This window comes from Candidatus Nitrospira nitrificans (assembly GCF_001458775.1).
Lineage (GTDB): Bacteria > Nitrospirota > Nitrospiria > Nitrospirales > Nitrospiraceae > Nitrospira_D > Nitrospira_D nitrificans.
In genome coordinates this window covers 1-54,258 of record NZ_CZPZ01000017.1, presented here as the reverse complement: position 1 = coordinate 54,258, position 54,258 = coordinate 1, and the positions used below count along the sequence as shown (strand labels likewise).

Sequence of the window (54,258 nt, the reverse complement as noted above, 5' to 3'; positions counted from 1 at the left end):
GTTGGTGTTATGGCAAGACCCCGATGCACACGTTCCTGGACAGTGTGCCCTTGGCGAAGGAAAAAATCCTAGCGGCGTAAACCCGGTGAGGACTCGCTGTCTGTCCGATGAAGTCTTGACTTATACATTTCAATACAGTCCGCTCATACTATTCTCATACTATTTATGAGCGCTCATGGTTCATCACGCCCCTACTCATCAGCCGCTTAAAGTTGTCACTGATAAAGTAATAGTTAAATTATTGGCCGCGGCCTATTACTTTCAAAGTATCTTCTAAAGTGTTTTCTGTATCTATTCGTCTGTGTCTGGTTAACCATAGCTGAAACCTGGCCTAACTTAGGTTCATAATGATAAAACGTCGACTTCTTGCTGATCCGTTCGGCCCTTGCAAACCAGGTCCACACTCCGTAAGCTGATCCAAACCATGCCGTGTCTCATCTCCTAAATCACGTATGGCACCGCCCCCACGCGATTACTATCACATCCTCGGTATCCCCCGAACGGCTTCGCCGGACGACATTAAAAAAGCCTATCGCCGGCTCGCCCGCCAGTACCATCCCGATCTCCATACCGGGGCGAAGAAGGCCGAGATGGAAAAGAAATTTAAAGAGCTGAATGAGGCGCAGGAAGTCCTGACCGATCAGGAGAAGCGGAAGAAGTATGATCAGTACGGGGCCGATTGGGAGCAAGCGCAAGCCTTCGAGAAAGCTCGTCAGCAGGCTGGAAGACAAGGGTTTGGCGGGCCTTGGGGCTCCGAAGGAGATTACAGCCGTCCAGGAAGCGGCGAAGCCGGGAGCGAGCATTTCTCAGATTTTTTTGAAAACCTCTTTGGAAGTCGCAGCCGTGGCGGACCCGGACGTAGTGGAGCCGGAATGCCTGGAGAGGACATCGAGACCGACGTCCAGCTGGGGCTGCGCGAAGTGCTCACGGGTGTGACGAGGCGCGTGAATCTGCGTGAGCCTCGGACCTGCTCGACTTGTCAAGGAAGCGGCACCGTGCGTGGCCGATCCTGCGTAACCTGCCAGGGAGCCGGGATGACGACCGAGTCCAAAACCATTGAAGTGCGGATTCCGGCTGGAGTGCAAGACGGGACACGGGTTCGGGTTGCCGGAAAAGGCCAGCCGGGAACACATGGTGGAAAGCGTGGGGATCTGTATCTTCATGTGGTCATTCCGTCCGATCCCATCTTTCGTCGGCAAGGTTCAGACTTGCATGTCACGCTGCCCGTGTATCCTTGGGAGGCCATGCTCGGGGCTGAGGTGACGGCGCCGACTTTGACGGAGCCGGTGAAGCTCAAGGTTCCACCGGGCAGCAAGGCCGACGGGAAACTGCGGCTTAAGGGGAAGGGATTGCCCTCAGCTTCGGGTGGACCTGGTGATCTGTTCCTGACCCTGCAAATTGTCATGCCGTCCGGTCTGACCGAAGACGAACGGGTATTGTACGAACAGTTGAGCAAACAGCGGCATCCAGACCCGCGTTTGGATCTTCTCTCTAACGCCCAACGGCGTTGAACCCGAAACCAACGAGGTCGCCGACGGCAAGCGCCTCGCTTGCGTTACGCCGACCGCTATGGCAAGCTTCGAATCCAGGACCTCTCAACCAAGGAGGAATTCATGATATCTCTCACAAAGACGACGGCCGCCTTTGTCGTCGCGTCAGCCTGTCTGTTGACAGTGGACATGCCTAGTCTGTGGGCCAATGATCCGAGCTATGGTCATGCTGGAGGCGGTCACGGCGGTGCTCATGGTTATGGCAAGGGAATGATGCATAGCGGGACCGGCCACCTGATCCGACATCTGCTCAAGCACGACAAGGACATTGGGCTTACGGCGGATCAGGTCGCCAAACTGAAAGACATCCAGCTCAATCTTGACAAAGCACGGATCAAGGCCGAAGCCGACATCCAAATCACAGAGCGTGAACTCAAGGCGCTGACCGACAATGAACAGACCGATCTCGCCGCGATCGAAACCAAGCTGAGACAAAGTGAAGATCTGCAAGTCGGGCTGCGGATGACATCCATCAAGACCCGTCGCGAGGTGATGAGTTTGCTGACTCCGGAACAACGAGCGAAGGAACAGTCCGAGCACACCAAGATGATGGGTCAGCCCAAGGGCCATGGCACCCCCCATGGAGGCGCGATGCCGTACGGCACGAATCCGCATGGTGCCTCTCCTCACGGGGCCAACCCGCACGGCAAGAATCCCCATGAAGCCGCGCCCCCAACTCCACCCAGCAACATGTCAGCGCAGTAATGGGACTACGAACACCTATGCAGAAAGCAGTGAAGCTACAGAGTCATGATCTTTTGGTTGGGGCCGGCCGTGCGCCGGCCAGAGCCATGTTAAAAGCCGTGGGTTTTACGGATGACGACCTGTCGAAGCCCCTCGTTGGCGTGGCCAATACCTGGATCGAGGTCATGCCGTGCAATTTTCACTTACGGCGGCTTTCTGAGCGAGTGAAGGCCGGGATACGAGCGGCCGGCGGGACTCCGATCGAATACAACACCATCGCGGTGTCCGATGGGATCTCGATGGGAACCGAAGGGATGAAAGCGTCCTTGATCAGCCGCGAGGTCATCGCGGATTCGATCGAGCTCGTCGCCCGCGGGCACTTGTTTGACGCTGTCGTCGCCCTGTCTGGTTGTGACAAAACCATCCCCGGAACCGTCATGGCTCTCGCTCGGTTGAACCTGCCGTCGCTCATGTTGTACGGCGGCTCGATCATGCCGGGACAGTTTCAAGGACATGATGTGACCATTCAGGATGTCTTTGAAGCCGTCGGCAAACATGCGTCAGGAAAAATGACCGATGCCGAGCTGAAGGACTTGGAAGACCACGCGTGCCCGGGGCCTGGGGCCTGTGGCGGTCAGTTCACCGCCAATACGATGGCCATTGCCTTTGAATTCCTCGGCATTTCCCCGATGGGTCGCAACGGAGTGCCCGCCATGGACGGACGCAAAGACGATGTCGCCTTTGAGTGCGGCAAGATGGTGATGGAGCTCGTGAAGCAGAATCTACGCCCTCGCCAGATTATTACTCGAAGATCCTTGGAGAACGCCATCGCCGCCGTTGCCACGACCGGAGGCTCGACGAATGCCGTCCTGCATCTCCTCGCCATCGCCCGTGAGTCAGGGATCAAGCTGAGCATCGACGACTTCGACAAGATCAATCGCAAAGTCCCCTTGCTGGCCGACCTCAAGCCAGGGGGTCGCTTTGCTGCCGCCGATCTGTATGCGGCAGGCGGCACAACTCTGGTGGCCAATCGATTGCTCGAGGCCGGGCTCCTCCATGGGAATCAGCCCACTGTCACCGGTCGAACAATCGGTGAAGAGGCATCACACGCTCGTGAAACACCGGGACAGCAAGTCTTGCGTCCCCTCGCCCATCCCATCAAAGCGACAGGCGGCCTTGTCATTCTGAAGGGCAATTTGGCGCCGGACGGGTGCGTGGTGAAAGTCGCCGGGCATTCGATGACCAAGTTCCAGGGACGGGCAAAGGTCTATGATCGGGAGGAGGATGCCTTTGTGGCGGTCAAAGCCGGGCAGATCGAGCCCGGTGATGTCGTCGTCATTCGGTATGAAGGTCCGTCCGGAGGACCAGGCATGCGCGAGATGTTGGGCGTGACGGCTGCCATCGTGGGCGCCGGCCTTGGTGATTCCGTGGCCTTACTCACCGATGGCCGTTTCTCAGGAGCGACTCATGGATTGATGGCCGGGCACGTCGCCCCTGAAGCCGCGAAGAGAGGGCCGATCGCGGCAGTCAAGAATGGCGACACGATTACCTTCGATGTTCTCAAACGCCGTTTGGATGTGGCCCTCTCGCAGCGAGAAATCGCCGCTCGGCTGAAGAAGGTCAAACTCCCAGTGCCACGCTACACTTCAGGCGTGATGGGGAAATATGCCAGACACGTCTCGTCCGCCTCGGAAGGCGCCATCACGAGCTGAGCTTGACCGAATCAATCACCGTCTGACCCTCAGAAGACAGTCCTCGCCCTTCCTCGCGCCACCATGCCTGTGCTGGCTGAGGAAGGGCTCTCGTTCTGTTATTGAAAATCTCGTCGCTGGAAAATCACGCTCGCCAGGAGGAGAAGAAATGCCGCATAGATCAACCCATAGGCCGAGGTGAGGGCCATATCAGTCAGGCCAAAGTCGAGGTGGTGAATCACATGTCCTTTGAGGTTGAATCGCTCGAGATTCGGAAGCGTATAGTAAATGGCATTGACGACCATCTGGCTCACGTCGTCTAATTTCTTGGCGAATTCCTTGAGGTCACCGGACAAGTGACCGATCACATACACGGCAAGGGTAAAAATGGCGCTCAAGGTCGCGCTCGTAAACGTCGAAAAGAGAACGGCGACGGCGGTGATGACCATCAGTTCTAAAAAGATGAGAGCCAGGGATTGAAAAATAAGGCTGGTGATCGGCACCTCCATGATCTGCAACACGATTAATAACCCGGCCACCATCACGATGGTATTCGCCAATAACGTTATAACCAACCCACAATACTTGCCCACCAGGAACGCATATCGAGGAATGGGCTTCGACACGATTGTATAGATCGTCTTTCGGTCGACTTCCTTGCTCACGAGTCCGATCCCAACGAAAATCGCGATGAGCACGCCGAACAGGTTGATGCTGGCCAGCCCCAGGTCCAAAATCAAACGATGGTGATCGCCAAGCGTCAGCCTCGATAAGAGAATAGAACTCCCGATCATGAGCAAGGCAAAAAACAATAAATTGTACAGCAACTTCTCACGAAGGTTTTCGCGAAACGTGTTGATGGCGATGGAGAGGATTCTCATACGGCTTCCCTCAACTCCGGCTGTTTGCTCTTGACCTCTCGAATGAACAAATCTTCAAGTGATCCTTTCTGTGGGGTGAGTGAAACCAGCGTTGCCTTGGCGCCTCGAATGATCTCAAGAACCGACCCCACGTGCTGACGGCTTGGCAGCACCAGCAAGACCTGAGGTCCCTGAACGATGACGCGATTAGCCAGTTGACGCAGCCTCGCCAACCCTTCAGGGCCAAGCCCATCGATTACGACTTCGACCGAGTGAGTCGCGCCTTCATCTATCAGCTCACTGACGCGTCCGCACGCCACTTGCCGTCCTTTGAGAATAATGGCAACCCGATCACAGAGAAGCTCCGCATCATGCAGGATGTGGGAACTGAAGAAAATCGTCTTCCCGGATTCCTTCAGACGCAGGATCAAGTCCCTGATCTCTTTGCGTCCGATCGGGTCCAGGCCTGACATCGGCTCATCCAACACCACTAATTCCGGATCGTTGATGAGGGCCTGGGCAATCCCCACCCGCTGCAACATCCCTTTGGAAAACTTCCGCAACTGAAGATGGCGGGCATGAGACATCCCGACGAGCTCCAACAACTCATCGATACGTTTGCCTAAGGCCACTCCGCCAAGCCCGAAGAGATGGCCATAGAATTGGAGAAACTCAAGGCCGGTGAGGTAATCATAAAAGTATGGAGATTCCGGCAAAAACCCAAGCCGGGCCTTCGACTCCTGGTCCCCGATAGGGCGACCGAAGAGCCAGGCCTGTCCGCTCGTGGGATAGATCAGCCCCATCAGCATCTTGATCGTGGTTGTCTTCCCTGCCCCATTAGGTCCGAGAAATCCGAAGACTTCTCCCTGCCTGACCTCAAGGTCGAGACCCTCCAGCGCCGTCACCGGCCGACCCCAGAACCCGACTTTGAACGTTTTTGTGAGCCCTTCGGTCTTGAGTATACTGTCTGCGTGTTCCATGCAACCTCTATTCGATATCGCCTCGTGTAGCGAGAGAATCAGCCGGCACGTAGACCCCCATCCGTTCGTCGTGTGTGCTGCTGATGACCTTTCCGGTCTTCGAGTCATAGAGATAGTCACCACCATACGGCTCAAGCGGGATTCCAGGAAGTAACCCGGCTGATACGAGTTCCATGAGCGAAGCAGGTCTCCTCCCTTTCGAAGCAGTATACTGCCGGATCAGCTGTTCTAGCATTTGAAGATCTCGTTCCAGACTCACCCGTTTGATTCGTCGCTGCAGCTTCTCACGAACCAACTCATCGGTCGTCTGCTCAAGCATCGCCTCTAAAAACTCAAGCGCCACCTCAGGGTTCTTTCCTTGGACATAGAGCCGAGAGGCCAGCCTCGCGGTGTAATGAGGTGGGCCGATGGGAAACGGTCCAGGGATTCGAGCCGCCTGAGCCATATATTCGGCGGCCCGGAGATGATCACCGAGATGAAAAAAGTGGTTGAAACCCAATCGAAACGGAATCTGCCATGAAGCCGGATTAGGAACGAGTCCCTTTTCCAACAATTTATTGCTCAAGTCAACTCGCGTCGCCAATTCGGAAAGCACGACCCCTCCTGCCTCGTAGGCGTAAACATACTTGAGATCCAGGGTGGTGATGACATCGAGCGCGTGATAGAGCCATTCGTAGTCTTTGTCTCGCACGACGCGATCTCCGAGCACTTGCACGACCCGCAACCACAGAAGGTCCGCTCCGAGATGGTGATAGCCGAGCAACGCTGGGCGCAATACCTCTCCCCTCGGCAAGAGTCGAAGTTGTTCCAGCTTCGCGGCGCGGCCTTGACCGCGCTGTTCCAACAGGTATTGCATGGACAGACTGGCGCTGAGTAAGAGGATGAGAGCAAGAAAGGAAAGCAGGTGTCGACGTCTAGTACGAAGCACTTCGAATCTCATGACGCGATGCATGCCGAGAGGTGAGGTTCCGAGAAACGAGCTTCGAACGTACAAGCCGGTCAGGACTCACAGAGTCCTGACCGGACATTGCAGCCTGACGACAAGTTAGAATATGCTTTCGTTCGTCAGACAGTTGACCACGTTGCCGAGGTCCGACACTTTGAAATCGCCGTTGACAGCGTCGCCGTCCAGGTCACCGAGGGCTTGAGCGACGAATCCCAGCGTCGGGGCGTTACCAGGACCAGCTGCGAGAGCCGGACTACCGCAGGCACCCTTCACAGGGGTCGGCACACCACCAACCAGCAGCGTGGCCGCTGCGCTGGCAGCCGTCATATACTGGTAACGCACCGAACCGGCCGGCACCATGCCGATGTCACCATAGCGACCAATAGCTGTTGAAGGAGCGCCTGCGTTATCAAAACACCACACGGCACCACCAGGAGTCGGACCAGCAATACCACCAGCCTGTCCAGGCCACGCCACTAGTGCACCGTTGTTAGGAATTGCGGCAGGAGCGGCTACTGTGCTCATGAAGCACCGTTGCTCCGCCTGGAAGGCAAATTCCGCCGTCTTGATCGCGCTCAGGTTGGTCTTGGCCTCCGACGTCCGCGACCGCATCTGATACTGAATGAAGTTGGGAATGGCGATGGCCGCCAGGATCCCGATGATCGCCACGACGATCATCAACTCAATGAGGGTGAACCCCTCTTGTTTTCTCATTGCCTTCAACATCGTCCTGCCTCCTTGTTGATGGTTCACTGACGGCCATAACCTGCGGCGCTTCTGTTGCCGCCTACCGGTTGCTCTAGCAGGTTTGGTGCCGATCAATGACAAGGCCTAGCGTACCATCGATCCCTGATGATGCAACAACTTATGCGAAATCAGCGCGTGATCGATCCGGAAGGAGGCCGCGTTGCTTCCGTAATCTGCTCCGAAGAGCCAAGAATTGACACTTTTGAGCCCTGTCACCCCAGCGGATTGACACCCATCTCCGCGTGCTGCGTGCCCCTTCGAACGGCATTAGGACGAATAACCGGCGCCAGCCCACTATCAGTCAGTATGTTGAGGTTGTAAGAAAGAGACGACGAGCGATGGAGCTTTCTGAATGGACTACGGAGTGGCAACTGGACTGGGTGTCTTCTCTGCTTGGCTTGCTGGATCTGGTCCTCCTGATATTGATCGCCGGTTCGGACGATGCAAGGAGTCAGGCACGATAGTGTGCGGGCAAGAGAGATATTGGCTCCTGGCTTAGAACAGAGGATGCTTTGATTGGAAATGTTTGATGAACGATGTGTGAGGGGCAGCCCCCCCTCGCTTCAGACAAACCCGTTATCTTTAGTCAGCACCTACTTGTCTTCCGCCCTCTTGTCGGAGAGCGATCTCTTCAGACCTAGCAGCGGGGATAGTCTCCAACGCATGCGCGATCTCCTGCATTTCCTCGATGGCGAGCAGGATACGTTCCAGCGGTAAACGCGCCCAGCGGCGAAGTTGCTCACGGCGCGCGCCTTCGAAGCTGGTCACCCGCCAGTCGAATTCTGATACAGGCGATTCATTGTGCGGCATCATCTTCCAACCTCATGCGTAAGTGTTCAATGTCAATCCTATCCTGTTCCCGGCCGGCCGCTTCCGTCATCGCGATCAGAGTAGGGATACTGACGAACCGAACTTGTCCGGGATCAACTGAATAACGAAATCGGCATCCTTGGTAAAGCGCAGATAACCATGTGCATTCACCGCAAGCCCGCCGACGACCAGATATCGGATACCGGCATCATTGAGCGCTCGGACAATCGCTTCGAAGCTCGTCAGTTTCACAATACCGCCATCGTAGCGGATGTAAGGAGCGAATCATAGAATTTGCACGGTCTAACGAGCGAGGCAAGTAACAATCCTTGCTCTGTTGGTTATCTTGCTGATGAGGCTTTAGAAGATCATTTATGGCGTGGCTGGCTGAGTCTGCGTCTTCTCCGAACCGCGGCGCTTGGCTTGCTGGATGCGGTCTTCATTGGCTGGATTGGCCAGGCCCTGCTCGCGGAATCGTTGGAGCAACTTGTCATTGGAGGGATCGATCTCCAGTGAATGGAGCCAGGCATCCCGCGCATCGGACACTTTCTGCTGCTTCAAATAAATTTCCCCCAAATGCTCGTAGATAACGGGATCATCGCCGACCAGCGCCACGGCTTTCTTGATCTCCGTGAGCGCCTCGGCCAACATGCCTGATTGGTACAAGGCCCATCCCAGGCTATCGACATAGTAGCCGTTCTCCGGCTTCAGGGCGACGGCCCGTTTCGTCAGGGACAAGGCGTGGTCGATCTTGATGCCGCGCTCCGCATAACTGTACCCAAGATAGTTCAAGGCATCGGCGTGATGGGGATCGAGAGAGAGCGCCGTTTCCATGGCGCGCTCCACATCCTCAAACCGATTCAGCTTGTCGTAGGCCGTGCCGAGGTTGAAATGGAGATCGGCGTTCTTCGGATTGTGCCGAATCCCCTCCTCGAAGGCTTGTGAGGCCTTTTCGAATTGCTCGCTTTGAAAATGGGCTAACCCGAGGACGATGTGCGGTTCGGGCTGTTTCGGCGTGAGACGGACGGCTGTATCGAGATGCGTTACCGCCTCCGGAAATTGCTTGAGTCGATAAAGAAGCACGCCCAGATGCACATGACTGTCGGCAAACTTCGGGTCCAGATGAATGTTATAGCGATAGGTCTCCAGCGCCTTCGAGACGTCCTTGGTCTCTTCGTACAAGTACCCGAGATAATCTCTCACTTTCAGTTCAGCCGGCTTAGCCTTCAAGATCTCGGTCAGTTGGCTGATCGCCTTGGTGAACTCTTTCTTTTCTCCATAGATGAGGGCCATGCGTAACTGGGCATCGAGGTCGCCTGGATTGTCCTCCAACAGCCGTTCCAATTCCGCGAGACCTCCGGCGTAGTCTCTCGTTGAAACATACAACTGGACCAGATGTTGTCGAATATCCCTATTGCGCGGATTAACCTGCTGGAGATACTTCTTGAGGACGGCGATCGCTTTGTCCTTCTCCTGGCGTGATTCGTAAACCGACGCTTGAGCTAAATACGCGGGCTCGAACGCCTGGTTGATGGCCATGGCCCGATCGAAGTTAGCCACAGCCTGTTCGCTATTTCCCGCTTCGATTGATATGCGGCCCAAATAGTAGTAGCCGATCGGCGAATCAGCGGTATATTGCAACCCTTTTTTGACGACTTGTTCAGCCTCGGCCATGCGCTTCTGATTCAGAAGGATGAGTCCCTTCGGGAAGTAGGATTCCCCTCGTTCCGGATCGCTCTCGATAGCCTTGTCCAAGAGTTCTACGGCGCGTTCCGGCTTCCCCGCGCTGGCCAAGATGCCGGCCATGTGGATCAGCAGTTGCGGTTCCTGACCCGTTCCTTCTCCGACTTCATCCGCGTACTGCACCGCTTGAGTCGTATCGCCCAACGCGAAATACAGGGCAGCCAAGCGAGACTTGACCTCGCGAGATTTAGGGTCGACTTTCAGGGCGGCATGATATTCCTTCAATGCGCCGTCGAGATCTTGAGCGAGTTCTGCTTGGTGTCCCATCATGAAATGGTAGGTCGCGTCGGACTCCGGAGCCGGTGGCGGGAGTGGCCCCGTTGTGACGGGTGAAGGAACCGTGGCCTGTGACTGAGGCGCAGCGGCGCAGGCGATCATCGCACCAGAAAGAAACAGGAAAAGCAGCGTCGTCCCTAACAAGGGCCGACCATACCGACCGACCGACCGACTGTACAAACCCATTGGTGTGTTCCGTCTTTATCTTACATTAGGACAAGTAGAAGGCGAGCATGTGAAATGATTATACCGAGTGTTCGGGTGATGCGCAAACGACTCGAGCCAGGATGCTGAAAAATCTCCCGGCGGCGTTCCCCGCCTTGCCTAAGCGGCTTCGCGAGACAGGTCGCATCGCTTGGAGTGTGTGAAGCCCGCTTCGCCGCGCCGAGCGTCGACGCAGCGCGAGGCGAGCGCATCGGGGTTGGTGGATGAGAACAGCGGCCTTTTTGAGTATCTTGAGTGATCCTGGCGTGAGTATTCTGCGTAAAGTTCTAACTATATGGCGGGTATCAACCGAGCTTTTCCACAGCCTGCTAGGCTTCGCGAAGATCGAGGCTTTCGAATTTGGCGAATCGGTCCTGGAAGAACAACTCTTTTTTTCCAATGGGTCCATTACGATGTTTACTGACGATAATGTCGGCGATCCCTTTGCGCTCTGAATTCTGGTCGTACACATCTTCCCGGTAAATGAACATGACTACGTCGGCATCCTGTTCGATCGCTCCGCTCTCTCGCAAGTCGGCCAGCATGGGGATCGGCGGTTTCCGGGCCTCCACCGCTCGGCTCAACTGAGAGAGGGCAACCACCGGCACATTCAGTTCCTTCGCCAGGGCTTTTAATGAGCGAGAAATATCGGAGATCTCTTGCTGACGAGACTCCGAATCGCTTCGTCCTTGCATCAGCTGGAGATAATCCACGATGAGAAGATCGAGCCCCTTCTCGGCTTTGAGCCGGCGGGCTTTGCCGCGCATTTGTTGGACCGTGATGCCGCCCGTGTCGTCGATATAGATGGGCGCGAGCTCCAATCGGCCGGCCGCCTCTGCCAACCGCCACCAGTCTTCTTTTTGAAGCTTCCCCGTCCTCAGCGCATGTGAATCCACCCGTGCCTCCGACGCGAGCATGCGCAGGACGATCTGTGGCTTGGACATCTCCAAGCTGAAGATGCCGACCACCGTATTGGCATGAATGGCGGCATGGGTGGCAAACCCTAAGGCAAGGCTCGTTTTTCCCATGCTTGGCCGCCCCGCTACGACCACCAAGTCCGAGGCCTGCAGCCCTGCGGTAATATCATCGAGGTCGTAGTATCCCGTGGGAACCCCCGTGACATGTTCCTTGCGCTTCGAGAGCTTGTCGATGACATCCAGACTTTCCTTGATGACCTGACTGATCGGGCTGAACGACCGTTCCAGTTTGCCTTGAGCGATGCTGAACACCGACCGCTCGGCAAAATCGAGCAGATCATCGATGGAGACTGATCCTTCATACCCTCTTGTCAACACCTCGGTCGAGGTGCTGATCAATTGGCGGGCCACTGCCTTGTCCCGAACAATCTTACAGTGATATCGGATGTTGGCTGAGCTGGAAACGATCTGGACAAGTTCTGCGAGAAAGGCGGCGCCGCCGATCGCTTCAAGTTCACCACGAGACTTCAATCGCTCGGTCAATGTGATCTGATCGATCACTTCGCCGGTGTCGGACAACTCCAGCATGGCCTGGTAGACCTTCTTGTGGGCTGTCCGATAAAAGTCTTCCTCCACCAGCAATTCCATCGCCTTCGGCATCGCGGCGTTATCGAGGAGGATGGCGCCGAGCACCGACTGTTCCGCCTCCAAGTTCTGTGGAGGGAGTTTCGGCTGAGAAAGATCCACCATCCCGGAGGATTTCATGCTACCCCTTCGAGGTCCAACCGCAGGCTTGCGATGAGACCTTCGATCGACACCGTTCGCTTGCGAAGATGAGCACGACCGAGTGATCCCGCGACTCCCCGGCGGTCGCTCGGATGGAGCACCACAACCTGATCGGGTTTGGAACGATTCGCCCCGACGACGATGATAGTATTGATGTTCGCGTCAAAACCTGCCGTCATGGCGGCGCTGAGCAAATTCCGCCCCGATGGATCTACGGTTCGTTGTACCGTTCGGATCCCCGCTCGGCGAAGCTGTTGCGCGACCGAAATCAGCCTTGTCGGCAACTCTACCGGCGCGACGACCAAGACTTTCGGTCCCTCAGACTGCGTCCTATCGGAAAGATTCAGCCCCCGGAAGAGCCGATCCACACTGAGGGCGAAGCCGGTGGACGGAAGGTTTCGACCGAATCGTCCAATGAGGTGATCGTAGCGTCCGCCGCCGCCTAACTCCACCCCAATCCCGTCGGTAAAGACATCAAAGACGATCCCGTCATAATAGTCAAACCCTCTGAATTCTCCGAGATCGAGCAAAATGGTCTCTTGATATCCGGTTTCACAGAGTACCTGATAGACCTGTGCCAGTCGGTCCAATGCTTGGACCAGCGGCCGTTCTCCCTTGGCCAAGGCGCGTCCTTTCGAGAGCACGTCAGCTTGCCCGCACAGTTCCAGTGCGTCCAAAATCCTATGAGCCGACCGTTTGGTGACTCCTTCCTGCGACAGAACCTCTGCCAGTCTCGGTAGATCTTTTCTTGCCGCTGCTTGTTCGGCCCGCTTCCGCCCTTCCGGCGAAAGTCCCGCACGGACAAGGAGTCCTTTGAAAAACCCGACATGTCCCAATGAAATCTTGAACGAACGCAATCCGACCTGCCGCAGGCACTCGATCAAGAGGATGATGATTTCACTATCGGCGGACACATCATCAGCCCCGATCAGCTCGGCGCCGACCTGAAAAATTTCTCGATCTCGGCCTGCATGTTCCGGTTCATATCGAAAGACGGTCGCCCGGTACGACAGACGCAACGGAAAGCTCGCGCCCACCATCCCCATCGCCACCGATCGGGCAATCTGAGCCGTGACGTCGGGCCGCAATAGCAGAATACGACCAGTCGTCCGGTCGACGATCTTATAGGAGTTCTCCAATAACGTCGGTTCGAGGCCTGGCGTCAGCACATCAAGGTACTCGAACGTCGGAAGGATGATCTCGTCGTAGCCAAAACGATTACAGTAGGCCAGTAATTCGGCTTCCAGATGCCGAACCTGACGGGCGGCCTCCGGCAGGATGGTGGCCATCCCGACCGGAACCAATGAATGCTCGCGCAAAGAAGGGAGCTGGCCCGAAGAAGCCCTACGCACCGGAGGAGCAGAGGCCATATATAACCTGGTCGCGAGAACCGTTATGAAAGGTTGGCGACCTTGACGGACAGAATATTCGAGCTGGAACGGATCTGATCCAGGGCCGCAGATGGAAATTCCGTATCGGAACCGATGATCAGCAACGCATCTCCCCCTCGCTTCTCCAAGGCACACTGCATCCGCAAGATATTGATCCCCTGATCCCCGAGGACCTTTCCGACCATCCCGATGACCCCTGGGCGATCGACGTTGTGAATCAACAGCATATGCCCTTCAGGTACCACTTCAACTTTAAATTGCTCGATCTCAGTCACACGGGCCTCTTTCTTGTGATACAGCGTCCCTGCGACCTGATGCGACACCTTGCCGGCTTCGACTCGAACCCGAATCAGGCTCGTGAAATCTCCGGCATCCGTGCTCTTGATTTCTTTGACTTCAATACCCCGTTCTTTCGCCACGCTCGGGGCATTCACATAGTTCACCGGATGTTCCATGATCGGAGTGAGCAGGCCCTTTAAGACGGCGATGGTCAAGGGTGCGATTGAGAGCGTGGTGACCTCTCCGCTGTATTCCACCGTGACTCGTTCGATTCCCCCTTGAACAAGTTGAGTCTGAAGCGCGCCGAGCTTTTCCGCCAGTGTCAGAAATGGTTGCAAGCGAGGCAACAACTCCGGAGCGACCGACGGAATATTGACGGCCCCTTTCGCTACTCCCTTGGTAAAGTAGTCGACAATCTGCTCCGCAATTCCAATCGCAACGTTTTCCTGAGCCTCGATCGTTTGGGCTCCGATGTGCGGGGTGCAGATGAAATTATCCAAGGCGAGAAGCGGGTTGTCAGGCTTGACCGGCTCCTCTTCAAACACATCGAAGGCTGCGGCGGCGACGCGTTTGGTTTTCAACGCTTCGCACAAATCCTGTTCGTTGATGATGCCGCCTCTGGCGCAATTCGCGATCAGCACGCCGGGTTTCATCTTGGCGATGGCCTGCGCGTTGATGATCCCGCGTGTCTCCGGCGTCAGGGGCGTATGGACGGAAATCACGTCTGCTCGTCGGAATAGGTCTTCAAGGTCCACCATCATCACACCCATTCGCTCGGCCCGTTCAGGGGCCAGGTACGGGTCGAATGCAACCACACTCATGCCGATCCCCTGCGCCATCTTGGTCAGGTGACTACCAATCTGTCCGGCCCCGATGATGCCGAGCACCTTGTTGTAGAGCTCGACGCCCATGAATTTGTCTTTTTCCCATTTGCCGGCCTTCACCGACGCGGTGGCTTGGGGAATGCGGCGACTCATCGCGCAGATCATCGACATCGTGTGTTCGGCCGTGGTAACGGTATTGCCCCCGGGTGTGTTCATGACGACGATGCCGCGACGGGTCGCAGCGGGAGTGTCGACATTATCCAGGCCCGACCCGGCCCTTCCGACGACCTTGAGCTTCTCTGCCGCCGCGATCAGTTCCGCCGTCACCTTGGTGCCGGATCGCACGATGAGCCCGTCGGCATCTTTAATCTCTTTGAAGAGCTCATCCTTCGGCATTTTGGATTTCACCACCACGGTGAATCCTGCCTTCTCAAGCGCCTCAACGCCCTGTTTCGACAGGCTGTCACTGATCAGAATTTTCATTCCCGCTGCGGCCATATGCATCCTCGCCGTGATTACTTTGCCATTAAGATTTCTTGCGCTTTTCCGACACCGCTGCCTAGCTTCACCGAATGACCGAGTCCTTTCAGAACCATTTCGGTCGCGGCCAATGCGGTGATCACGTCGAACGAATCCGCGTAACCCATGTGAGACAGTCGAAAGATTTTTCCCTTCAGGTGATCCTGTCCACCGGCAGCGGTCATGCCGTATTGCACACGAAGATTCTTATAGATGGCCTGTCCATCAATTCCATCCGGAGCACAGACCGCCGTCAAGGCGTCGCTCGGCGACTCTTTTGGGAACAGCGCCATCCCGGCGGCCTTCACCCCTTCTCGCATCGCCAGAGCCAGGCGTCCCTGTCGCGCAAACATTTTTTCCAGCCCTTCCGCCTTCATGATCTTGAACACTTCCTGCAGACCGATAATCAGCGACACGGTGGGGGTAAAAAGTGTTTGGTTCTTGGCCTGATTCTCACGTTCTTTCTTGAAGTTGAAATAAAAGGCGGCATTCTTGGCCTTGTCGGCCAGAGCCCAGGCCTTGTCGCTGACGCTGACAAACGCCATGCCGGGAGGGAGCATCAGAGCCTTCTGAGAGCCTGTGATCACGACATCCAAGCCCCAGGCGTCGGTCTTGATATCAAATACGCCAAGCGCCGTAATGGCATCGACCACCAAAATAGTATTGTCATAGCCTTTAACAATCTCACCCAGCGCCTTGACATCATGTGAAACCCCTGTCGACGTCTCGCTGGCCTGGACGTACACCGCCTTGATCGACGGATCTTTCTTCAGGGCATCGGAAATTTGCTGCGGATCTACCGCCTGCCCCCACTCCACTTTGATCTCGCTCGCCTGGACGCCAAAGGTTTTGCAGAGCTTGCCCCAACGCTCTCCAAACTTGCCTCCGTTGACATACAGCGCCTTGTCGCCGGGAGACAGAAAGTTCGACACGGCCCCTTCCATACCGCCCGTCCCGGAGGCCGCCAACATCAGCACATCGTTCCGCGTTTGAAACAGCCATTTCAGTCCTTCGCGAACCTCCGCGAAGATCGGATCAAATTCGGGTGCGCGATGATGGATCATTGGACGGGCCATCGCCAGTAACACCTCCGGTGGAACGGGCGTTGGGCCGGGAGCCAAAAGATACCGCTTCAACATCGATCGATCCTCCTTAAGAATGCAATTCTGAGTGGGTACTACTGGGAGAGGCGGTACGCTATCATTTGCGCCGGGAGACTGTCAAGAAAACGACCTTCGCAAACGAAGCCCGCATCAGGACTTTTCCTCTTGCGGGGACGCCATGGAACATTTTCAGACTCTCCCGCATCATTGTGATGTCTCGGTCCGGCATGACACTACGGGAAGCGGCGCCTGGCTTGCTCCATTTCTTGACAAGTCTGCGATGGATCGATAGGCTCACTTCACAGATGCTGCTCATGATATCGAAACTGTCCTCCCTCGCGATCACCAAAGCGACAGTCGTTGCATTGTGGATCATCGGCGCAAATGCGTTGGTGCCCTGCGTGAGTTGGGCCGACGGTATTCCGTCTGGGGCACCTTCGAGTATTATTTCTGCTCCAGATATGGGATCCCTGCAGGAAGAGGACGATGTCGATCCGAACCTCGTCCCGTTGGAACCAGAGCTGACACTCTCCCCGCCTGATTTATCTTCTACCGAGGACAAGCCTGAACCACTTGGCGAATCATTCTCTCAAGGGCCTCAGAACAGTGCGACTACGGACAATCAGGCCACTGCGTACAACATTCCCATCGTCATTGATCAGACCGTGCAAAGCCACATTCATTTTTTCAATACCTCCATCCGAAGTCGGTTTGAACAATGGCTCTTGCGCTTCAGCCGCTATCGCCCGCTGGTCGAAAATATTTTTGCGGAGTTTAATCTTCCGAGCGATCTTGTGAATCTCTCCCTCGTGGAAAGCGGCTTCAATCCGTACGCCTATTCACGAGCAAAAGCCACGGGCCCATGGCAGTTTATGAAAGGGACAGGGCTTCTCTATGGATTGCGGATCGATTATTATGTCGACGAACGGCGTGATCCGATTAAATCCACCGTGGCCGCGGCGCGGTATCTACGAGACTTGTATGATTTATTCGGCGCATGGCCTCTAGCCATGGCCGCGTACAATGCGGGTGAAGGGAAGGTGCTGCGGGCCCTTCACAAGGCGCAGGCCGAATCCTTCTCGGAGATCTCACGAACGAAGCTCATTAAGCGAGAGACTCAGCAATACGTTCCCCGAATCATGGCTGCGACGATCATTGCGAAGAACCTCGACCAATACGGGTTCAAGCAAGACCTCGCGCCTCTGCATGAATTCGAGGAGGTCGTCGTCACCCGCCCGTTGCATTTTCGGGCCATTTCGAATGTGACCGGCATCCCGTACAACGAGCTTCGGTTATTGAACCCAGAACTTCGGCGAGATGCGACCCCTCCTGGCGATGCGGCCTATCATCTGAAAATTCCTGTCGGCATGAGCGCGAAGGTATTGGAATTGATCGAACGAGTTCCCACACACAAATTCCCTCCCCTGCCGGTGATTCAGGATCGACAGGTTCGACAGGCCAAGGCCGGTTCTGCTCACTGGTACCGAGTTCGAGGGGGCGACACGCTTGAAAAGATCTCTCGACGATTCGGGATTCCCATCAAGACCCTCAAGGCCCGCAATAACCTTTCCAGCCCGGCTCTTAAAATCGGCGAACTGCTGAACATCAGGCGATAGCAATTGCTGCATCTGCTGGTCGTCGACGGATCAGTTGACTACGGTTTGGAGACCTTGGGGGGCGCTGAAAGAGTCGGGGCGGCCGGTGACGGATCGGGATTGTTCTTCGCCTCGATCACCTTGACACGCATGGCAGCTTCGCTCGTCAGAGGAGAGTTTGGATAGGTCTTCATCAACTCCTGATAACGCTTCAAGGCTTCATCGGGCTTCAAGCGATTCTCCTCCAACCTGGCAACTTCAAAGAGCGCGTGATCCCGGTTCATTGCGCCAGGAATCTCGAGGATCGCCGAGTAGGCCTTGACCGCTTGATCAAGATCTCCCTTGAGCTGGTAGGCGTAGCCTAGTTTTTGATGCACGAGACCGAGAAGCGACACATGTGTCCCATACGTCGAGATAAACCGATTATAGGCTTCGATGGCTGACGCGAGATCGTTCGACTGAAGATAGGCATTACCAAGACTGAATTGCGCGAGCGGGGCCGTCGGAGTGCGAGGATACTCGTTGACCACTCGCTGATACAGGGCAATCGCTTCTTTTAGATTGGTTGCCGCTTTTTGCGGATCATTGGACGCACGCATAAAGAGATGGACGGTCGCTTCTCGCTCAAGATCCTGCGCCTTACGAGCATTTTGTTCGTCATACCACAAGACGCCCCAGACTCCTCCCCCCATCAACAGGAGAAGCACAAACCCAACCACAATCGACCAGCGGTAGACCCCGAGTCCAAGCATCCAGTGCTCAAGTCCGCTCACGAGGTGAGCTTCATCCACCGGCAACGTCCGAGGCGGAACTTTAATTCGGTATGTCATGAGCAATCATCACGTCAATGGTTATAGTTGAGGTGCGACTTTCTGCGCCAGAACCTTTGCTTTATACTAAGGATGAATTCTCATTGTCAATGCAATTGGAACGGACTCATGACACAGGGCCGCGATATTGCCGAAGATCTGAAAGAGATTTAGACCACGCATGTTTCGACGCAGACTCACGCGACTCGCGGACCGATCGCTTATGCGCCGACTGTCTCCATTGGCGTCAGGGACAGGGCCGACCATCCACTATGCAGGGCGCGACGTGCTCTTGCTGTCCTCCAACGATTACCTGGGACTGGCCAACCATCCGGATGTCATACGTGCCGCGATCCATGCGACCGAACAGTATGGGGCGGGATCCGGAGCTTCTCGATTGGTGAGTGGAACCCTTCCTCCCCATACGCACCTGGAAGCCGCCCTCGCGACGTTTAAAGGGACAGAAGCCGCCCTGCTGTTTGGAGCCGGTTATCTCGCCAATATCGGCATCATTCCCAACCTCATCGGGCAAGGAGGCCTGATTCTGGCGGATCGATTGTGTCATGCCAGTCTCATCGACGGATGTCGATTGAGCCGTGCCGATCTTCGGATATTCCGCCATCGCGACTGTGCACATTTGGAGTCGCTGCTTCGACGACGGAGAACGACTCGTCCCACGCTCATCATCACAGAAGGTCTTTTCAGCATGGATGGCGATCTCGCTCCATTGTCGGATCTGGCCTCGCTGGCCGAGCGGTATGAGGCGACGCTGTATGTCGACGACGCTCATGGGACCGGCGTCATGGGGCCGACCGGTCGAGGAACGATCGAGCAATTCGGGTTGGAACAGCGGATTCCCTTTCATATGGGAACGCTCAGTAAGGCACTTGGGAGCCATGGAGCCTACGTCGTGGGGTCCAACGACTTCATTCAGTATTTGATCAACGTAACCCGTCCCTTTATTTTTACCACCGCCCTTCCACCGGCCATCGCGGCGGCGGCTTCGGCCGCGGTCGTAGTCATTCAGCGTGAACCCGAACGGCGTATGAGGCTCTGGTCGAATCGGCAACGACTATTCACTGGAATGCAGGCACTCGGTTTTCAGATGACTCAGACCGTCAGTCCGATTTTGCCCATCTTGCTGGGCGACGCCGCCATTGCATCAGCGTTCGCCGACCGACTGCTCACTCACGGGATCTACGCGTCTGCGATCCGGCCGCCGACCGTTCCGGACGGAACCAGCCGCATCCGCTTCACAGTAACGTCGGAACACACGACTGAGCAGATCGACGAAGTACTTCACGTCCTTGACCTCGCTGGTCGTGAGACCGGCATCCTCTAGCCGACCTCCTCAACGGCTGGCACCTTCCGGCTATTTTCTTGCTTTCGTGTTTTCCTATGGCATGATCACTGAAGATTTTCACCTCGCGAGCAACCCCTAACGCTGAGGATCACGGATAATGGATATCTCCAAGCTGCTGACATTTTCAGTCAAAGAAGGCGCCTCCGACTGTCACATCAGTGCCTGCGAACCTCCGATGATTCGCATTCACGGCGATCTGAAAAAACTCGATCATCCTCCCCTGACTCCCGATGAAACTCACGCCCTCATCTACGATATGATGAGCGACTCTCAACGAAAGACGTTTGAGGAAAAACGAGAATGCGATTTTTCCTTCGAGCTCGGAGACATTGCCCGTTTTCGCGTCAACGTGTTCGTGCAGCAACGGGGGCTGGGCGCCGTGTTTCGGAATATTCCGACCACCATTCTTCCCTTGGAAAAACTCGGCATGCCGCCGATTCTTCGGCAACTGTGCGATAAGGAAAAGGGATTGATCTTGGTGACCGGTCCGACAGGCTCCGGAAAATCCACCACGCTTGCCGCGATGGTGGACTATCTGAACAACACGTTTGAGGGGCACATCATCACCATTGAGGATCCCATCGAGTTTGTCCACAAATCCAAGAAATGTCTGGTCAATCAACGAGAACTCGGCGTGCATACCCTCTCCTTCGCCAACGCCCTGAAGTCGGCGCTTCGCGAAGATCCGGACATCGTCCTGGTGGGCGAAATGCGGGACTTGGAGACGATTCAGTTAGCCTTGACCGCCGCGGAAACCGGACACTTGGTCTTCGGCACCCTCCACACTTCCAGTGCGCCCAAAACGATCGACCGCATCATCGATGCCTTCCCGCCGGCACAGCAGGCGCAAATCAGAACACAGCTTTCGGAGGCATTGGAAGCCGTGCTTACCCAAACGCTGCTGAAGAAGAAAACCGGCGGACGCGTCGCCGCGCTCGAAATCATGGTTGCGACGACAGCCGTGCGCAATCTCATTCGGGAAGCCAAACTGCACCAAATCCCCGGGATCATGCAGGCCAGCCAAAAGGACGGGATGCAAACGATGGACATGGCGCTGGTCGACCTCGCGACGCGCGGAATCGTCCATAAGGCCGAAGCGCAGTCCCGCAGTATGAACCCCAATCTCTTTAATTCATCGATGACTGGAGCAGCCTAGCAAAGATGTTGAAAAAGTCCGCCAGCGTCATTCCCCGCCTTGCCGAAGCGGCTTCGCGAGGCAGGTCGCATCGCTTAGTAGTGGGGGAAGCGTATCTCGTGAAGCGAGCAGAAGCTGTGGCCCTTGTGGAACTGCGCTTCTTGGCCCTCGGCTTCGCCGCGCCGAGCGTCGACGCAGCCGCGAGGCGAGCGCGCTGGGGTGGAAGGGTGAAATGCAGGCCTTTTTGAACATCCTTAGGACATTGCTGCACCAGAACGCATATACCATGGAGTATCGCTGATGGATGTTCGCAGTCTCCTAAAAGTGATGGTGGACCGTGAAGCGTCGGATTTGTATTTGACCGTCGACGCCTCGCCGATCTATCGCATCCATGGCGCCACTCAGCCGACCGACGCGCCACCGTTCACCAACGAGCAGCTCGAAGCACTGGCGTTAGCCTTGATGCGCGGTCAGCAGCGCGGCGAATTCGAAGAAAAGATGGAGATGAACCTGGCGCTCTATTACAAGGAGCTTGGTCGATTCCGCGTCAACGTCTTTAGGCAGAGAGGTAATGTCGGATTGGTCTTCCGTCACATTAAAGCCGAGATTCAGACCGTCGAGCAGTTGGAACTCCCCCCGATCATCAAAGATATCGCGATGACCAAACGCGGCTTGGTACTGGTGGTGGGCGCCACCGGATCCGGAAAGTCGACATCGCTGGCCGCCATGATCGACCACCGCAACACCGTCCACCAGGGTCATATCATTACGGTGGAAGACCCGATCGAGTTCGTTCATCAGCACAAGAAATCCATCATCACGCAGCGCGAAGTCGGGTTCGATACCTTGACCTTCCAAAACGCGCTGAAGAATACGCTCCGTCAAGCTCCGGATGTGATTCTGATCGGCGAAGTGCGCGATACGGAAACCATGGAAGCGGCGATTACCTTTGCCGAGACCGGTCACCTGTGCATCGGAACGCTGCATTCCAATAACGCCAACCAGGCGATCGAACGCATCATGAACTTTTTCCCGGTCGAGCGTCACGCTCAGATTTATTTACAGTTGTCGCTGAATCTGCGCGCGATTATTTCCCAACGATTGATTCCGTCGGTCGACGGCAAACGCGTTCCGGCCTTGGAAATCATGCTGGACACGCCGCGCATCAAGGATTTGATCAAGAAGGCCGAGGTCGACACACTCAAGGAAGCCATGGAACAGGGCCTCGACGAAGGGTGTCAGACCTTCGATCATGTGCTGTTTCAGCTCTACAAGGCGAACAAGATCTCGTTGGAACAAGCCCTCATCAACGCCGATAGCGCGAACAATTTACGCCTCAAGATCAAGCTTGAAGGGTTGAAAGGTGATGAGGCCGTAAACGCCCTGCTTGATAAGCAGATGGGGGGACACGGGACCGATGCCTTTAAGATTCAGGGCGGCGCGTCAGGAAACGTCACGCCGATTCGCAAACGATAATCTTCCCTGCGCATCCTTTCAACGAGATACACTCCCTTCGGTTTGGCGCTCAAGATACGACGCCATCTTCTCAAGAGCCAGCGCACTCAGTTTGGATCCATACCACGTCGGCATCGTGTGTTCTGGATACCCCCGCACGACAAACTGTTGCGGCTCCAACACCGATTCGACGATGTACTCATGCACCGTCGTGGCCTGCCCCCGATATTCTGGATCATTGAGCCGTTGAAGACCGGTGCTGCCCAGGACCAACGGAGGCCCGACTTGGCCGGTCGCGCCGGGAATCCCGGGAATGATGTGGCACACCGGGCAGCCGGGTTTGGTCAATATCTCGACGAGAGGTTCATCGCCCGTCACAAGCGACAACGCTTCCGGCGTGAGTGCGAGAGTTGTGGATGAAGTCGGTGGAGGGCCGAAGACTCGGGGATCACGAAGCGCCCACACAACCGACAGCAACACCAGGCCGATCGCAGTCCAGACTACGAGCCGGTCCCTGACGCGCGTGCCGGGATTATGGCCGGATGATGGAGCCAACACCTACAACCTAATCGTCCGCCGCCTATCTCATCCCTTGGACCAGTTTCATGAGCTGATCAAGCCCTCCAGCTTCGATCTTTCCGTTCGGCGTCAGTTTATCGACCAGATCAGGAAGCAGGCCGGCCAGCTGTGAACTCGTGGCGCTGGAGGAAAGTCCCACTTTACTTGCCAATTGGTTCAGAAGATCGCTTCCTAGGCCTTGCTCAACCTGGTTCGGTGTCACCGGCAGATTCTGTCCCGTGCTCACCCAGGAATTCACGATCTCGCCGAGCCCGTTTTTCTGAAACGCCTGGACCAGGCCGGTGAGCCCACCGAGGTTGCTGTCCTTTCCAAGCAGTCCCGCTACCGCCTGCAGAAGAGGATTCTGTCCTGCCTGTCCGCCCAACATGCCACCAACCGTTTGCCCCAATTGATCCATGAGTCCCATAGGCTGGCTCCTTCTTAGAGTGAATACCACGAGGAAATCAGCAGAACGATCCTGCCGATCATCATCCGCAGCGGAGGATGTACCACAGAAATGAACCACAATCCAATGGACACTTACGGATTTCTCCGGTCACGCAGGACCATCACTTTGGAATACAGCGGATACGTGAAGCTCCGATCCGAAGATGGTTGACCAGTCGCAGCCCTACGGTTTAGAGAGGGCTATGCAACACCCTTTTTTTTGTTATGATGCTGCTCATGAGCATAACGATAAAAAAGAACGTGCCCTTCCGTGCAAGCCTTCTGACCGCAGGATGCTGCTTCCTCGCCCTTGGTCCACTCAGTCCCGCTTCAGCAGAAATGTACGTGGCAGGACAGGCGGGGGTGAATTTTGCAGACCGAATTAACAGCATTGCCGGAACGGGACCACTAGCAGGGGCTCCTGGTTCATTCGAAGACTTTGACCTTCAAAATTCGATTACCTATGGTGGGAAGGTGGGATATTTCCCGGGACACAGTTGGTACGGAATTGAGGGCGAGGTGTTTCACACAACTCCCCATAGGAAAAGCTTTGATGATGATCCAAGCACCCCGAACTTTGATCCCGCCTCCGGCGTTCATTTTCGCGTGACCACTGTTGGAGTCAACTTTATTGCGCGATATCCAGGACGTACCTTTCAACCCTACGTCGGCGCCGGTATAGGAGCAGGGATCGGCCATATTGGGGATACAGCTACGGTGCGAAGCGATACGGATGTGGCTGCCGCGTGGAATGTCCTCGCCGGTCTGCGCGCATTCGTGACGCCAAAAATAGCCGTATTTGGAGAGTATAAGTACACGGGCGCGACCTTCAAATTCGATCAAGCTTTCGGTGACTTGGGCGGATTCAGCGGGAATTATAGAGCACAGCACATCCTTGGCGGGCTGTCCTATCACTTCTAAGAGAAGGGGAAAATGTCCATGTTGCGCATGACAATGCTCGCTCCCCTGATCTGTGGAAGCGTCATGTTATCGGCCTGTGCAGAATCTATCCATCAAGTCCAACGTGATACCGAGCTGCTTGGCGTTCCTCTTGGGCTGGAACAGGAGATCGATACCAGCATAAGCTTTACGGATTTGAAGAGAGCTCCCAGCGAATATGTCGGCCGAACGGTCATGATCGGTGGGAACGTGATTAAGGCTAAACGGACGGAAGCAGGAACCGAATTGGAAATCTTGCAGCTGCCGACCGAAAACGAAGGCACCTTGACAGAGGAACGTCTTCGATCTGAAGGACGATTCCTGGCGGTTCGAGAACAATTTCTCGATCCTGCCAGCCTCCCGCAAGGCACACCGATTACCGTAATCGGGACCGTGAAAGGCGAGACCACGAGAGCACTTGATGAGAGCGACTATACCTACCCCATCCTGGAGGTTAAGCATATTATCGACTGGAAGAGTATCGCGGCGCAGAGACGAAGAGATCGAAGTCCATATTACGGTGCTTATTACCCACCCTATGGTCCGAGTGGATTCTATCCGTATGGTGGTGCGTACGGTGGTTATTGGGGGGGACCGTTTGGTGGCTATTATGGAGGACGCGGATTCTATGGGCCCTTTCGAGGTTTTTCGCCTGGCCCCTCATCTCCACCGCCTCCTCCGAGAAGCATTCCACCGGATTTGAGGCGAAGGTAAAAATCCGTGCTGTGACAGGGTGAGGAAAGGCCACCTGAATGAAAAAGAACGATGAGCAAATCGGTCTCTTTCTCTCTCGCCGTCATGCAATGGTGCTCTTGGGGGCAACCGGTGCTGTCTGGCTGATGGGATGTCACCGGAGTCAAGCTGCGACCGGTGTGTCTAGCTCGCCTTGTGTTGTTCGACCTAAGCAGACCGAGGGCCCCTATTTTGTCGATGAACGTTTGCACCGTTCAGACATTCGCTCTGATCCTGCAAATGGTCGAATAAAGGCCGGGACACCACTGACTTTGACGCTGCAAGTCATGAGGCTCAATTCGAACGGTTGTTTCCCCTTGCCGGGTGCTCAAGTCGATCTCTGGCAGTGCGATGCCGAGGGGGTCTATTCGGATGTGGACGATCCGAGTTTCAACACACTGGGCCAACAGTTTTTGCGTGGGTACCAGGTCACTAATACGAGGGGTGAAGCCCAGTTCCTCACCATCTACCCTGGCTGGTATCCGATCAGAACGGTACACATCCACTTCAAGGTTCGCACGGCAGCGATCGCCGGGAGGCATTTTGAGTTTACCTCCCAATTGTACTTTCCCGATGAACTGACCGACCGTGTGCATACCGCTCTCCCCTACTCGTCGAAAGGACGGCGTCGAGTGCGAAATCCCCGTGATTTCATCTTTCGCGACGGCGGCGATCAATTGCTGCTGCAGCTGTCTGAAACACACGATGGCTATGCGGCGACTTTTCCGATCGGCTTGCAATTCTAGCCCGCCACTATGGTTATCTTAGCTAGTTCTCATTTCTTAGTTGCGGTTTGAATCGAAGGACGATATCTTCGGCTCTACTTCATCAACAAAGGGCCGCCTGACTTTGATCGCAAGCCGGATTAATCATTTGATGACGATTCGGACACCGCGATCATTGTTTCCAATCCTGCTCCTTCAGGCACTTGTGATTCTTACGTCCTTTGCCGCCTGCAACAATTCTGGCAGCGGCGACAACGCCGCGAAGAAAACAGAAGCGCCCGCGTCGAACCCTGCTCTAACTTCAAGCCAATTGCCGCCATCTCCAGCAGCGACGGAAACTCAATCATCCAACGCGCCCCAAATCGATCCGAATGCGCCCATCCCAGCGCTCAGCACCAACATGATCGAGGCATTCAGTAAGGAGATCCCGGAACTGGCTCAGGAACGCGAGACCATTTTGAATGCCGAGCAGGAGCCATCAAAGGCGTGATTGAGGACTTCCGTTCAAAGCTCACGACTCCAGCCAAGGCCGACAAGAAAACCAGTTCGCTCATACCAGCCGTCAGCCCACGCGCTGTCCTGTTCGGACAGGCGCGAGGATCCCGCGCGGACTCGTTTAGCTTCGTGGCCTCCACCGAAGCAGCAGATCAGCCAAGCCTATCGGTGTTGGGAGATCTTCAGTTTGGCGTGATCGGCCAGAATCTCGGCATGTTCCTCGGAGGCGCCAACACCGATGCAGATACATCCTCACGCGGCGGAAGCAGGACGGTTCCCATTAAAAGCAACGGACGGGTGGTTGCCGAATTAAAGCAAACCAAGGAACCAGGCCAGCCGTCGATTGCTGAATTGACCACGCAAATTGCCCACCCTATTCTGGGAGTCGACGCGTTTTCAAAGTTCACCATCAGCGGCAGTTTCTGTCCGGCTCCTGACGGATCCGTGTCCATCACGGTCACCTATAGCTCACATGGCCATGCCGGGAAGAAGAAAACGATGACGTACGACAAGCACTATGGGGCCGTCGTGAAGGCGATTGTCGGCGAAGACGCCGAAGCGGCGAAAGAGGACTACCAGCTGACACCCGCCGACGGACCGGACTCCGCACGAAGTAAACTGCTCGGACAAGGCGCCTTCAATGCCGCCCGGATGCACTGGGGAAATGGCAACTGCATTAAGATCATCGCTACCTCTCCCGGCAACGTTGCCCCCAAAACGACCTCAACCATCCCCGTCGATGTCGTCCATAAAGGGGATGGATCGAAAGTGCCGGCGAAGGTGACCGTCGAATTGTCCGGTGGCGCGTCGATCTCACCTGCTGTCATTCCGAAGGCGCCGGGCGAAGTCACCCATAGTGCAGTAGAGGAAAAGGACGCCACCATGAAGGTCACCCTCACCGCCACGTCTCGACGCGGGAAAGCCATGGAGCCTCTCACAATCACGACAGGTACCCAGGTCTATTTGATCGAAGGGGGCGCGGATGCATTTCATGCCACGGGCGTAGCCTGTGACTTCGCAAAACCGTTTAATGTCGATACTCTTGATGATAACGGCATCATTACTGTGACGTTCACGCCGACTTCCGCAACGGGCGGAACATACAGCTACTCCGGCAAGTTAAAAGGGTTTGCCGCCTGGGGCAAAGGATCCTACACCGTGACGTATAGCGGCGACGTTCCTGTGCATCTCACTGCGAAAGGGCCAGGGACAGTCAAAACACCCATGGGAGACATGACAGCCGAAGGAACGGAGGAGTATACGATTACTCCCTATTCATCTAACAGTAATAATTGCAACTGATTCATCTTTCAACAAGGAGATGGCACCCATGCGCATTCAACTCTTTTCGTGGTTCGTAGCCGGCGCGGCCGGTCTGATCCTGGCCGTTCCCGCATTCGCCGGTCCCGGTATTACCGCCGAATATTCGGCGGAGGAGATTATCGAAACGGAGGACGGCGTGACGAAGTCCAAAGTCTATTCGACGCCGACGATGGAACGGCGCGAAATGAGCGCGGGCGGGCAGCAGATGATCGCGATCACGCGCCACGATAAGAAAGTCATGTGGAATCTGATGCCGGAAGAGAAGATGTTCATCGCCATGCCGATCGGCCAGAGTGCCCTGAAAAAAGAGGATAAAACCGATCTCTCGGCCTACAAGATCGATCAGACGCCGATGGGCCAGGAGACCCTGAACGGTGTCGTGATGAATAAAGCCAAGATGATCATGACCGGCAAGGACGGCTCGAAGATGGGTGGTTTCATGTGGACGACGAAGGAAGGGATCCTCGCCAAGATGGACGCGATCTCAGTCGAGAAAGATAAGAAAAGCCGCTTTAAGCTGGAAATGGCCAATCTCAAAATCGGCAAACAGTCTGCCGACCTGTTCGAGGTTCCCAAAGGCTATGAAAAGATGGACATGGGAGCCATGGGTGCGATGGAGGGCATGGGCGACATGGGCAATATGATGAAGGGCATGTTCGGGAAGTAAGGAGGCGCTGATGCGGAAGACACGGGTGCTCATACTGACAGTTGCGATCGCCGTCACACTTGGAACTGCTCAGGCTTGGGCGGATGAACTGTGCTCGGAACCGGATAGGAAAGCCGCGGCAAAAGCCGCGCTCGCGAAAGCCCAAGCCCTTCAAGCCGGTGGCAAACTCCGCGAAGCCTGGGACGCAGCCGGCCAGGCGGACAGCGACTGTGCGGATGTTGATACGGTCAAAAAGCAAGTCGCCAAGGCCATCGGTGCAGACGAGGAGCGCAAGGGGCGGATCGATGAGGCCATCGACTGGTACCAGCGGGTCAACGCCGATGCCGACGCCACCCGGGTCATCACCAAGGCATCGGGAGACCGCCCGGACGACGTGAGGTTCATCGGCCGCGCCATCGAGTATTTTCGCTTGAAAAACGACAAGGGAAATGAACAGAAGATGCGCGATATCGCCAAGCGCAATGTGGAGAAGCAATTGGCCGAAGAAGCCAAACGCTTCGATACGCAACTGAAGGAATCACAGACCTTCCTACAGAAGGCCCAGGAGTGGGCCTACTATGCCGAATGGGGAAAGGACCGAGTGCGCGAGCGCGCACAAATGCGCGGGGATTTCTTCGCCAAGGAGGACTCCCGTATGGCTCTCAAAAAAGCCATCTCCTATTACTTTGTCGGAAGTTTGGACGAGAAGATCAAGAGCGTGAAATCCAAGGCTGCCGGACTCGGCAAGCAGGCGGAAACCAAGGGCGAGCCGGAAGTGGCGGCCGACTATTATATGATCGCGGACCAAGGCGACAAGGCCGAGGCCATCACCAAGCAGGCGGAAGCAGCCAAGCAGAAAGTGGAAGAGGGGCGAAAAAAGACGTTCAAGAAAGACCAGGATGACCTGGAAAAGGCGCTGGGATTCTAGCGCGTGCACGATATCAAAAGCCAACGCCGAGATGAGCAAACACCTGACCGAGGCTCAACGTAAAGCCCTGCGTCTTCCGCCGGCAGGAAGCCCGGCATCGAAATAACCAGCCGCTCAGATTCTTATCGGAATCGTGGCCAGTGTTGATCCGCTGCGTGTTGATTCCGCCTGCTTGGCCAGTCGATTCGCGCCTACTTGATTCTTACCTTCATCGGGAGCGATGCTTATGAGGTGATCCCGGAGGTCTCTATGAAACCGGGGTAACCCCATCACTTTTCCTCGAGTCTCTCTATTTGTATGGACGCCCTCGGAAGGCCTTGTGCCTGCGAGGGCGTTGTTGTTTCCGCAATCCAGCCAGGAGGTGTTGCGATGAAACCCTTGATTGTGTTGTTTGCGACTGTTGTGCCGTTGACGATATCTCTCGCGTTTGCCAATCCGGCCATGTTGCCCAAACATCCCGGCTACCCGATGGGCAAGGCGGTCGATCCCGTGACGGGTCAATCACTGGCAAACGATCCAGGCCAGGCCAATGCCAATAAGCAAGAGGCGCTGGCTAACGCGGCGATGGTCGACGATGCGCGTTCGAAACAAAATCTTCCATTCAACCAAAATGACGAACGTCTCTTGGAGAAGCCGGGAGCTGGACTGCTTCCCAAAGTACAGGGCCCGAACATCACCATAGACCCGCCGGTCAAAGAAGGGACAAAGATGAGCGCTGTACCGGAATAACGAAGTTCCGATTTAGACCGTAGACGAACGTCGTCAAGCCCATTGAGTGCGGCGTCGGCGAGCGGAGCGACTTTGCCGCGCATCACGATGATTGGTTGCGCCGCATCGGCAACTGGGCTAGCTTGATGGCATGACGCAACTCGCCGAGAAATTAGACAAGAAGCTCTCCATCTGGACCTGAGGTAGCCGCTCAAGTTGAGCAAATCGTGACCGATGTGATCGAATTGGCCGACGCTCAGGCTCTGGATCTCCACCCCTCCGGCACAGTCGTGCAGGAAGTATTGGATACTCTGGATAAAGCCGGGTGAGGTGTGGGTGGCGGATCTCGGGCTGGCCGGCAAGATCCGTCCCGTCTTGATCGTCTCCCGCCATGATCCCGAAGCCCTCGTGCTCTCACTCTATATTCCGCCGACGACACAGCGACGACTGCCGTTAGCCGGCCATCGGATATCCGCGAGTGTGGGTGAGCAGTGCCATGAACTAGCGGCGGAGTCCGACTTAGGCAACCAGTCCGTTGGTATTTTGGATGGTACTTGCGCCGGCAGGTTGTCTCGGTTCGATCGAAGGAGGCGGAACTTCCGATTTTAGAGGAAGAGCGGTTTGAGAATCGTGGGAAAATACCGGGTTGGATAGCAGGACTCTTGTCTGCTTCTCGTCTGATTGTCTCGTCTCCCCTTTGCTTTTGTCGGTTAATGTGTCGATGAATTGCTCGACGGCAGCGGAGACGGCCGACAGACCTTTGGCGGCCAACGACTCGGGGGCAGCTTCGATGACCGGCAGGAACTTTCGAACGGCCTGGCTCACAGCCGGATCGTCTGGGATTTCGCCGATCAGAGTCAGGTCGCCGCCGACGTATTGATGGAGTATCTTACGGAGATAGAGGACATTGACTCGGGAACTATCGGATATCCGATTGATGATCAGTCCGGGCCGAAACGATCGCAATGCGGCAACCGCCACATCGCGTCCTTCCGTATCTGTGGCACCCGCGACGTCCATGACCTCCTCCACACTCGTGAAGTCTCGGTTGGAAAGGACCTCCGACATAGGGCTTCTCGCAAGAAAGCAGGCCAATACACGGCGGATCGCGGCCAACTTAATGAATCGGTAGAGATCAAGCACGGACGTCGGTTCGGGAGTGGCCACAGCCAGATGGATGTCGGCCATCAGGAAGAAGTCGAGCGCGTGAAAGTTGGTGCCCGCCCCGATATCGATCACCACTACGTCGGACTCCAGCTCACGGAACTGTTTCATCAGCCGTTTCTTGCGGGCATAGGCCATGTTGGCCGTCGCCAACGTTTCGCCCGTCCCGGCAATGAGACGGAGGTTCGGATGCATGGTGATGGGAATGGCGGCTTCGTTCAGCCGGTTGACTCGTTTATTCAGAAAATCCGTCAAGGTCACCGCCGGATTCAATTCTCCGAACATGATATGGGCATCGGCCCCCCCAACATCGAGATCGGCCAGGATGACTTGTCGTCCCCGCTTCGCCAGCGCCAACGCAAGGTTGGCGGACACCACGCTCTTGCCTACGCCGCCTTTGCCGGATGCCACTGAAATGAGCGTTGCCATGGTACCTGCCGTTTCGTTATCAATGAGAGGTGCGCGCCGAGGGTCTGTAGGGAGACAGACGTGAGTGATGACGTCATTGTATCGGTTGACGGAAAAATGAAAAGCAAAATAGCGGATTTCGAACAGCAGGAATTCAAGGCAACGACGTCACCATGCTCTCGAACGAACGGATCTGTGCTATCCTTCTTCCTTATCCCTCGGTGACACGACGCTCAGGAGGTTTCCACACGACCATGCGAAAGGCCAAGATCGTTTGCACCATCGGGCCGGCAAGTCATTCGCCGACCGTCTTGAACCGATTGATTGAGAACGGCATGGATGTCGCTCGGCTGAATTTCTCTCACGGCACACATGCCTCTCATGCGACAGCCATCACCGCCATTCGAGACGCGGCCGCACGGCGCGGCTCAGCGGTAGCGATTATTCAGGATCTGCAAGGTCCCAGGATTCGAGTGGGCCTCGTTCCGAAGGAAGGGATTGAAGTCCACACCGGCCAGGTGGTGAGGTTGCGGGCGTCCAGCCGGTCCAATGACCATGGGGTCGCCACAATCCCCTCCTCTCTTCCTGAGATCCCAGTCACCTATTCTTCTCTCACCCGCGACCTCCATGTTGGGTCACGGGTGCTCATCAACGATGGACTCATCGAGCTACAAGCCGTTCGCATGGCAGACGATCTGATTGAATGTTCAGTCATCATCGGCGGCATGATCACCTCACACAAAGGCATCAATCTTCCTGGAACTGCCGTCAGTGCCCCTACCCTGACTGATAAGGATCGGGAAGATATTCGCTTCGGCGTCACGCATGGCGTGGATTATCTGGCACTGTCCTTTGTGCGCGGCCCACAGGACATTGAGGCGGCACGGGCGTTACTGGCCGAGCATGGAGTCCACACACCGATCATCGCCAAGATCGAACGGGCCGAGGCCATTGCCGCGCTGGAGGAGATCTTGGAACAGGCGGACGGCGTGATGATCGCCCGAGGCGATCTGGGTGTGGAGATGGGGCCGGAAGCCGTGCCGCTTCTGCAGAAACGAATCATCGTCGAAGCCAATCGTCGGCGTCGTTTGGTCATCACCGCCACTCAAATGCTGGAGTCGATGACCCAATCCTTGCGCCCGACGAGAGCGGAAGCGTCGGACGTGGCCAACGCCGTTTTCGATGGCAGTGATGCGCTGATGCTCTCGGCTGAAACAGCCGTCGGAGCTCATCCGACCGAAGCGCTTCAAGTCATGGATCGGATTATTCGCGCGGCAGAAGAAGGCGCCGAACCGGGTGTGACACGCACACGCCAAACCGATTTGGAAAATCTGTCTTTCCCGGAAGCTGCTTGTACTGCCGCTGCCTCCGCAGCCAAATCGGTCGCCGCGAGCGCCATCGTGGCATTCAGTGAACGTGGGACCACCGCGCGATTGATATCGAAACAACGCCCATCCGCCCCCATTATCGCGCTCACGCCGTTTGAGCCGGTCAGGCGACAGATGGCCATCTATTGGGGCGTGCGTCCGTACACTGTGCCACAGATCGAGCAGACCGATGCGCGCGTGGAGGAGGCGGAGCGGCGTTCGAAATCGGAGGGGCTGGTCAAGCCCGGAGAAAAAATCGTGATCCTGTCGGGGTCTCGAGTGGGACAAGTCGGCGGCACAAACTTACTCAAGCTTCATGAAGTGAGCTAGGTCGTTCAAAAATCGGAATCCCACCATCTCATATTCAGCGACTCGCTTGCCTCCTTGTACGCGTAAGATCCTCCATGACTTCATGCCTGAGCATTCAACCCATGACCATAGGGGGTGCGGTGCTGCGGTATTGCTTTCAATCGAACAGGAGATTCCCCGGCGTTCTAACGACGCGCAGAGACCACGCGTGGCTCAAAACCAGCTCAGACGAAGGCAGGATAGTCAGTTAAACCGAAGACAGGCTACGGTCACGACGAACCGCGGTCGTGTTGCAGGAAGGTGCCACTCCTCGTTCTTGTTGTTGACGGAACACGGATATGGCAATTGTTTTCTCGATAGGGGTAAGACCTGGAACTTGGGAAGCGGCTTGTTCGAACTCAAGCAGACTCACAGTTCTCTGACTGCGAAGCCAGTAAATAAATGGCTTCCAGACTGGCTCAAAGTGATGGAACCACCAGGTTGGCGACGTATTTTCCTCTAAGCCTTTCCTGGATGACGCTACAAAAGTTTGAAGTTGTGGCAGGGGGTCATGCGCAACCTCATATTGATGAGGCTCAGAAGTCGGCAGCTGATGCAGCAGAAACATTCGTTCGTTCGGCTTTAAGTTATCCACAATTTCCCCATCCCGATCCGCACCATAGGTGCTGAGTTGTTTTAACCTTATCAAGCAATTCAGATGCCCAATACGTAATATTTCTATTTGCCCATGTATCTGGGACATTCATGCGCAGGGCGAGTGACTCGACTGTATGAAATCGTACGCAGGTGTATTATTTTTAGACAGATATCTCTCACATTCGACTCCTTGCGTCGATGTGGAGCTGATTCTTCTCTTCGACTAAAGCCACCGAATGGCCCATGTGATGCTACCGAGTTAAGTTAGGTTGGGCCCTTTCAAGCTAACAGCGGTTGGACTACTTTTGCGCAGTGAATACCGAGTTGGCCGTCCCAGGTTTCAGATATTGCGGTCGGGACCTCATAGCCCCGCGTTACGTTTTAATGCAGGATGGATGGCTCACGTTGTATTTCTACTGGAGATCTGGCTCACCATCTTTCCGCATCACTGGTACTCATTTTATTCTGCCGATAGGGAAAGTTTTTCCTGATCACCCTGCATCTTCTTCCCAGTTCTCTCCCACCGATTCAGGACTCCTGCGCTAACTCCACGCCGAATGGCACATTCAGCGACTTTCGATATGGCATAGAGCTTGAAGATGTGCGGATGTGAATCAGCCGGCAGGTCTCATCGACTGATGAAACGGATGGGTGACAGATGTTCATGGGACGAGTGCTGTTGTATCACCTTACATAAGGGAGAGAGATCATGGAAATTTCGGCATCACGTTTTTCAGCGATCAGCGGGTCCGGTACCTATCGGGATCAGATCGGCAGACCGGGAATGGGCGGCGCACGAGTAGATCAGATCGGGAAGCCGAGGACCGGTGGTGCCCCGGTGGATCAGATCGGCCGACCGAGGACGAGCGGCACCCAGGTGGATCAAATTGGGCGAGTGGTGACAAGTGGAGTACAGGGGGCTCAGATTGCGGGAGTGGTAGAGGGAAAAGCGCTGGTGGATCAGATCGGCCGACCTGAAACATTTGGAACACGAATGGATCAGATCGGGCGACCGGGGAAGGGTGATGCCCCGGTGGATCAGGTCGGCCGACCGGGGACGAACGGTACCCAGACGGATCAAATTGGGCGAGTGGTGACGAGTGGAGTACAGGGGGCTCAGATTGCGGGAGTGGTAGAGGGAAAAGCGCTGGTGGATCAGATCGGCCGACCTGAAACCTTTGGAACACCCATGGATCAAATTGGGCGACCGGAAATTGGCGACGCACAAGTAGATCAGATCGGGAGGCCGGGGACCGGTGATGCACAGGTGGATCAAATCGGCCGGCCGGGGATGAGCGGCACCCAGGTGGATCAAATTGGACGAGCGGTATCGGCGTATCAGGGGTCGGTAATCGGGGTTGTCATAGGTAGCCCGCAGTGGTTGCTTGAACAGACACAGAAATTGAGCGTATTGGGATAAGTAGGGAGAATTCCAGGGGGCTATTTCGAATGATCAGATTGATGAAATGGAGTGCCGAATTCCGAGTGTGATCGTCCACGTCGATTTGGGATCCAGGGGCGTAGAATGAAACTCCCCGCAGCAAGCTGCGGGGTATCACCGAACTAAAACATTCGGAGCTGCCGGAGATCTTCTTGCTGCTGCCGTTGTGGCTGCGAGTACCATTCGCGGTCTCTCAGTTGGCCCGTTCTCCTACGGTCGCCACATAGTATCCTAGTATCCGTCGGTCTGAAGCTCCAAAAATTCCAGCCGAAATCCATATCGTATCTGCATTGTCGCCTATTTCCTGATGCCCACTCACTGGCAGCTCAACTGGCCACGGTCAGATGGAGAACTCTTCGAAGTCCTTCGGAGGATCATCGTGCCCTATCGTAATGGTGGCATATCCACAATGATATGGTTGGGGCCGGTTCAGTGTATCAAGGCCGCTTCAAGTATGGTCTGTTCCCACTGATGAGGAGTTCTTGATCTTCGCGCGCTATATGGAACGTAATGCGCTGCGGGAAAAACTGGTCAGACAGCTAGAAAACTGGCGATGGTCCAGCTTGTAGCGCCGAACGCAAAGAGATCCGACACTCATCTTCTGGATGAAGTCCACGTTACGAGCCCTCTGCCCTTCCAATGTAGGATACCGCATCTCATGATGGCTGTGTACAATCAACTTCCATCACGGAGATGTCATGGCTCAGTTTCCTCATACGCGGGCCTACAAACGGTTTTCCTTCCATGCCCCGCTGATCATCGGCGGCGAATCCCATGTCTGTGAGGGTAGGCTTCTGAATCTCTCGATGGACGGGTGTTCGATCCTGTGCGATGGAGAATTGGCCCTTGGCAGCAGAGTGCGTGTGAATCTGCTCTTGCCGGATCAGGCATCGTCGCTACCTATTGAGTTGGGTCGAGTGATCTGGGTGTTGGGCCATGAGTGTGGAGTGGAATTTATCCAGCTGCCGTTGCACGCGAGGCTGCGTCTCAATCGCACATTGCGAGGCGCCCTTATCCAATTCCTGAACTCCCGCAGGAGTCGGGAGTTACCGGAACATACCGTCTCCGGCTTGTAATCGCTGGTTTCTGTTGGGTGTCATTACCCTAGGCAGGCCGTCTCTACGTCTTTCTAACCCAACCTCCCTCAGTACTTAGAAACGGAACGTTTCATGAATGGAACGGGGTTGAAGGCTATTCCGGGCTAGAGATTCTTCGGCCATAAGGAACCCAACTCCGGATACTTCGCGCGATAGTCGGCATGGCTGGCACGGATGACTTTCCGCGCTTCCTCCCGTCCATACACGCTGGTGATTTCAACTTTATGATGCGTGGTCCCGGGCGCACTCTTATAGGTCAAAAAATAATGCTGAAGTCGATCCATGAGGGCCCCCGGACATTCTGAAATGTCCGTGAAGCCTCCGTAGACGGCATCGTCTCGCATCACGGCGATGATCTTGTCGTCGGCCTCGCCGCCGTCGGCCAGGCTCAACCCGCCGATCGGCAGCGCCGTAAGGAGGATGTCGCTGTGTGGAATGCTCTTCTCCGACAACACACAGATATCAAGCGGATCACCGTCTCCCACCATGCCCTTGCGGCGAGCTCGTTTGGCGAAGATGCCGGCGACTTGGTCTCCTGAGTAGGTCTGCGGAATGAGTCCATAGTAAACGGGACAGCAGTTGGAAAAGCGCTGAGGCCGATCCACCTTGAGAAAGCCGCTGTTCTTGTCCACTTCATATTTGACCGTATCGGTGGGGACGATTTCGATGTAGGCCGTGACCACATCCGGAGCTTCCTCCCCGATCGATACACCATGCCACGGATGCGCCTTAAACATCAGCCCAAGCAGGCGTTGAAAGGGATCGCTTCCCGCTCGCATCGCAGTCGCCTTGTCCGTATCCTCTCCCCTTGTCTTTCCCTTTCGCTCTCTCATGGCACCTCCGGTTCTTTTCCGAACAACCTCGGCGAATGGCAACTGTTCTGAATCGTGCCCTAGTATCTCCCAAGATCTCGTTGGGAGCAATGGCTCCCTATTCTTTCGTCTCCCCTTCCGATCAAACGATACGAACGTAAGATCACTACTTTTCACCGGACATGGGCGCTCGGCGCGCGTACTCAAGTGCATTTCACATCCATCACGAGATCTGTGCTCTGAACCTCGGAGCGGCTGCACCTCATTATGAGCCATGAGAGAAAGGCTGGTCCCTGGATTGGTCATGGATTGACCACCGGCGCTGCCGTTCATCCCAGGGCTTTAACCAACTCTTGAGTCGAGGCAAAGACCCCGCTACACTCTCTTCTCAAATTCCTCGTGCATCAAACCGTCTGGAAGGAGAAATATGCGCGCCTTGATCGTACTCCCACTGGCCGTCATTCTGAGTGCAGTGTTCTCGTTCCCTTTGTCGGTCTTCTCCCAGGGTTTCCCTCCGTTAGTGAAGCAGAAGGTGGAAGCGGCGCAGAAGCAGGTGAAGACGATCGGCATGGACGAGTATCGGAAGCTTGTTGAGAATCCTGGTGCTGCCTTGATTGTGGACGTACGAGAGCCGCATGAGTACGCGGCCGGGCATGTGCCCGGAGCGATTAATATTCCTCGCGGCGTGCTCGAATTCAAAATCTGGAGTCATGTGGATTTTCCCGCCAAGACTGAGATGGATCGCCCTCTCATTCTGCAATGCCAAAGCGGGAATCGAGCCTCGCTCGCCGCGCAATCTCTCCAGGATCTCGGATTCACGCGACCGACGGCGGTCGTCATGAGTCTTGAAGAGTGGCAGACGGCCGGTCATCCTTTTACAAAGTAAGCTGTTTCCATCTCGGGAGCACGTGCTCCCTCTTGGTCAGGCAAATGTACGTCACGTTGCGCTTCGAAGGGGCCGTCTATCCCTTTGCCCCTTGCGAATGCCAGCAGGTGATGAAACTCCCGCCTTGCAGTAGACTCACTCTGTATGGATATTGATCTTTGACGATCTCGATATATTGAATGGAGAGCGACATGGCTCCGGATCCTTCTCTCAGAGTGATTGCCCGTGTCAGGGCTAAGACAGAGTATGTCGCACAGGTTCGGGACATCTTATCCGCGCTGGTTGAACCGACACGCCGCGAATCGGGATGCCTAAGTTACGAGCTTCTGCAGAATGGCTCCGATCCAACCGACTTTGTCTTCGTCCAACAATGGGCGAGTGCGGCAGCGGAACGGGCACATTTCGTCACCTCGCACATTTCCATTGCGCTGCAACGGTTGGCGGGATTGTTGGCCGCCGAGCCCGGAGATCTGTCGATATACTGTCATGAAATGACGTGGTGTGATGGGATTCCGGCACGTCAAGCTTGGCTTCGCCATTCATTGATGCAGTGCTATACTGCGCGACCATGACGCCTGTCACACCGGATACTGAACTCTCCTTAGCGTTTGAAAACCAGCGTGTGGTTGTTTCTCCATGGGGAGCCTCGTTACGACGCTACTTGCTGTTCAACGACGGAGGGCGGGAAACGGATATCGTGTGGGGCTATTCGGGTGGCGGCGGGAAGCAAGGCGGACAGGGCGACGTACTCATCCCGTTTCCCGGCCGCATCGGCGATGGGCGCTATTCGTTCGATGGGCGGCGATTTGAACTGGAATGCAACGACAAGGAAGGGCCGAATGCTATTCATGGATTCGTCCGCAGCCTGCCGTGGCACGTGCGGGACGCTAACGCAAACAGGGTGACATTTGAGATTCATCTCGACGCCGAGGCGTATGCCGGACGAGGCTATCCCTTTTCACTCGCTGTCGAGGTGGGGTATGACCTCGGTGCCTCCGGCCTCACCTGCACATTCGCCGTGCAAAACGTCGGGCAACAGGCCGCACCGGTCGGAATCGGTTTTCATCCCTACTTCACTGTTGGAACGACCACCATCGACGAGGCTGAGGTGCGGATTCCGGGAGCCGCCTATTTGGAATTCAACGAGCGGCTTATTCCGACGGGCAAGGTTCTGAGCGTGACCGGCACGCCGTGGGACTACCGGCGATTCCGCAAGATCGGTTGTCAGCGCTTCAACCATTGTTATGTACAGCTCGAACGCGACGCGCAAGGAACGGCTACGGCATCCCTGCGCGATACGGTGCGCAATCGCATAATCGATATTACGATGGATCACGCGTTTTCCTCAGTGGTCGTGTATACCGGAGATGCCATTGCAGACGCGCCACGAGCCGCGCTTGCCGTCGAACCGATGACCTGCGCGAGTGATGCGTTCAATCATCCGGGCTGGGGGCTGAAGCGGCTCGTTCCCGGCGAGACATTCTCTGGACGGTATACCGTGCGGCATCGCTTCCTGAACAAACCTGAGAGCGTGTTTCGGCCTTCGCAGCTCTGACGTTCCAGGCTCCTTGCCGCCAGTGTCCTACCAATCGGTTGATTCTACGACTTCCTCGCATTCGGTTGATGTTTTTTTCGGCTTGAGTCTCGTCTTCTTTCGGAGTACTGTGGCCTACGAAAAAATACCATGGTCGATTGCCAATGCGATAGGTCCCATTACAACGAAAGGAGCGCGGTATGAATATCCTTCACCTATTAGTCCTGGCGATCCTTTTCCTGCCGGGGATGGCCACTGCAGAAGAGTACGAGGTGTGGCTCAGTGATCAAGCCAATACTCAAGGGATTACATCCGCGACGCCAAATGGCACCCACGGCGGAAAGATTCGCATCTATGAGGGCGCCGATTTGGATCAAACTCCGCCGGTCAACAATCCAACCGTGCTTGATGTGACCGCTGATCTCTTCCCGAACGCGGACGTGACAACCGGCGCCCATGTGAGCCGAATGCACGGCATACTGCCTAGCCTGGATCACGACTACATGGCACTGAACTTTGTCTCCAGTGGGCATTTGGGAATTGTGGATGGGCGGACGAAGAAGCCGGTCTGTTTGTTCCGTACCACCGGCACGACAACGGGACGCCAGAACCATATGAGCTTTTGGATTCCGAATGGCCGGGGCATTATTGTGGCCAACCAGAACGGCCGGATACTGGAACGAGTCGATGTCGTGCGCAACGCCCAAGGAGATCCGCAGAGTTTCGTCTTCAATGCTGCGGCGAGTTTGGATTTAGTCGGAGGACCGGGGCGGATTCTTGTGCAGCCGATAGCTGTGGATGTCGATGCAGCGGACGGCATTCTCTGCTCTGTCTCCGGCACGGTTCAGGACGGACAATTGGCGACGACTCCCACAGGAGCGGCCAAACAGGCGGTCGGCATTCGTGCGTTAAACGCACCGATTTGTCCGATCCCTGCCGGCGACAATCGACATGTCTTCACAACACTTGGCGGCGGCGGGATGTTCGTGGTCGATGTTGGGACAATGCCAATGGCGATCGTCGGTGAGTACGATCTTTCGGTGGTGCGAGCCGCAGGCTGCGGCGGCGCAGAGGCCGACGGCTTCATGCATCTGAATACGGGCACGCACGGTCCAAATATGTCCGAGTTTTCCATTTACCGATTTGGTTTGGACTATCCTAAGGCCCCCGCCTTCAATCCGCCGAATACACCCGCTCCCGTGGCGGGGTGGCAAGATCCGGACAATGGGAAGGTCGCGGGGGTCGATTTGCCGGCCGGTGGCAACCGTGATGCTCACGGCATGGTGATCGTCAGGAATAATCAGTCGGGCGCAGCCGGCTACCTGCACCAAATAGATCGCATCCGAAACAATGTGGAAGTGTTCAAACTTTCTCCTCCATGGAACGATCTGGACAAACGCCATGAAGGCTCCTACAGCCTGACGGCGAGCGGCGTATGCGGTGGCACTGTCGGTACCACTCGAACAAACGATCCGACTCCGGACTTGGCGGATCTGACGCTCGGCGGAGTCCCGACGGGTAATCGGATCTACGTTGCCTTGCGAGGTCCCTTCCCCTTGACGGTCAGCCATGCGGCGGACGGAAGCTGTCCAGGACTCGGAATCATCGACCTGTCACCTAACCGACGGACGGGCGGTCTGACTGCTGTGATGGGAACCACGGTGCTGAATGGCGATGGGTCGAAAAATTTGAGTGATCCGCATGCGGCGATTGTGCGAAAGAAAACCCATTAGCGCTTTTGATCAAGAGGAAAGTTTGCAAAAGGGGCCACTTCCACCCTTGTACTGGGAGCGACCCTGCGGTTAGGGCAGTTCGCTCTCGGCGTCAGCCAGCGCATCACCATGACTCGCCCTGTAAACCGAGCGAGCGAGTTAGGCGACAGCTTGCGCCATCGGCTCTGGCCTTGGTGTCTCAGCGTGGGCTATCGTCAGGCAATTTTCCGTACGTTGGAAGGTTTGCCGACGATGAGATCGCGGTAGAGCTGACGAAGTTTGAACTGCAGGTCTTCGAACGACTCCCCTTGTGCGGAGTAGTCAGGATAGCCTTGCAGATAGCCGCGCCACTTGCCCTGATCTTGCGAGAAAATGAATGTGGGTTGATCCATGTGACGTATCCTAGCGAGACCCTGAGAATATGAACAGCAATTTCTGAGTTTTTACCAAAGTGTCTGTAGCAGATCCACCGACCGGCGTGACATCCTCCTACGTTCATGAACGATTCCAGGCGCACGTCCCACCAGTTATCGACCTTCTCATTCCAGTGGGTAGAGGCCAATCACTTGTCCGTTCGAGTGGCAACGGCCGGGTCCGGCGAGAAGCTGATACTTTGCCTGCATGGGTTTCCGGAATCCGCCATCTCGTGGCGACATCAAATTGATCCGCTGGCACAGGCTGGGTATCGGGTCTGGGCGCCCGATCTCCGAGGATATGGTGGCACGACGCGACCAGCGGGCATTGACAGCTACCGAATCGAATCCTTGATGGACGATGTCACCGGACTTCTCGATGCCGCCCGGGTTCAACGGGCCATTCTGGTCGGGCATGATTGGGGTGGAATCATCGCCTGGTACTATGCGATGCGGCACGCCACGCGTGTAGAAGCCTTGATCATTGTGAACGCGCCCCACCCCGCCTGTTTTGAGCGGGAAGTGCGGCACTGGCGGCAGTTGCACCGTTCCTGGTACATGGGAGTTTTCCAACTGCCCTGGCTTCCTGAAGAGGCATTGTCCGCCGGTCATGGTTGCATGATCGGTGAGATCTTTCGGCGTATGGCGAAGCAGATGCCGGACGATCTTATTCAACTGTATCAACGACAAGCCTGCGAACCGGGAGCCCTCACAGCCATGGTGAATTACTATCGCGCGGCTCTCCGCGGCGGCGGGGCATTGCGTCAGCGCAGGTTGGGATATCCTACCATTCACGTCCCTACTCTGGTGATCTGGGGAGTCCAGGATCAGGCACTCGTCAGTCAGAATCTTGATAGGCTGCACGATGTGGTCGACCAGCTGACGGTGGTGACGGTCGCCGACGCCGGACATTTTGTGCATGAAGACAAGCCGGAGCAGGTCACGCGTGACCTGCTGATGTGGTTGCAGTATCACGGGAGGACCTGATTCGTTGACCCAATAGTTGCCCCCTATCCTTATCAACTCGCCATCGGCCCTCTCATTTCTGATCTGTCTCAACGCGGCAAGTTTCCATCCGACTGCATGCTACTCATATCATCGGCATGGGGGCGCACGCACGGCCTATCGTGGCCGATGCGTGGAGACTCGAGACAAGCGGCATATCTTCGCCTGCAAGGCTGTGCACGTACCAGGGCTACCTGTTCAGTAAACCTGCTCGACGAACCAGATGCAGCATGTACCGCGAGATCGCCTATCGGAAACGACGCCTCGATGGCAGCCGAGCGTTCCCAAAGATGTGTGGCCGGCTGAAAAATTGGGCAGTGAGTGGAGAGGTTTCGACAACGAACTATGGGCGACCAGGCGTCGCGATAGCAGAGGGCGTGGTTCCCGCTAAAAATGGATTACCCACCAGAGCGGTCAAGGGGGCAAGTGTTCCTGTTTCGACGTTGATGATATACGCAGCCACACGACCCCCTTGAGGCGTCACGTTCGCGACGTACAGGAACCGCCCATCGGGTGACATCGTCAGGGCTACGGGATTTGCGTTCATCCCTGCTGAGACGGGATTGAGGTTGCCCGCCGAGCCGGGCACGAGCGTTAACAGTCCGTCACTCCCGATGGTGAATGCCGATATCGTGCCGCCACCATTGGCGGAATAAAGGAATCGTCCATTGGAGGAGATCATGAGGGAGTTGGGAGTCGTACTGCCTGTGGAGACAGGATTCGTGCCGGCTCCCGCAGGCGGCACCAAGGTCAAGAGGCCGTTTGCTCCGATTTGAAAGACCGTCACATTATGAGAGCCGCTGTTAGCCACGTAAAGAAACGATCCGTTCGGCGAAATGGCCATGCTTTTGGGCACCGTCCCGCCGGTGGAGAGAGGATTGGTATTTGCCCCGGAGGGAGTGATCAGACCGACAAGCCCGGTGGCTCCGATTGAAAACGCCGTGACGTTGTTGGACCCGCTGTTGGCCACATAGAGGAATGTTCCGCTTGGCGTGATCGCAATGGCTACGGGATCCGATCCGTTGACGGCCACAGGATTCGCGGCGCCGGACGTCTGCGGTATCAATGTCAAGGCGCCGGAGGCCTCTAGATTGAACGCGGTCACCGTATCAATGCCGCTACTCGCTACATACACATGTTTCGTGTTTGGGGCAATGGCCAATGCGCCGGGAGCGGCATCGACCGAGACCGGGTTGGGATTGGACGGCGTCGTCGGGACCGATAGGAGCGCACCTTCCGTAGAAATTCTAAATGCCGTCACATTATTTGCTCGACTGTTCGTCACATAGGCAAAAAATCCATTGGAGGACACGGCCATGGCGGAAGGCCCCGAGACGTTCAAGAACGGAGAACCGGGAATCGCCGTGAGGGTTCCGCCTGTTGTATTGATGCCGTACCCCGACACATTATCGGAGCCGGTATTCGCGACATAGAGGATCGATGTGGTGCCAAGCCCTCCTAACGTCCCTCCTCCGGTTCCTCCAAATCCCCCACCCCCACCACCGTCGTCGCCACAACCTGACGAGAGCACTATCAATGAAAAGAGCCCTCCCAGTAGTGCCTGCTTCAGGATCAAAATGTTGTGAGTGTCTCGGCGGACCATAGCTTGGTATATAACACCCGTGCGAAGCCGTGACAACGATGTAAATTGGGGTGTGGCACGTTGGAACGTGTGATCAACACAGAGTCGCGGTGAGTGGGAGCAAAAGAGGTGAAGTGCTGGATGGATGTCGGTGGCATGACTGACGTTTCCAAGATCAGCGTCTTCGCGCATAGGGAGCCTGCGGTTCGATTCATGAACCGCAGGCTCCCTGTTTCTATCCGATGGGGGAAGACTTACGGCCGACCAGGCATGGCGATACCAGACGGTGTCGTTCCTGCGGAAAAGGGGTTTCCCAACGCGCCACTGACTGGAGTCAGAGCGCCAGTTCCTGCTGTGATGGTATAAGCCAATACATTATTACTGCCACCGTTGGCGACGTATAAAAACAGACCATTCGGTTCAATGGAAACTCCGCTTGGCGATATGCCGGCAGCAATTGTGGCTGGTGATGTCAATGCTCCTGTAGTCCCATCAATTGTGAACGTCGACACGTTGTCGCTGCTGCCATTCGTCACATATAAGAAGTTTCCGTTGGGGGAGACTGTCAATGCATTGGGGGTGGTCCCAGCCGCAAAGGGTGAACCTGCCACCGGCGTGAGTGCGCCCGTGCCTGCCGTGATGGTGTAGGCTGACACGTTCCCACCGCCATTTGCGATGTATAAGAAGTTTCCGTTGGGGGAAACTGTCAATGCATTGGGGGTGGTCCCAGCCGCAAAGGGTGAACCTGCCACCGGCGTGAGTGCGCCCGTGCCTGCCGTGATGGTGTAGGCTGACACGTTCCCACCGCCATTTGCGACGTATAAGAAGTTTCCGTTGGGGGAGACTGTCACCGCATTGGGGGTGGTCCCAGCCGCAAAGGGTGAACCTGCCACAAGCGTTAACTCACCCGTCGTGCTGTTGATCCTGAATGCCGATACCGTGTTTGCTCCACCCTGATTGGTGACATACACGAATGCGCTGTTGGCAGACACAGTAATCGCAGAGGGAGTCGTTACGCCAGAAAATGGAGAACCGATAATAGTCGTCAGAGCTCCGGTTGTTGCGATCATGTACCCCGACACATTGTTGGACCCGCTATTCGCGACATACGCTATTCGCGAACTTATTCCACCGCCGTTTCCAAATCCTCCATCTCCGCCCCCACCCTCCGGACACCCACCAAGAAGCAGCAATACCGGAAGCGCGAGCCATGACAACGATCGTGTCTTCATAGGATGTCCTTTTCTTGGCATACTACGTACGATACCTATTTCTCCTATAGCACGAGACCATTGCCCCACCAACTAAAATGACCTTTTTTATTGGACTCTGATCGGTTCTCGCTGGCAGACTGCGTACACGTCGGCTCGAGATACAACTGAACTTGCATCACTCACTCACCATCCTCGGATCAGGCTACACGGCCAAGTTTCTCCTGCCGCTTGCTCAGCGCGACTACCCGCATGTCTTCGCCACCAGTCGTGACCCCGATCGGCATCTCGGTCATCTGAGGCCTGACCAACGGATACGATTCGATTTGGAACAACCTGAGACCTGGCAGGCGATTCCGACAACAACCGATATCGCATGGTGCTTTCCCCCAGTACCGATCGAGTTGGTTCGGCGGTTCGCTGACACCATATCTCTCCATACCCGTCGGCTGGTGGTACTCGGCAGTACTTCCGCCTACGACAGCGGAGCCTCCGCTGAGTATCCGCCACCGTGGGTTGATGAAACAGCCCCAATAGACCCGACAAAACCTCGCGTGCAGGGTGAGGAACTATTACGAACTATATATGGCGCCATTGTGTTGCGAGTTGCGGGGATCTATGGCCCTGGCCGCAATCCCGTCGAATGGATTAGAACAGGTCGAGTGAACCGCTCGCGCAAATATGTCAACCTGATTCACGTGGAGGACCTGGCTTCATCCTGTCTCGCAGCCCTTACCCATGCCGAGTCCAGCAGGGTTTACAACATCAGCGACGGAAATCCGAGGACCTGGATAGATATCTGTCAGGTGGTTGAGCAACGATGGAATATTCGATCCTCCGATTCTCAGAAGGCCACCGCCACAGGGAAGCGAGTGTCGAACAAGCGGATGCGCGAGTTGCTCAGGTTGGGTGGCACGGATTTACGCCATGGAGATCTCTTCGAGGCGCTTGAACTGCTATAGCGGAATTCGTTCAACGAAGCAACGCCATCACCGTGAGGCACACGAGCAAATTGTTCATCGCGTGGGCGACTATGCCTGGAATCAGGCTCCCCGTCCGTTCATAGATCCACGCCCAGAGGAACCCGCTCCAAAAGACACTGACGAAGCCGATCAGGCTATAGCCGTGGGCGAGGGCAAAGAGACTGGTGCTGATCAGGGCCGCAGGAAGGAATTCCAACCGGCGGCGGAGCATCGCGAACAGCAATCCCCGAAACGCAAGTTCCTCGAAGATCGGCGCGAAGATGACATACTCGAGCACGCTCACGGCCATGACGGATGGAGCTCCCCACACGAGATCCGGATCAAACCATTCCGTCCAGTGGTTATTGAGATTCAAGAATTCGGCAGCCCTCCCCATCACCCATTCGCCCCAAAGTCCGGCTGCGACAACCGCAAGCACCGTGCAGGCCAGGCGTCCAAGGTTATCTCGCTTGATCCTGAGACCGAATCCGTTCGAGAACGTCAGGCCGGCCGGCTTCAGCAGTCGAACGTAGGCGAGGACCAGCAGCGGTAGGTTAGCCAAGGGAATGGCCAAGGCACGCAACGGCGCATGCTGAAATGACGACGAAGACAGAATCATGGCAGTCGTGACGACTCCTAAGGCGCCGCCGCGGAGGATGACGGCAGCGGCAGTTCCTCCGGACCAAGGAGGTGGAATCCCGGGTACATGGAGACGCAGAATGTCCACCCGCTTTCCCCGGATTCTGGTCACCGCCACCAGCATGGCCGACCCCATCACCAGGCACATCAACTCGAACATGATCAATGGGCGGATCCATCGCTGGACCCGATCCTCTCGGAGTACCGCCTGCTCATCCACCGTCGTCAAGAGGTCCTGATGGCCCGCACGTCGAGCCAATCTCGCGGCAAGGCGATCATAGAACCATCCGCTCGGCAACGCTTCCGCCAGCGAGGCCTGTAACTCTGCCTCTTGTGTCCTATCAAGCGGCCGGGAACCGTACGCAGCCTCGATCAGTGGTCCGAATAGTAATGCCGAGGCACCACGGCCTTGCCACGCCTTGGTCTCGGCGAGCGCCGCCGTTTCCTGTCCGGATTCCCCGAGTAGAACGGCCAGCCGAAGCTTCGACAGAGGATCATCGGTCGTCTCAACCAGTTCCCGATACCACTGAATCGCTTGCCTCCGGGCTTCACCATCGCTGCCCATCGTCCAGTCAGCCAGCCACTGTTGCCATTCCGGCGCGCGCCGAAGGCTGTCTTGTGCTTCCAGGGTACGGCCCACCATCAGCTCAAGAGCACGATCCGGGTCCTCAAATCGCTGAAGTTTTGGAAGGGTTACCGAAAACCACAGCACAGCGCCGAGTGCCGCCAGCAGAATACCGGCGCAAACTCCGCTCACAACCAGCGACCATCGAGAACCGTACGGGGGAATCGATTGGTCAGGAACTATCGGGTGGTCGCGCTGCGGGAAATCCGATGATTGTCCGATGACGAGTGCTTGGTCGCTCATGGGTTGCTGACTATACCATGGGCCTTCACCCGGCCAAATCCCCTCAAAGTAGCTATACAGGTGTTGAAAAAATCCGCAGTAGCGTTCTCGCGGCGCTCAGGGGCTCAATGTACCACCGGACAAGAGCTGCCCGAGCAGCTCCGAGCGGGTCGGTGAAAAATGATTACGCCTCGCTTGGGATACTGCCGGCTCACCGTCTCGCCGGCACGGACTTGGCGGTTCCTTATTCGTCGCGCCGTGCGTCTTGCTGAGCGGCCTTGTCAACACCCCGCGGACGTTCGACAGCCTACTTAGACTAAGCCTAGGATTTATCGCATAGCCTCCCCTGCCTGACTTGGCTATACTAGCCCCGCGGGATGGAAGGAGCCTATTGGTGATGGAGAGCTTTCACGCCCCACGACGACTGCTCCTAGGGCCGGGCCCCAGCATCGTGCACCCTCGGGTACTCCAAGCCTTGGCCGCTCCGTTGGTCGGGCATCTGGATCCGACATTCTTGCGAGTGATGACCGACATTCAGAGCCTCTTGCGCCACGTATTCTCGACGACGAATCAGTTTACGATCGCCGTCTCGGGAACTGGATCAGCCGGCATGGAAGCGGCGGTCGTCAATGTTATTGAACCAGGCGACTCCGTCATCGTGGGTATCAACGGGGTGTTCGGTACTCGACTTGCCACAGTCGTTGAGCGCTGCGGAGGCAAGGCCGTTCGAGTGGAAGTTCCATGGGGGCAGGTGATCGAGCCCGATATGATTGCCGCAGCGTTCCGGCAGTCGAGCCCGGTGAAGGCCGTTGTGCTGGTCCAGGCCGAAACGTCGACAGGGGCGTGGCAACCTCTCGAACCGATCAGCGCCCTGTGTCGCGCGTACAACGCGCTCCTGATCGTTGATGCGGTCACGTCGCTTGCTGGAATCCCGGTGGAGGTCGATCGATGGGGCATCGATGTGTGTTACAGCGCCACGCAAAAGTGTCTCAGTTGCCCGCCCGGCTTGGCTCCCTTGACGTTAAGCCAGCGCGCGCTTTCCGTCATCAAGCTCCGCCGCTCTCCTTGTCAAAGCTGGTATTTGGATTTATCCCTCATTGCGGAGTACTGGACGGAGCACAACCGTGCCTACCATCATACGGCGCCGATTTCGATGCTGTATGCCCTGCGGGAGGCGTTGCGCCTGGTTGAGGAAGAAGGGCTTCCAGCCAGATTTGCCCGCCATCACCTGAATAGCCGCGCGTTGCTCGCGGGACTGATGGCGCTCGGTCTCGACCCGTTGCCTCCTCCTGATCGGCGGCTTCCGACGCTGATCTGCGTCACCATTCCAGCACACATCGATGAGGCAGCCGTCCGCTCCCAATTGCTGGAAAGGTTCGGCATCGAAATCGGCGGAGGCCTTGGCCCGCTCAAGGGAAAGGTCTGGAGGATCGGACTGATGGGAGAATCCTCGACGGAGGCCAATGTGCTGACGCTGTTGAACGCCATGGAGGAGATCGGGATTCGTCGCGGGTGGGTTTCGACTCCCGGCGCCGCGCTGCAAGCGGCGGCGCATATCTATAGCGGAGGGCGATAGGTTGTGACGATTGCCATTCATCACGTGCGCCTCATTGATGGGACGGGAGACCTTCACGATAACGCGACACTGCTCGTGCGCGGCACGAAGATCGTGGCAGTCGGCCCAAGCAAGGAAGTCGGAATTCCCAAAGGGGCTGTCCGCATCGACGGCCGCGGGCTCTCGATTATCCCAGGACTCATCGACTGCCATGTCCATCTGTGTTTGGGCGGAGAGCCGGACGTCGTCGGCGCGCTCGAATCAGAGCAGCCTGCCTATACGTTGCTGAAGTCGGCCACGCACGCGAAGGCGACGATTGACGCCGGATTTACCACGGTGCGCGACGTGGGATCGCGGGACCATTCGATCTTCACGCTGAAACAAGCCATTGAATCCGGCGTGATGCCCGGGCCACGCATCGTCGGTGCAGGACGCGCCATCTGCATGATCGGTGGCCATGCGCGGTTCATCGGCCAGGAAGTGGAAGGGACGGAGCAGGTCAGGCAAGCGGTGGCCGAACAGGTCGCCGCCGGCGCGGGGGTCATCAAGGTGATCGCCTCGGGAGGAGTGCTGACGCCCGGCACCTCGCCGGATGACGCGCAAATGACGATGGAGGAGTTGGCGGCAGCGGTCGATGCGGCGCAACAAGCCGGGAAACGAGTCGCCGCCCATGCCCATGGCGCTGGCGGGATGAAAAACGCGATCACCGCCGGGGTGCGATCGATCGAACATGCCACCTTGTTGGACGACGAGTCGGGAACGCTCATGAAGCGATATGGAGTCTATATGGTCCCGACCCTTTCAGCCTTGGCGACCACGGCGGCCTGCCGACCAAGTTGCGGCATCCCGGAAAGCGCACTCGACAAGGCTAAAGCGATGACCAAGCGCCACCGAGCCAGTTTCACGCATGCGCACCGGAGCGGCATTGCCATCGCCATGGGAACCGATGCCGGAACCCCCTTCAATTACCATGGGGAGAATGCGCAGGAACTTGAACGGATGGTCGCGCTCGGTATGACGCCGATGGAGGCCATCATTGCCTCGACCGCCACGGCGGCCCAACTCATCGGCATTCAGGATTCAGTCGGAACGCTGGCCAAAGGAATGGAAGCCGATCTTGTGATTTTAAAAGGAAACCCGCTCAGACGGATCGACGTGCTGCGAGAGCGGGACAAGATTATGGGCGTGATGAAGGCGGGGAAATTCGTGGCGGGAGTGCTCGCACGAACGTAGGTGGAGGAGGGTTTCGGAGGCTGTATGATGCGCGAACCAAAGCTCAAGGATCTCATGATAGATGAAGCCGGCACGGCGCGCCTGCGGGCCTCGGCGATACCGTATCATGCTTTGGTGAGCCGAGTGCTGAAGACGGACCCCACCAAGCAGACTGCTACGGAGTCGCGGCTGGATCAATTAGAGCGAGAAGTGAAACGGATAAAACGAATCCGCGTTGCCTAAGCACGACAATGGGTAGCCGGCTCACCCGGCCACCTCGATTTGCTGGAGTCCTATGAACCGCGGCAGATCTTCGCAGGCATCCCGATATTCTTCAAGACATAACCCCAGGACTTCTTTCAATTTCTTCTGCAATTCGTCCAAGCTTCTTGCCTGCGTATGCGCCCCTGGGATTCCAGGCACAAAGCCCACGCACAAGTTTATTCGCGGGTCCCATTCTAAGTAGGCGGTAAACGTCTTCATACAATACATCCGTTACAGCACTCCCTCCGGAATAGTTAGAAGAGAACGATACTCTAGCAGCGAAACCCGGCGGTGATGGTCGTATATCACCGCCGGACTCGCCGGCCCTGGTCGGGCCTCACAAGGGAAGGCTGCTGGATCGGGCGGCCCCGCCTCTCCCGACCAGGGGCCTGCTATACAGATTTAGCAAATCCTGTGCTGTCATTGATTCGCCGAGTTTTCGATCTTCTGAACAGCACAACCACCGTGGAAATCATGACTTTCGCGAATTCACATCTTCAAACTCCAGCCGGGTCTCAACCGACCAATAGAATAGGGTGAATCGGAACCGATACAGGTGAATCCAATCGGATTCACGTAACGCACCACAAGCTCTGGACCATCTGCAGGTGTCTCGTTTTTCTTTCTACCAGAGGGCCACAGGACAAGCGTGAGTTCATCTTCTCTTGGTCATCGAACTATTCTTCTCTTTCGCATCAGCTCACAGTCATCGACTTCTCAATACTGCTCTGTATTCACGCCGCCACGGACGCACCAGGTAGGAAAAGTGTTGGACGTATCGCCGCCACTTACTCGATCATCGACCAAATGTACTAATGACCCACCGATTGGAGCCTGTGAGGCCGACCAATAGATGGTTGACCGGACATGAGGAAAGACGCTCGCCTGGACAAACTGCGGCGCCATCAACGCATCCTGAACGCCCTTGAGCTCTGCCGCCGAGGGCAATCGCCAGCCGATCGTGCCCCCGACCGTTTTATCGATACAGTAGCGAGTCGCCTCCGTCCAGGTTCTGGGGGTAGCATCGGGCGTCTCTTCCCAAACCAACCCTGTCTGCTTGTCCAGCACAGCGCCTGGAAAGGCAATGACAAAGCGCGAAGCCGACGAATTGTTGGTGTCCACCGTGGAGTGGAATTGCTCTGTTGAATAATCTCCGACAGGCGCTATGATCTGGTTCAGTTTGTTGACCATCACCGTGAGTTGATTTGCCGAGGCTGCCTGTGCGCCCGTTGAGGGAACTTCACTTCCATAGTTCAGCAAGAGTCCGCCTCCAATGAGGACGAGGCCGGCCAAGGCACCTGGCCATGTAGATCGCATGGTACTCATACGGCTTCCCTCTATGTTGAGGGTGGATCATTTATTTGTATTCTGTGCGACATCAAAGAGCGCTCAGAATGAATGTTGTGTGTCTTCATTTTCTTTTCGTCTTACTCGTCCTATCGCATTTCAATACTGATCCGCATTCATGCCGCCACGGACGCACCAGATAAAGCTGCTGGAGGTCTTACTGATGACGGTCACCTGGCCACCACCAACATTGAAGAACACGCCCCACGCGTTCGTAAGATTACTAGCGTCCGTCGACGCCGACCAACGGGGAACCGGCAGGACATTAGTAAACGGATGGCCAGGCGGGAGGGTTGGAGCCGGCCACACAGAGGGATCGACTAAACTTGACAGTTCGGCGATAGAGGGGAGCCGCCAGCCTTTCTGACCGCCGACAGCCTTGCTGGCGCAAACCACGCGGGAACTGGACCAAACTGTCGAATTCGTGTCCGGCGACTGCTCCCACACCAGCCCGGTGTTCTTGTCCAGGACCGCTTCATTGTTGAATGCTCGAAGAATGACAAACCGTTGCGCCGACGGAAGGGCCTGATCCCACCGTAGAGTGGAATTGCTTTGCTGAATCCCATTGATGGCCGCCAAAATTTGATTGAGCTTATCGAGAATCTCGTTAAATGGATTTCCGGCGGCCTGCACACTTGGTGAGCCAAGTCCAGCTACGAACAGGACTCCACTGACGACAAGTGCTCCGGCCACGCCCATCCATTTCTTTTTCCTGTGACCCATGTGCTCCTCCCTTTGATCAATCGCCCTGATTCAACGGAGCCTCACCTTTCAACGCTTCGTCCTCTTTCATCGCTTCAATTTTTGCTCTTCTTTCATTTCCACCTTCGGATAGTGGATCTATTTCGATAAGATGACCTGCTCAGCTATCCAGTCTTCCTCGATTAATTGCATCGCCCGATTACGCACCAACTCATTCGGATCATCCAAGGCCGGTATCAGTGGATTAACCACGCTTCTTTCATTCCGGCATACCCAGGTCTCTAGAGCATTGAGCCGAACCCAGATGTCCGGCGAGGCAAGCGCCCGAGCCATCCACTCCGGTACGGCAAGGTTTTCTGCCGGAGCAGGACTTTGCTCAAATTGAACGGCAATAGTGGCAAGAGACGCAGGACTTGAGGTGACGGAAGAAGACTGTCCAAGACCGATACCTTCCTTTTGAGGACTGGCACCATGAGTTATCGTAGACGGCTGGACGTGATCGTTCGGACCACCAGGCCCGCAAGCGAAGAGCAGCAGGACGACAGTCGAAAGTACCGTTGTGATCATAGCGCCGGGAGTGTGGATTGATTGCATGTGATCAATCATTGCTTTATTTTCAAATGTTCTTTCGTCGTTCTTCTGATATGTGTGCTTTCATAACATGAGAATTCGGACACATAGGGGGACACATAGCGCGAGGTTCAAATAGAGCCTAAGAAATTGTTGAGGAATCCGGCATGAGATATGAATGCCGATGCTGCGGCTTCAGAAATAAGAACTGAGGAGGTAATACTTCACAAATCAGAGAAAGGCTTACGGCGGAGAGGAGGAAAAACTACGATGTGGAAAGGTTCTTGGTGTATAAGTCAAGACTTCATCGGACAGACAGCGAGTCCTCACCGGGTTTACGCCGCTAGGATTTTTTCCTTCGCCAAGGGCACACTGTCCAGGAACGTGTGCATCGGGGTCTTGCCATAACACCAAC

At 56.1% G+C, this 54,258-nt stretch carries 51 protein-coding genes; 27 read left to right on the top strand and 24 right to left on the bottom strand.

Features of this window, described 5'->3' with window-relative positions:
- The first annotated feature begins 452 nt into the window (after window positions 1-452).
- From COMA2_RS11815 to ilvD, 3 genes are all read left to right on the top strand, one after another.
- On the top strand, window positions 453-1,511 hold the full coding sequence (locus COMA2_RS11815) for a DnaJ C-terminal domain-containing protein (RefSeq protein WP_090898230.1): 1,059 nt from the start codon (window positions 453-455) through the stop codon (window positions 1,509-1,511).
- A 102-nt stretch (window positions 1,512-1,613) separates the two neighbouring features.
- The gene (locus COMA2_RS11810; protein ID WP_090898227.1) at window positions 1,614-2,255 is read left to right on the top strand and encodes a Spy/CpxP family protein refolding chaperone; all 642 of its coding nucleotides are present in this window, start codon (window positions 1,614-1,616) and stop codon (window positions 2,253-2,255) included.
- Window positions 2,256-2,272: 17 nt separating this feature from the next.
- A complete protein-coding gene (gene ilvD, locus COMA2_RS11805; protein ID WP_090898224.1) occupies window positions 2,273-3,946 on the top strand; it encodes a dihydroxy-acid dehydratase in 1,674 nt (557 codons plus the stop codon).
- Between the two features lie 98 nt (window positions 3,947-4,044).
- Here the strand turns inward: ilvD and COMA2_RS11800 are convergent, their stop codons facing one another.
- The 11 genes from COMA2_RS11800 to COMA2_RS11755 all read right to left on the bottom strand — a co-directional run bounded on the left by COMA2_RS11800 (window position 4,045) and on the right by COMA2_RS11755 (window position 16,346).
- Window positions 4,045-4,806 carry an ABC transporter permease gene (locus COMA2_RS11800; protein WP_090898221.1) on the bottom strand — a complete coding sequence of 254 codons (762 nt, stop codon included), beginning with the start codon at window positions 4,804-4,806 and terminating at the stop codon, window positions 4,045-4,047.
- Window positions 4,803-5,765: an ABC transporter ATP-binding protein gene (locus tag COMA2_RS11795; protein ID WP_090898218.1), complete on the bottom strand. Its 963-nt coding sequence runs from the start codon at window positions 5,763-5,765 to the stop codon at window positions 4,803-4,805. Before COMA2_RS11795 ends, COMA2_RS11800 begins: the two co-directional genes overlap by 4 nt.
- A gap of 7 nt (window positions 5,766-5,772) precedes the next feature.
- Window positions 5,773-6,621 carry a hypothetical protein gene (locus tag COMA2_RS11790; RefSeq protein ID WP_139077307.1) on the bottom strand — a complete coding sequence of 283 codons (849 nt, stop codon included), beginning with the start codon at window positions 6,619-6,621 and terminating at the stop codon, window positions 5,773-5,775.
- Window positions 6,622-6,810: 189 nt separating this feature from the next.
- Window positions 6,811-7,437 carry a type IV pilin protein gene (locus COMA2_RS21110; RefSeq protein WP_342672617.1) on the bottom strand — a complete coding sequence of 209 codons (627 nt, stop codon included), beginning with the start codon at window positions 7,435-7,437 and terminating at the stop codon, window positions 6,811-6,813.
- A gap of 603 nt (window positions 7,438-8,040) precedes the next feature.
- On the bottom strand, window positions 8,041-8,271 hold the full coding sequence (locus COMA2_RS11780) for a hypothetical protein (protein ID WP_090898212.1): 231 nt from the start codon (window positions 8,269-8,271) through the stop codon (window positions 8,041-8,043).
- A gap of 72 nt (window positions 8,272-8,343) precedes the next feature.
- Complete coding sequence (locus COMA2_RS19810) at window positions 8,344-8,520, bottom strand: hypothetical protein (protein WP_217490720.1); 177 nt, start codon at window positions 8,518-8,520, stop codon at window positions 8,344-8,346.
- A 120-nt stretch (window positions 8,521-8,640) separates the two neighbouring features.
- Window positions 8,641-10,473: a tetratricopeptide repeat protein gene (locus COMA2_RS11775; protein WP_090898209.1), complete on the bottom strand. Its 1,833-nt coding sequence runs from the start codon at window positions 10,471-10,473 to the stop codon at window positions 8,641-8,643.
- Window positions 10,474-10,820: 347 nt separating this feature from the next.
- Window positions 10,821-12,173: a replicative DNA helicase gene (gene dnaB / locus COMA2_RS11770; RefSeq protein WP_090898205.1), complete on the bottom strand. Its 1,353-nt coding sequence runs from the start codon at window positions 12,171-12,173 to the stop codon at window positions 10,821-10,823.
- Window positions 12,170-13,483, bottom strand: coding sequence for an ATP phosphoribosyltransferase regulatory subunit (gene hisZ / locus COMA2_RS11765; RefSeq protein ID WP_175304557.1), 1,314 nt, complete (start codon window positions 13,481-13,483; stop codon window positions 12,170-12,172). The genes dnaB and hisZ overlap by 4 nt, the downstream gene beginning before the upstream one ends.
- A 104-nt stretch (window positions 13,484-13,587) precedes the next feature.
- Window positions 13,588-15,186: a phosphoglycerate dehydrogenase gene (gene serA / locus COMA2_RS11760; RefSeq protein WP_245630983.1), complete on the bottom strand. Its 1,599-nt coding sequence runs from the start codon at window positions 15,184-15,186 to the stop codon at window positions 13,588-13,590.
- 17 nt (window positions 15,187-15,203) lie between these two features.
- Complete coding sequence (locus COMA2_RS11755; RefSeq protein WP_090898199.1) at window positions 15,204-16,346, bottom strand: pyridoxal-phosphate-dependent aminotransferase family protein; 1,143 nt, start codon at window positions 16,344-16,346, stop codon at window positions 15,204-15,206.
- A 278-nt stretch (window positions 16,347-16,624) separates the two neighbouring features.
- Here COMA2_RS11755 and COMA2_RS11750 point away from each other — a divergent pair, with 278 nt between their 5' ends.
- Window positions 16,625-17,926 (top strand): lytic transglycosylase domain-containing protein, encoded by a 1,302-nt coding sequence (locus COMA2_RS11750; protein WP_175304556.1) that lies wholly within the window; start codon window positions 16,625-16,627, stop codon window positions 17,924-17,926.
- 38 nt (window positions 17,927-17,964) lie between these two features.
- Here the strand turns inward: COMA2_RS11750 and COMA2_RS11745 are convergent, their stop codons facing one another.
- The gene (locus COMA2_RS11745; RefSeq protein ID WP_090898194.1) at window positions 17,965-18,735 is read right to left on the bottom strand and encodes a tetratricopeptide repeat protein; all 771 of its coding nucleotides are present in this window, start codon (window positions 18,733-18,735) and stop codon (window positions 17,965-17,967) included.
- A 160-nt stretch (window positions 18,736-18,895) separates the two neighbouring features.
- Here COMA2_RS11745 and bioF point away from each other — a divergent pair, with 160 nt between their 5' ends.
- From bioF to COMA2_RS11725, 3 genes are all read left to right on the top strand, one after another.
- Entirely contained in the window at window positions 18,896-20,056 is a 1,161-nt protein-coding gene (bioF, locus tag COMA2_RS11740; protein ID WP_090898191.1) for an 8-amino-7-oxononanoate synthase, read from the top strand.
- A gap of 118 nt (window positions 20,057-20,174) precedes the next feature.
- Window positions 20,175-21,233, top strand: coding sequence for a type IV pilus twitching motility protein PilT (locus tag COMA2_RS11735; protein WP_090898188.1), 1,059 nt, complete (start codon window positions 20,175-20,177; stop codon window positions 21,231-21,233).
- A 279-nt stretch (window positions 21,234-21,512) separates the two neighbouring features.
- Window positions 21,513-22,688 (top strand): PilT/PilU family type 4a pilus ATPase, encoded by a 1,176-nt coding sequence (locus COMA2_RS11725; RefSeq protein WP_090898182.1) that lies wholly within the window; start codon window positions 21,513-21,515, stop codon window positions 22,686-22,688.
- Window positions 22,689-22,706: 18 nt separating this feature from the next.
- Here the strand turns inward: COMA2_RS11725 and COMA2_RS11720 are convergent, their stop codons facing one another.
- Window positions 22,707-23,222, bottom strand: coding sequence for a hypothetical protein (locus COMA2_RS11720; protein ID WP_139077303.1), 516 nt, complete (start codon window positions 23,220-23,222; stop codon window positions 22,707-22,709).
- Window positions 23,223-23,247: 25 nt separating this feature from the next.
- Window positions 23,248-23,652: a YidB family protein gene (locus COMA2_RS11715; RefSeq protein WP_090898176.1), complete on the bottom strand. Its 405-nt coding sequence runs from the start codon at window positions 23,650-23,652 to the stop codon at window positions 23,248-23,250.
- A 257-nt stretch (window positions 23,653-23,909) separates the two neighbouring features.
- Between COMA2_RS11715 and COMA2_RS11710 the strand changes: the two genes are divergently transcribed.
- The 8 genes from COMA2_RS11710 (at window position 23,910) to COMA2_RS11675 (ending at window position 30,189) form a co-directional block, all read left to right on the top strand.
- The gene (locus COMA2_RS11710) at window positions 23,910-24,593 is read left to right on the top strand and encodes an outer membrane protein (RefSeq protein ID WP_175304555.1); all 684 of its coding nucleotides are present in this window, start codon (window positions 23,910-23,912) and stop codon (window positions 24,591-24,593) included.
- An 18-nt stretch (window positions 24,594-24,611) separates the two neighbouring features.
- Window positions 24,612-25,325, top strand: a complete 714-nt coding sequence (locus COMA2_RS11705; protein ID WP_175304554.1) for a Slp family lipoprotein — start codon at window positions 24,612-24,614, stop codon at window positions 25,323-25,325.
- A gap of 38 nt (window positions 25,326-25,363) precedes the next feature.
- Complete coding sequence (locus tag COMA2_RS11700) at window positions 25,364-26,089, top strand: intradiol ring-cleavage dioxygenase (protein WP_090898168.1); 726 nt, start codon at window positions 25,364-25,366, stop codon at window positions 26,087-26,089.
- A gap of 130 nt (window positions 26,090-26,219) precedes the next feature.
- Window positions 26,220-26,558, top strand: coding sequence for a superantigen-like protein SSL4 (locus COMA2_RS11695; RefSeq protein WP_090898165.1), 339 nt, complete (start codon window positions 26,220-26,222; stop codon window positions 26,556-26,558).
- A complete protein-coding gene (locus COMA2_RS11690; RefSeq protein ID WP_090898162.1) occupies window positions 26,555-27,865 on the top strand; it encodes a hypothetical protein in 1,311 nt (436 codons plus the stop codon). Before COMA2_RS11695 ends, COMA2_RS11690 begins: the two co-directional genes overlap by 4 nt.
- 28 nt (window positions 27,866-27,893) lie before the next feature.
- Window positions 27,894-28,553, top strand: a complete 660-nt coding sequence (locus COMA2_RS11685) for a hypothetical protein (protein WP_090898159.1) — start codon at window positions 27,894-27,896, stop codon at window positions 28,551-28,553.
- A 10-nt stretch (window positions 28,554-28,563) separates the two neighbouring features.
- Window positions 28,564-29,460, top strand: a complete 897-nt coding sequence (locus COMA2_RS11680) for a hypothetical protein (RefSeq protein ID WP_090898156.1) — start codon at window positions 28,564-28,566, stop codon at window positions 29,458-29,460.
- A 369-nt stretch (window positions 29,461-29,829) separates the two neighbouring features.
- Window positions 29,830-30,189 carry a hypothetical protein gene (locus tag COMA2_RS11675; protein WP_090898153.1) on the top strand — a complete coding sequence of 120 codons (360 nt, stop codon included), beginning with the start codon at window positions 29,830-29,832 and terminating at the stop codon, window positions 30,187-30,189.
- Between the two features lie 498 nt (window positions 30,190-30,687).
- Here COMA2_RS11675 and COMA2_RS11670 read toward each other — a convergent pair whose 3' ends face one another.
- Window positions 30,688-31,761, bottom strand: coding sequence for a P-loop NTPase (locus COMA2_RS11670; RefSeq protein ID WP_090898149.1), 1,074 nt, complete (start codon window positions 31,759-31,761; stop codon window positions 30,688-30,690).
- Window positions 31,762-31,994: 233 nt separating this feature from the next.
- Here COMA2_RS11670 and pyk point away from each other — a divergent pair, with 233 nt between their 5' ends.
- From pyk to COMA2_RS11655, 3 genes are all read left to right on the top strand, one after another.
- A complete protein-coding gene (gene pyk, locus COMA2_RS11665) occupies window positions 31,995-33,437 on the top strand; it encodes a pyruvate kinase (RefSeq protein WP_090898146.1) in 1,443 nt (480 codons plus the stop codon).
- 1,324 nt (window positions 33,438-34,761) lie between these two features.
- On the top strand, window positions 34,762-35,472 hold the full coding sequence (locus COMA2_RS11660) for a hypothetical protein (protein ID WP_090898143.1): 711 nt from the start codon (window positions 34,762-34,764) through the stop codon (window positions 35,470-35,472).
- A 719-nt stretch (window positions 35,473-36,191) separates the two neighbouring features.
- On the top strand, window positions 36,192-36,569 hold the full coding sequence (locus tag COMA2_RS11655; RefSeq protein ID WP_090898141.1) for a PilZ domain-containing protein: 378 nt from the start codon (window positions 36,192-36,194) through the stop codon (window positions 36,567-36,569).
- A 125-nt stretch (window positions 36,570-36,694) separates the two neighbouring features.
- On the opposite strand, the gene COMA2_RS11650 is transcribed toward COMA2_RS11655, so the two are convergent.
- A complete protein-coding gene (locus tag COMA2_RS11650) occupies window positions 36,695-37,369 on the bottom strand; it encodes an inorganic pyrophosphatase (protein WP_090898239.1) in 675 nt (224 codons plus the stop codon).
- Window positions 37,370-37,829: 460 nt separating this feature from the next.
- Here COMA2_RS11650 and COMA2_RS11645 point away from each other — a divergent pair, with 460 nt between their 5' ends.
- The 4 genes from COMA2_RS11645 (at window position 37,830) to COMA2_RS11630 (ending at window position 41,555) form a co-directional block, all read left to right on the top strand.
- Window positions 37,830-38,288: a rhodanese-like domain-containing protein gene (locus COMA2_RS11645; RefSeq protein WP_217490719.1), complete on the top strand. Its 459-nt coding sequence runs from the start codon at window positions 37,830-37,832 to the stop codon at window positions 38,286-38,288.
- Window positions 38,289-38,479: 191 nt separating this feature from the next.
- Window positions 38,480-38,860: a putative quinol monooxygenase gene (locus COMA2_RS11640; RefSeq protein ID WP_090898138.1), complete on the top strand. Its 381-nt coding sequence runs from the start codon at window positions 38,480-38,482 to the stop codon at window positions 38,858-38,860.
- A complete protein-coding gene (locus tag COMA2_RS11635; protein WP_090898135.1) occupies window positions 38,857-39,843 on the top strand; it encodes an aldose 1-epimerase in 987 nt (328 codons plus the stop codon). Before COMA2_RS11640 ends, COMA2_RS11635 begins: the two co-directional genes overlap by 4 nt.
- 179 nt (window positions 39,844-40,022) lie before the next feature.
- The gene (locus COMA2_RS11630; RefSeq protein WP_090898132.1) at window positions 40,023-41,555 is read left to right on the top strand and encodes a hypothetical protein; all 1,533 of its coding nucleotides are present in this window, start codon (window positions 40,023-40,025) and stop codon (window positions 41,553-41,555) included.
- A 194-nt stretch (window positions 41,556-41,749) separates the two neighbouring features.
- Here COMA2_RS11630 and COMA2_RS19805 read toward each other — a convergent pair whose 3' ends face one another.
- On the bottom strand, window positions 41,750-41,926 hold the full coding sequence (locus COMA2_RS19805) for a type II toxin-antitoxin system HicB family antitoxin (protein WP_139077301.1): 177 nt from the start codon (window positions 41,924-41,926) through the stop codon (window positions 41,750-41,752).
- A gap of 174 nt (window positions 41,927-42,100) precedes the next feature.
- Between COMA2_RS19805 and COMA2_RS11625 the strand changes: the two genes are divergently transcribed.
- Window positions 42,101-42,934 carry an alpha/beta fold hydrolase gene (locus COMA2_RS11625; RefSeq protein WP_217490718.1) on the top strand — a complete coding sequence of 278 codons (834 nt, stop codon included), beginning with the start codon at window positions 42,101-42,103 and terminating at the stop codon, window positions 42,932-42,934.
- Between the two features lie 361 nt (window positions 42,935-43,295).
- Here the strand turns inward: COMA2_RS11625 and COMA2_RS11620 are convergent, their stop codons facing one another.
- Window positions 43,296-44,555: a lactonase family protein gene (locus COMA2_RS11620; RefSeq protein ID WP_139077299.1), complete on the bottom strand. Its 1,260-nt coding sequence runs from the start codon at window positions 44,553-44,555 to the stop codon at window positions 43,296-43,298.
- A gap of 233 nt (window positions 44,556-44,788) precedes the next feature.
- Window positions 44,789-45,766: a lactonase family protein gene (locus tag COMA2_RS11615; RefSeq protein ID WP_175304553.1), complete on the bottom strand. Its 978-nt coding sequence runs from the start codon at window positions 45,764-45,766 to the stop codon at window positions 44,789-44,791.
- Between the two features lie 152 nt (window positions 45,767-45,918).
- Here COMA2_RS11615 and COMA2_RS11610 point away from each other — a divergent pair, with 152 nt between their 5' ends.
- Window positions 45,919-46,707: a Rossmann-fold NAD(P)-binding domain-containing protein gene (locus COMA2_RS11610; RefSeq protein ID WP_090898119.1), complete on the top strand. Its 789-nt coding sequence runs from the start codon at window positions 45,919-45,921 to the stop codon at window positions 46,705-46,707.
- 10 nt (window positions 46,708-46,717) lie between these two features.
- Here COMA2_RS11610 and COMA2_RS11605 read toward each other — a convergent pair whose 3' ends face one another.
- Window positions 46,718-48,214 carry a CPBP family intramembrane glutamic endopeptidase gene (locus tag COMA2_RS11605; RefSeq protein ID WP_090898116.1) on the bottom strand — a complete coding sequence of 499 codons (1,497 nt, stop codon included), beginning with the start codon at window positions 48,212-48,214 and terminating at the stop codon, window positions 46,718-46,720.
- Window positions 48,215-48,590: 376 nt separating this feature from the next.
- Between COMA2_RS11605 and COMA2_RS11600 the strand changes: the two genes are divergently transcribed.
- Genes COMA2_RS11600 through COMA2_RS11590 form a run of 3 tightly spaced genes read left to right on the top strand, consistent with a single transcriptional unit; the run spans window position 48,591 to window position 51,203 of the window.
- Window positions 48,591-49,769: a pyridoxal-phosphate-dependent aminotransferase family protein gene (locus COMA2_RS11600; RefSeq protein ID WP_090898113.1), complete on the top strand. Its 1,179-nt coding sequence runs from the start codon at window positions 48,591-48,593 to the stop codon at window positions 49,767-49,769.
- A 3-nt stretch (window positions 49,770-49,772) separates the two neighbouring features.
- Window positions 49,773-50,981: a metal-dependent hydrolase family protein gene (locus COMA2_RS11595; RefSeq protein WP_090898110.1), complete on the top strand. Its 1,209-nt coding sequence runs from the start codon at window positions 49,773-49,775 to the stop codon at window positions 50,979-50,981.
- Window positions 50,982-51,005: 24 nt separating this feature from the next.
- On the top strand, window positions 51,006-51,203 hold the full coding sequence (locus COMA2_RS11590) for a hypothetical protein (protein ID WP_090898107.1): 198 nt from the start codon (window positions 51,006-51,008) through the stop codon (window positions 51,201-51,203).
- A gap of 21 nt (window positions 51,204-51,224) precedes the next feature.
- Here the strand turns inward: COMA2_RS11590 and COMA2_RS11585 are convergent, their stop codons facing one another.
- The 4 genes from COMA2_RS11585 to COMA2_RS11570 all read right to left on the bottom strand — a co-directional run bounded on the left by COMA2_RS11585 (window position 51,225) and on the right by COMA2_RS11570 (window position 53,867).
- On the bottom strand, window positions 51,225-51,443 hold the full coding sequence (locus COMA2_RS11585) for a type II toxin-antitoxin system HicB family antitoxin (protein ID WP_090898233.1): 219 nt from the start codon (window positions 51,441-51,443) through the stop codon (window positions 51,225-51,227).
- Window positions 51,444-51,941: 498 nt separating this feature from the next.
- Window positions 51,942-52,541, bottom strand: a complete 600-nt coding sequence (locus tag COMA2_RS11580; protein ID WP_175304552.1) for an Lcl C-terminal domain-containing protein — start codon at window positions 52,539-52,541, stop codon at window positions 51,942-51,944.
- A 129-nt stretch (window positions 52,542-52,670) separates the two neighbouring features.
- Window positions 52,671-53,294 carry an Lcl C-terminal domain-containing protein gene (locus COMA2_RS11575; RefSeq protein WP_090898101.1) on the bottom strand — a complete coding sequence of 208 codons (624 nt, stop codon included), beginning with the start codon at window positions 53,292-53,294 and terminating at the stop codon, window positions 52,671-52,673.
- A gap of 117 nt (window positions 53,295-53,411) precedes the next feature.
- Window positions 53,412-53,867: a HEAT repeat domain-containing protein gene (locus COMA2_RS11570; protein ID WP_090898098.1), complete on the bottom strand. Its 456-nt coding sequence runs from the start codon at window positions 53,865-53,867 to the stop codon at window positions 53,412-53,414.
- Window positions 53,868-54,258 lie beyond the last annotated feature (391 nt).

Excerpts from the sequence above, each read along its gene's own strand:
- COMA2_RS11815 (WP_090898230.1), top strand. The coding sequence starts at position 453 with ATGGCACCGCCCCCACGCGATTACTATCACATCCTCGGTATCCCCCGA.
- COMA2_RS11810 (WP_090898227.1), top strand. The coding sequence starts at position 1,614 with ATGATATCTCTCACAAAGACGACGGCCGCCTTTGTCGTCGCGTCAGCC.
- ilvD (WP_090898224.1), top strand. The coding sequence starts at position 2,273 with ATGCAGAAAGCAGTGAAGCTACAGAGTCATGATCTTTTGGTTGGGGCC.
- COMA2_RS11800 (WP_090898221.1), bottom strand. The coding sequence starts at position 4,806 with ATGAGAATCCTCTCCATCGCCATCAACACGTTTCGCGAAAACCTTCGT.
- COMA2_RS11795 (WP_090898218.1), bottom strand. The coding sequence starts at position 5,765 with ATGGAACACGCAGACAGTATACTCAAGACCGAAGGGCTCACAAAAACG.
- COMA2_RS11790 (WP_139077307.1), bottom strand. The coding sequence starts at position 6,621 with ATGCAATACCTGTTGGAACAGCGCGGTCAAGGCCGCGCCGCGAAGCTG.
- COMA2_RS21110 (WP_342672617.1), bottom strand. The coding sequence starts at position 7,437 with ATGTTGAAGGCAATGAGAAAACAAGAGGGGTTCACCCTCATTGAGTTG.
- COMA2_RS11780 (WP_090898212.1), bottom strand. The coding sequence starts at position 8,271 with ATGATGCCGCACAATGAATCGCCTGTATCAGAATTCGACTGGCGGGTG.
- COMA2_RS11775 (WP_090898209.1), bottom strand. The coding sequence starts at position 10,473 with ATGGGTTTGTACAGTCGGTCGGTCGGTCGGTATGGTCGGCCCTTGTTA.
- dnaB (WP_090898205.1), bottom strand. The coding sequence starts at position 12,173 with ATGAAATCCTCCGGGATGGTGGATCTTTCTCAGCCGAAACTCCCTCCA.
- hisZ (WP_175304557.1), bottom strand. The coding sequence starts at position 13,483 with ATGGCCACCATCCTGCCGGAGGCCGCCCGTCAGGTTCGGCATCTGGAA.
- serA (WP_245630983.1), bottom strand. The coding sequence starts at position 15,186 with ATGGCCGCAGCGGGAATGAAAATTCTGATCAGTGACAGCCTGTCGAAA.
- COMA2_RS11755 (WP_090898199.1), bottom strand. The coding sequence starts at position 16,346 with ATGTTGAAGCGGTATCTTTTGGCTCCCGGCCCAACGCCCGTTCCACCG.
- COMA2_RS11750 (WP_175304556.1), top strand. The coding sequence starts at position 16,625 with ATGATATCGAAACTGTCCTCCCTCGCGATCACCAAAGCGACAGTCGTT.
- COMA2_RS11745 (WP_090898194.1), bottom strand. The coding sequence starts at position 18,735 with ATGACATACCGAATTAAAGTTCCGCCTCGGACGTTGCCGGTGGATGAA.
- bioF (WP_090898191.1), top strand. The coding sequence starts at position 18,896 with ATGTTTCGACGCAGACTCACGCGACTCGCGGACCGATCGCTTATGCGC.
- COMA2_RS11735 (WP_090898188.1), top strand. The coding sequence starts at position 20,175 with ATGGATATCTCCAAGCTGCTGACATTTTCAGTCAAAGAAGGCGCCTCC.
- COMA2_RS11725 (WP_090898182.1), top strand. The coding sequence starts at position 21,513 with ATGGATGTTCGCAGTCTCCTAAAAGTGATGGTGGACCGTGAAGCGTCG.
- COMA2_RS11715 (WP_090898176.1), bottom strand. The coding sequence starts at position 23,652 with ATGGGACTCATGGATCAATTGGGGCAAACGGTTGGTGGCATGTTGGGC.
- COMA2_RS11710 (WP_175304555.1), top strand. The coding sequence starts at position 23,910 with ATGAGCATAACGATAAAAAAGAACGTGCCCTTCCGTGCAAGCCTTCTG.
- COMA2_RS11705 (WP_175304554.1), top strand. The coding sequence starts at position 24,612 with ATGTTGCGCATGACAATGCTCGCTCCCCTGATCTGTGGAAGCGTCATG.
- COMA2_RS11700 (WP_090898168.1), top strand. The coding sequence starts at position 25,364 with ATGAAAAAGAACGATGAGCAAATCGGTCTCTTTCTCTCTCGCCGTCAT.
- COMA2_RS11695 (WP_090898165.1), top strand. The coding sequence starts at position 26,220 with ATGACGATTCGGACACCGCGATCATTGTTTCCAATCCTGCTCCTTCAG.
- COMA2_RS11685 (WP_090898159.1), top strand. The coding sequence starts at position 27,894 with ATGCGCATTCAACTCTTTTCGTGGTTCGTAGCCGGCGCGGCCGGTCTG.
- COMA2_RS11680 (WP_090898156.1), top strand. The coding sequence starts at position 28,564 with ATGCGGAAGACACGGGTGCTCATACTGACAGTTGCGATCGCCGTCACA.
- COMA2_RS11675 (WP_090898153.1), top strand. The coding sequence starts at position 29,830 with ATGAAACCCTTGATTGTGTTGTTTGCGACTGTTGTGCCGTTGACGATA.
- COMA2_RS11670 (WP_090898149.1), bottom strand. The coding sequence starts at position 31,761 with ATGGCAACGCTCATTTCAGTGGCATCCGGCAAAGGCGGCGTAGGCAAG.
- pyk (WP_090898146.1), top strand. The coding sequence starts at position 31,995 with ATGCGAAAGGCCAAGATCGTTTGCACCATCGGGCCGGCAAGTCATTCG.
- COMA2_RS11660 (WP_090898143.1), top strand. The coding sequence starts at position 34,762 with ATGGAAATTTCGGCATCACGTTTTTCAGCGATCAGCGGGTCCGGTACC.
- COMA2_RS11655 (WP_090898141.1), top strand. The coding sequence starts at position 36,192 with ATGGCTCAGTTTCCTCATACGCGGGCCTACAAACGGTTTTCCTTCCAT.
- COMA2_RS11650 (WP_090898239.1), bottom strand. The coding sequence starts at position 37,369 with ATGCGAGCGGGAAGCGATCCCTTTCAACGCCTGCTTGGGCTGATGTTT.
- COMA2_RS11645 (WP_217490719.1), top strand. The coding sequence starts at position 37,830 with ATGCGCGCCTTGATCGTACTCCCACTGGCCGTCATTCTGAGTGCAGTG.
- COMA2_RS11640 (WP_090898138.1), top strand. The coding sequence starts at position 38,480 with ATGGCTCCGGATCCTTCTCTCAGAGTGATTGCCCGTGTCAGGGCTAAG.
- COMA2_RS11635 (WP_090898135.1), top strand. The coding sequence starts at position 38,857 with ATGACGCCTGTCACACCGGATACTGAACTCTCCTTAGCGTTTGAAAAC.
- COMA2_RS11630 (WP_090898132.1), top strand. The coding sequence starts at position 40,023 with ATGAATATCCTTCACCTATTAGTCCTGGCGATCCTTTTCCTGCCGGGG.
- COMA2_RS19805 (WP_139077301.1), bottom strand. The coding sequence starts at position 41,926 with ATGGATCAACCCACATTCATTTTCTCGCAAGATCAGGGCAAGTGGCGC.
- COMA2_RS11620 (WP_139077299.1), bottom strand. The coding sequence starts at position 44,555 with ATGGTCCGCCGAGACACTCACAACATTTTGATCCTGAAGCAGGCACTA.
- COMA2_RS11615 (WP_175304553.1), bottom strand. The coding sequence starts at position 45,766 with ATGAAGACACGATCGTTGTCATGGCTCGCGCTTCCGGTATTGCTGCTT.
- COMA2_RS11605 (WP_090898116.1), bottom strand. The coding sequence starts at position 48,214 with ATGAGCGACCAAGCACTCGTCATCGGACAATCATCGGATTTCCCGCAG.
- COMA2_RS11600 (WP_090898113.1), top strand. The coding sequence starts at position 48,591 with ATGGAGAGCTTTCACGCCCCACGACGACTGCTCCTAGGGCCGGGCCCC.
- COMA2_RS11590 (WP_090898107.1), top strand. The coding sequence starts at position 51,006 with ATGATGCGCGAACCAAAGCTCAAGGATCTCATGATAGATGAAGCCGGC.
- COMA2_RS11585 (WP_090898233.1), bottom strand. The coding sequence starts at position 51,443 with ATGAAGACGTTTACCGCCTACTTAGAATGGGACCCGCGAATAAACTTG.
- COMA2_RS11580 (WP_175304552.1), bottom strand. The coding sequence starts at position 52,541 with ATGCGATCTACATGGCCAGGTGCCTTGGCCGGCCTCGTCCTCATTGGA.
- COMA2_RS11575 (WP_090898101.1), bottom strand. The coding sequence starts at position 53,294 with ATGGGTCACAGGAAAAAGAAATGGATGGGCGTGGCCGGAGCACTTGTC.
- COMA2_RS11570 (WP_090898098.1), bottom strand. The coding sequence starts at position 53,867 with ATGCAATCAATCCACACTCCCGGCGCTATGATCACAACGGTACTTTCG.